Origin of the sequence: Desulfosporosinus shakirovi (assembly GCF_020595055.1) — a bacterium.
Taxonomy (GTDB): Bacteria; Bacillota; Desulfitobacteriia; order Desulfitobacteriales; family Desulfitobacteriaceae; genus Desulfosporosinus; species Desulfosporosinus shakirovi.
In genome coordinates this window covers 1-57,671 of the sequence record NZ_JAJDOO010000009.1, presented here as the reverse complement: position 1 = coordinate 57,671, position 57,671 = coordinate 1, and the positions used below count along the sequence as shown (strand labels likewise).

At 39.6% G+C, this 57,671-nt stretch carries 45 protein-coding genes and 1 pseudogene (1 of these 46 running past the window's edge); 40 read left to right on the top strand and 6 right to left on the bottom strand.

The annotated features are described in order from the left end of the window. Positions 1 to 859 carry the 3' portion of a BCCT family transporter gene (locus LJE72_RS09940; RefSeq protein WP_248286302.1) on the top strand. It extends 725 nt beyond the left edge of the window, so the window shows 859 of its 1,584 coding nt (coding positions 726-1,584); the start codon falls outside the window, past its left edge; it ends in the stop codon at positions 857 to 859. Between the two features lie 114 nt (positions 860 to 973). On the opposite strand, the gene LJE72_RS09935 is transcribed toward LJE72_RS09940, so the two are convergent. Both LJE72_RS09935 and LJE72_RS09930 read right to left on the bottom strand, forming a co-directional pair. After that, positions 974 to 1,885: a LysR family transcriptional regulator gene (locus LJE72_RS09935; RefSeq protein WP_229247426.1), complete on the bottom strand. Its 912-nt coding sequence runs from the start codon at positions 1,883 to 1,885 to the stop codon at positions 974 to 976. Positions 1,886 to 2,026: 141 nt separating this feature from the next. Continuing rightward, a complete protein-coding gene (locus LJE72_RS09930) occupies positions 2,027 to 3,448 on the bottom strand; it encodes a sigma-54 interaction domain-containing protein (RefSeq protein ID WP_229247425.1) in 1,422 nt (473 codons plus the stop codon). A 638-nt stretch (positions 3,449 to 4,086) separates the two neighbouring features. On the opposite strand from LJE72_RS09930, the gene LJE72_RS09925 reads away from it, so the two are divergent. The 25 genes and pseudogenes from LJE72_RS09925 to LJE72_RS09805 all read left to right on the top strand — a co-directional run bounded on the left by LJE72_RS09925 (position 4,087) and on the right by LJE72_RS09805 (position 35,899). After that, positions 4,087 to 5,511, top strand: a complete 1,425-nt coding sequence (locus LJE72_RS09925) for a trimethylamine methyltransferase family protein (RefSeq protein WP_229247424.1) — start codon at positions 4,087 to 4,089, stop codon at positions 5,509 to 5,511. 160 nt (positions 5,512 to 5,671) lie between these two features. Further along, a complete protein-coding gene (locus LJE72_RS09920; RefSeq protein WP_229247423.1) occupies positions 5,672 to 6,304 on the top strand; it encodes a cobalamin B12-binding domain-containing protein in 633 nt (210 codons plus the stop codon). Between the two features lie 39 nt (positions 6,305 to 6,343). Then, positions 6,344 to 7,831 (top strand): annotated as a pseudogene (gene mttB / locus LJE72_RS09915) ([trimethylamine--corrinoid protein] Co-methyltransferase). 143 nt (positions 7,832 to 7,974) lie between these two features. After that, positions 7,975 to 10,023 (top strand): alkaline phosphatase family protein, encoded by a 2,049-nt coding sequence (locus LJE72_RS09910; protein WP_229247422.1) that lies wholly within the window; start codon positions 7,975 to 7,977, stop codon positions 10,021 to 10,023. A 155-nt stretch (positions 10,024 to 10,178) separates the two neighbouring features. After that, positions 10,179 to 10,505 (top strand): thioredoxin family protein, encoded by a 327-nt coding sequence (locus tag LJE72_RS09905; RefSeq protein ID WP_229247421.1) that lies wholly within the window; start codon positions 10,179 to 10,181, stop codon positions 10,503 to 10,505. 38 nt (positions 10,506 to 10,543) lie between these two features. Beyond that, a complete protein-coding gene (locus LJE72_RS09900) occupies positions 10,544 to 11,761 on the top strand; it encodes an FAD-dependent oxidoreductase (protein WP_229247420.1) in 1,218 nt (405 codons plus the stop codon). 208 nt (positions 11,762 to 11,969) lie between these two features. After that, positions 11,970 to 13,130 (top strand): DEAD/DEAH box helicase, encoded by a 1,161-nt coding sequence (locus LJE72_RS09895; RefSeq protein ID WP_229247419.1) that lies wholly within the window; start codon positions 11,970 to 11,972, stop codon positions 13,128 to 13,130. An 87-nt stretch (positions 13,131 to 13,217) separates the two neighbouring features. Then, the gene (locus LJE72_RS09890; RefSeq protein ID WP_229247418.1) at positions 13,218 to 13,427 is read left to right on the top strand and encodes a hypothetical protein; all 210 of its coding nucleotides are present in this window, start codon (positions 13,218 to 13,220) and stop codon (positions 13,425 to 13,427) included. A 164-nt stretch (positions 13,428 to 13,591) separates the two neighbouring features. Next, entirely contained in the window at positions 13,592 to 14,470 is an 879-nt protein-coding gene (locus LJE72_RS09885) for an AAA family ATPase (RefSeq protein WP_229247417.1), read from the top strand. Positions 14,471 to 14,506: 36 nt separating this feature from the next. After that, positions 14,507 to 15,874, top strand: a complete 1,368-nt coding sequence (locus LJE72_RS09880) for a VWA domain-containing protein (RefSeq protein ID WP_229247416.1) — start codon at positions 14,507 to 14,509, stop codon at positions 15,872 to 15,874. A 375-nt stretch (positions 15,875 to 16,249) separates the two neighbouring features. Then, positions 16,250 to 17,302 carry a M14 family metallopeptidase gene (locus LJE72_RS09875; protein ID WP_229247415.1) on the top strand — a complete coding sequence of 351 codons (1,053 nt, stop codon included), beginning with the start codon at positions 16,250 to 16,252 and terminating at the stop codon, positions 17,300 to 17,302. A 221-nt stretch (positions 17,303 to 17,523) separates the two neighbouring features. After that, a complete protein-coding gene (locus LJE72_RS09870; protein ID WP_229247414.1) occupies positions 17,524 to 17,907 on the top strand; it encodes a desulfoferrodoxin in 384 nt (127 codons plus the stop codon). Between the two features lie 163 nt (positions 17,908 to 18,070). Continuing rightward, positions 18,071 to 18,958 (top strand): NAD(P)-dependent oxidoreductase, encoded by an 888-nt coding sequence (locus LJE72_RS09865; protein ID WP_229247413.1) that lies wholly within the window; start codon positions 18,071 to 18,073, stop codon positions 18,956 to 18,958. A 756-nt stretch (positions 18,959 to 19,714) separates the two neighbouring features. Next, positions 19,715 to 20,956, top strand: coding sequence for a CoB--CoM heterodisulfide reductase iron-sulfur subunit A family protein (locus tag LJE72_RS09860; RefSeq protein ID WP_229247412.1), 1,242 nt, complete (start codon positions 19,715 to 19,717; stop codon positions 20,954 to 20,956). Between the two features lie 4 nt (positions 20,957 to 20,960). Next, positions 20,961 to 23,183: a hydrogenase iron-sulfur subunit gene (locus tag LJE72_RS09855; RefSeq protein ID WP_229247411.1), complete on the top strand. Its 2,223-nt coding sequence runs from the start codon at positions 20,961 to 20,963 to the stop codon at positions 23,181 to 23,183. Positions 23,184 to 23,264: 81 nt separating this feature from the next. Continuing rightward, entirely contained in the window at positions 23,265 to 24,434 is a 1,170-nt protein-coding gene (locus tag LJE72_RS09850) for a (Fe-S)-binding protein (RefSeq protein ID WP_229247410.1), read from the top strand. A gap of 251 nt (positions 24,435 to 24,685) precedes the next feature. Further along, the gene (gene sat, locus LJE72_RS09845) at positions 24,686 to 25,855 is read left to right on the top strand and encodes a sulfate adenylyltransferase (protein WP_229247409.1); all 1,170 of its coding nucleotides are present in this window, start codon (positions 24,686 to 24,688) and stop codon (positions 25,853 to 25,855) included. A 79-nt stretch (positions 25,856 to 25,934) separates the two neighbouring features. After that, positions 25,935 to 26,372, top strand: a complete 438-nt coding sequence (gene aprB, locus LJE72_RS09840) for an adenylyl-sulfate reductase subunit beta (protein ID WP_073031598.1) — start codon at positions 25,935 to 25,937, stop codon at positions 26,370 to 26,372. Positions 26,373 to 26,412: 40 nt separating this feature from the next. Continuing rightward, complete coding sequence (gene aprA, locus LJE72_RS09835; protein WP_229247408.1) at positions 26,413 to 28,302, top strand: adenylyl-sulfate reductase subunit alpha; 1,890 nt, start codon at positions 26,413 to 26,415, stop codon at positions 28,300 to 28,302. Between the two features lie 231 nt (positions 28,303 to 28,533). Beyond that, positions 28,534 to 28,881, top strand: a complete 348-nt coding sequence (locus LJE72_RS09830) for a YlbF family regulator (RefSeq protein WP_073031602.1) — start codon at positions 28,534 to 28,536, stop codon at positions 28,879 to 28,881. A gap of 873 nt (positions 28,882 to 29,754) precedes the next feature. Further along, positions 29,755 to 31,566 (top strand): SulP family inorganic anion transporter, encoded by a 1,812-nt coding sequence (locus LJE72_RS09825; protein WP_229247407.1) that lies wholly within the window; start codon positions 29,755 to 29,757, stop codon positions 31,564 to 31,566. 37 nt (positions 31,567 to 31,603) lie between these two features. After that, positions 31,604 to 32,143 carry a universal stress protein gene (locus tag LJE72_RS09820; RefSeq protein WP_229247406.1) on the top strand — a complete coding sequence of 180 codons (540 nt, stop codon included), beginning with the start codon at positions 31,604 to 31,606 and terminating at the stop codon, positions 32,141 to 32,143. A 354-nt stretch (positions 32,144 to 32,497) separates the two neighbouring features. Further along, positions 32,498 to 33,115: a hypothetical protein gene (locus LJE72_RS09815; RefSeq protein WP_229247405.1), complete on the top strand. Its 618-nt coding sequence runs from the start codon at positions 32,498 to 32,500 to the stop codon at positions 33,113 to 33,115. A gap of 670 nt (positions 33,116 to 33,785) precedes the next feature. Then, positions 33,786 to 34,418, top strand: coding sequence for a hypothetical protein (locus tag LJE72_RS09810; RefSeq protein WP_229247404.1), 633 nt, complete (start codon positions 33,786 to 33,788; stop codon positions 34,416 to 34,418). Between the two features lie 125 nt (positions 34,419 to 34,543). Beyond that, positions 34,544 to 35,899, top strand: a complete 1,356-nt coding sequence (locus tag LJE72_RS09805; protein ID WP_229247403.1) for a sigma-54-dependent transcriptional regulator — start codon at positions 34,544 to 34,546, stop codon at positions 35,897 to 35,899. A gap of 510 nt (positions 35,900 to 36,409) precedes the next feature. Here LJE72_RS09805 and LJE72_RS09800 read toward each other — a convergent pair. From LJE72_RS09800 to LJE72_RS09790, 3 genes are all read right to left on the bottom strand, one after another. Then, on the bottom strand, positions 36,410 to 38,134 hold the full coding sequence (locus LJE72_RS09800) for a SulP family inorganic anion transporter (protein WP_229247402.1): 1,725 nt from the start codon (positions 38,132 to 38,134) through the stop codon (positions 36,410 to 36,412). Positions 38,135 to 38,682: 548 nt separating this feature from the next. Next, a complete protein-coding gene (locus tag LJE72_RS09795; protein WP_229247401.1) occupies positions 38,683 to 39,291 on the bottom strand; it encodes a hypothetical protein in 609 nt (202 codons plus the stop codon). A gap of 144 nt (positions 39,292 to 39,435) precedes the next feature. Beyond that, positions 39,436 to 39,609: a hypothetical protein gene (locus LJE72_RS09790; protein ID WP_229247400.1), complete on the bottom strand. Its 174-nt coding sequence runs from the start codon at positions 39,607 to 39,609 to the stop codon at positions 39,436 to 39,438. Between the two features lie 343 nt (positions 39,610 to 39,952). On the opposite strand from LJE72_RS09790, the gene LJE72_RS09785 reads away from it, so the two are divergent. From LJE72_RS09785 to LJE72_RS09775, 3 genes are all read left to right on the top strand, one after another. Then, on the top strand, positions 39,953 to 41,488 hold the full coding sequence (locus LJE72_RS09785; protein ID WP_229247399.1) for an ATP-binding protein: 1,536 nt from the start codon (positions 39,953 to 39,955) through the stop codon (positions 41,486 to 41,488). A gap of 670 nt (positions 41,489 to 42,158) precedes the next feature. Next, complete coding sequence (locus tag LJE72_RS09780; protein WP_229247398.1) at positions 42,159 to 43,616, top strand: SLC13 family permease; 1,458 nt, start codon at positions 42,159 to 42,161, stop codon at positions 43,614 to 43,616. Between the two features lie 111 nt (positions 43,617 to 43,727). Then, positions 43,728 to 44,369 (top strand): hypothetical protein, encoded by a 642-nt coding sequence (locus LJE72_RS09775; RefSeq protein WP_229247397.1) that lies wholly within the window; start codon positions 43,728 to 43,730, stop codon positions 44,367 to 44,369. Positions 44,370 to 44,387: 18 nt separating this feature from the next. On the opposite strand, the gene LJE72_RS09770 is transcribed toward LJE72_RS09775, so the two are convergent. Then, positions 44,388 to 44,630: a hypothetical protein gene (locus LJE72_RS09770; protein ID WP_229247396.1), complete on the bottom strand. Its 243-nt coding sequence runs from the start codon at positions 44,628 to 44,630 to the stop codon at positions 44,388 to 44,390. A gap of 341 nt (positions 44,631 to 44,971) precedes the next feature. Between LJE72_RS09770 and LJE72_RS09765 the strand changes: the two genes are divergently transcribed. The 11 genes from LJE72_RS09765 (at position 44,972) to LJE72_RS09715 (ending at position 57,481) form a co-directional block, all read left to right on the top strand. Beyond that, entirely contained in the window at positions 44,972 to 45,442 is a 471-nt protein-coding gene (locus tag LJE72_RS09765) for a hypothetical protein (RefSeq protein ID WP_229247395.1), read from the top strand. A gap of 2 nt (positions 45,443 to 45,444) precedes the next feature. Continuing rightward, on the top strand, positions 45,445 to 45,951 hold the full coding sequence (locus tag LJE72_RS09760; RefSeq protein ID WP_229247394.1) for a universal stress protein: 507 nt from the start codon (positions 45,445 to 45,447) through the stop codon (positions 45,949 to 45,951). 1,135 nt (positions 45,952 to 47,086) lie between these two features. After that, positions 47,087 to 48,388, top strand: coding sequence for a sulfite exporter TauE/SafE family protein (locus tag LJE72_RS09755; RefSeq protein WP_229247393.1), 1,302 nt, complete (start codon positions 47,087 to 47,089; stop codon positions 48,386 to 48,388). Further along, positions 48,385 to 49,098, top strand: a complete 714-nt coding sequence (locus LJE72_RS09750) for a hypothetical protein (RefSeq protein ID WP_229247392.1) — start codon at positions 48,385 to 48,387, stop codon at positions 49,096 to 49,098. Before LJE72_RS09755 ends, LJE72_RS09750 begins: the two co-directional genes overlap by 4 nt. A 217-nt stretch (positions 49,099 to 49,315) precedes the next feature. Further along, positions 49,316 to 49,915, top strand: coding sequence for a hypothetical protein (locus LJE72_RS09745; protein ID WP_229247391.1), 600 nt, complete (start codon positions 49,316 to 49,318; stop codon positions 49,913 to 49,915). Between the two features lie 52 nt (positions 49,916 to 49,967). Then, positions 49,968 to 50,540 (top strand): universal stress protein, encoded by a 573-nt coding sequence (locus tag LJE72_RS09740; RefSeq protein ID WP_229247390.1) that lies wholly within the window; start codon positions 49,968 to 49,970, stop codon positions 50,538 to 50,540. A gap of 186 nt (positions 50,541 to 50,726) precedes the next feature. Beyond that, positions 50,727 to 51,275, top strand: coding sequence for a universal stress protein (locus LJE72_RS09735; protein ID WP_229247389.1), 549 nt, complete (start codon positions 50,727 to 50,729; stop codon positions 51,273 to 51,275). A 382-nt stretch (positions 51,276 to 51,657) separates the two neighbouring features. After that, positions 51,658 to 53,088, top strand: coding sequence for a TerD family protein (locus LJE72_RS09730; RefSeq protein WP_229247388.1), 1,431 nt, complete (start codon positions 51,658 to 51,660; stop codon positions 53,086 to 53,088). A gap of 303 nt (positions 53,089 to 53,391) precedes the next feature. Continuing rightward, positions 53,392 to 53,733 (top strand): arsenate reductase family protein, encoded by a 342-nt coding sequence (locus tag LJE72_RS09725; RefSeq protein ID WP_229247387.1) that lies wholly within the window; start codon positions 53,392 to 53,394, stop codon positions 53,731 to 53,733. 62 nt (positions 53,734 to 53,795) lie between these two features. Beyond that, positions 53,796 to 56,225 (top strand): YceG family protein, encoded by a 2,430-nt coding sequence (locus tag LJE72_RS09720; RefSeq protein WP_229247529.1) that lies wholly within the window; start codon positions 53,796 to 53,798, stop codon positions 56,223 to 56,225. Between the two features lie 131 nt (positions 56,226 to 56,356). Next, a complete protein-coding gene (locus LJE72_RS09715; protein WP_229247386.1) occupies positions 56,357 to 57,481 on the top strand; it encodes a toxic anion resistance protein in 1,125 nt (374 codons plus the stop codon). Positions 57,482 to 57,671 lie beyond the last annotated feature (190 nt).

Here is a 57,671-nt window from a genome sequence, read left to right as displayed (position 1 = left end):
AGTTGGGGTCACACTGGTGGTTGCAGCGGTATTTGCTTATAGTGCTTACGCCGGTTTAAATAGCGGAATTAAAAGATTGTCGGAATTAAATAGTTGGTTATGTATGGGATTATTAGCGTTTGTTATGCTTGTAGGCCCCACCTTATTTATGTTATCTTTTTATGTTGACAGCTTAGGGGTTTGGGCTACTAACTTTTTACGGATGAGTTTATATACAGATCCGATTACCAAATCCGGTTTTCCTCAGGACTGGACAGTATTTTACTGGGCCTGGTGGGCAGCATGGGCCATGTATTTTGGATTATTTGTTGCCCGGATCTCCAAGGGGAGAACGATTAAAAACGTTGTTATAAATATGATGGTTATAACGACAATCGGCTGTTCACTGTTCTTCTTAGTGTTCGGCACCTATGCAGTAGATCTTCAGCTTAATCAAGGGATAGCACTTGATAAGACTATGGTGGAGGCCGGTGCCGGGGCAATGATTAGCCAAGTCTTAAATACCTTACCCTTAACCCAAATAGTGATTCCCTATTTCTTATTTGTAATGCTTATTTTCCAAGCTACTACCATTGATTCCAATGCGTTCATTATTTCCATGATTGCTTGCAAAGAGGTTAGGAGTGATCAGGAATCTCCCCGCTGGACAAGATTTTTCTGGTGTTCACTCCTTGCTGTGATCGGGGTGGCTATCATGATGGTTGGGGGGTTGCCGGTAGTTCAGCTTTCATCTGTTGCCACCAGCATACCCATTATATTTATTATCATCATCTTAGGGCTGTCCCTATGCAAGATGCTCAAGGAGGATTTCGGCGGAGAGAGTAAAGTGCAAGCTGTCGATTATCCGGAAGAAGACTAATGATACGGGGCTGTCGAAGTAAGACCAGCCCGGAAAATAGTAAAAGGCGGCTTCTGCCAGAAGCCGTCTTTTGCCGTCAAATAAATAATGAGGTTGCTTCTTGTGTTTTAGTTACTATTTTGAAATGGGTGCGGTAATTTTACACATGGAGTTAAGGGCTTCTATAAACTCTTTTTCTACTTGAGAAACAGCGTATCGGGTCGACCTTATTAATCCAACGGTTATCCCTAGACTAACATCACTAATGGGAATAGGTATTATTTCTCCTGATTGCAAGTATATATCGTTAGTCGACATGAACTTAGGAAAGAAGGAGATAGCAATTCCTTGAGAAACGACTCTTTTGATGAGTTCAAAATTACAGAACCTAAACACCACATTTGGTTCGCCGTACTGTTTCAAGATACTTGTAATGCCCCCATTATTCTTTGTGAATTCGTCATTATAGGCAACAAAGGGATATTCAAGCGCTTCTTTCAAAGTGACTGATTCTTTTGCTGAGAGAGGAGAATCTTTTCCGGCATATATCAAAAATTCATCTGAGAATAATTCCTCTCTGCAAATGTCTTTTCCTTGGATTTCTTCAGTTAAAAGAACAATCCCAAGATCATTCTTGCCAGATTGGATATTTTGCAGAATAGTTATTGACTCAGCTACTGTCAAGACAATATTAATATTAGGATGCTTATTTTTCAAGAGATATAAAACGTGTGGTATTATCTTGTCACCCATACTGGGTATTATCCCGACCGATAGGCTGCCAGTTAAATCCGAGGTGTTGGCGATCTGTTTAATTTCCTCAACCGTATCCAGAATATAACGTGCTTTTTCAATAATCATCTCACCGATTGCTGTCGGGTAAGCGCCTTGGGTAGTACGTTTGAATAGTGCTGTTCCTAGTTCGTCTTCAAGTTTGCTAATCGATGAACTGACTGCCGGTTGGGTAATAAAGGCGTGTTCTGCAGCCAGAGTTATAGAGTTGTATTTAGCTACTTCGATTAAAAGGGATAATTGTTCCAATCTCATAAAATACCTCCGCCTGCATACCAAGCTCATTTCTAGAAATAGTCGGAAGACTTGGCCATCCGTGGCGCACTCTCTAAAGATGCCACATGCGCTGGTGGCTTGGTCATGGCCAAGTTTTGTATATAACTCTTGTAATTGCTTTTAAGTTTCTTGGCCGGTAGTACAGCTTTGTTTATAGTTACGTACAATCCGAGTTACTTTACTCTGGCTGATATTCAAAGTGGTTGCAACTTTATAAGAGCTTCCCAGCATGTTATATAATCTAATTATGATTGCCGCTTCATCACTTGATTTCTTGAGATTCTTCCAGTTCGACAGCTCGTCTTGCAGCATGTTTGTATTTAATGGGACAGAAGGTATTTTAAAAATTTTGCTGGGTAAATGTTCAGGTAAAATATTCCCTTCCGGAATTGTAACTACCAACCGTTCTGCTAGGTGTTCCATTTCACGAATGTTGCCAGGCCATGAATAATTTTTTAAGATAGTAAGAGTTTGCTTATCGAACTTATGAGAGTATTTATACATTAAATCGTATTTATTTATGAAGAACTGTAATAATGGAAGAATATCCTCGGATCTGTCCCTTAAGGGGGGAGTATCGATTTCGATGACGCTCAACCTGTAATATAGATCCTCGCGGAACTTACCTTCTTCAATTAACTGAACTAAATTTCGATTTGTTGCTGCAATAATTCGTATGTCAATTTTCTTATGCTCTTTTCCGCCGACGGGAATAAATCTATGCTCCTGAATAAGCTCTAACAACTTTGCTTGAATACCCAAGGGAATTTCGCCGATTTCGTCAAGAAATAGAGTTCCGCCGTTTGCCAGTTCGACTAAACCAACCTTTCCGTACTTGTCTGCTCCAGTAAAAGCACCTCTGCAATAACCGAATAGCTCTGATTCTAAAAGGTGCTCGGGAATAGTAGCACCGTTAATACAAATAAAGGGCCCATCTTTTCGATCGCTGATTTTATGAATATCCATTGCTAAGACGTTTTTTCCAGTCCCAGATTCCCCTAGGATTAAGACCGTTGAATTTACCAGGGCTACCCTCTGTACAACTTCTAAGCACAACTTCATTTTCTCATCCCGAAAAGAGTATCCTTTAAAATAACTAACTTGCTGGCTTAATTCATCAACTTTGCTCTTATAATGTTTAACGAGTTTTTTAGTTTCATCTAGGTCCTGTTTCAACTGTTCAATTTGAGTGATATCGCGACTGTTCATAACAATGAATTCAACTTCACCACTCTCATTAATAACCGGAGTAGCAGTCACAACCAGTTTGATTCCGGATCTGGTTTGTTGTTCTACTGTAACGGTTTGTTTGTTTCTAAAAACAATGGGGGCAAGTGCAGGCGAATAGTATCCCTCATTCAATAAATAGTTGAAGTTTTTCCCTATGATCTCGGAAGGGGCTAAACCATAATGTTTCTTGCATACTTCGTTTACATAGGTTACGATTCCCTTGTTGTTGACAACAAAAATCTCATCAAATGAATTGTCTAATATCATTTTTAATTCTTCTCTCTCCAGATTGTTTTCGTTAATATCTACCAATTTCGACAACTCCCTTTTTGCTATGTCATAAAAGCGTAATCAGAAAAAATAATATGTATTACATCACTTACTAGTCATTACATAGAGAGTTAGTATAAAAATGCAAAATTATTTGATGATTAGATTTATTCGTTAAGATGACGTAAAATCCTGCAACGCTGGAATATATAAGTCACTATGACTTGCAATATTCTAGCGTTTCATGTCAAAGATTCAAGAAAGGGGATATATTGTACGCTATTATTTGGAATAATACACTAGATAGAGGCTTTAAGCTTTAATATTTAGCGGCATTATGCTTTATGAGAATATTTTTATGTTTGGCAATTCAAAATCTTATGACGGCATGAAAATTGCATTATAATTTATGTGAGTTCCCTAAGTGTTAAATTGAATAAATTGTTTAAGCCATACCATCGTATGTACCTGAATCAGTTATGGGAGAATCGGTGGGATATTTGGAACCGGGAATACGGAGAGGTGGTGTAATTGCATCTAAAACTTGGGAAATTCTTAAGCTATTTATAGCAAGTCAAGTTGACTCTGTCTTAAGTCAAGTTGACTTAGGGGCTTTAAGGGTCTAAGGCTAATTAATACCTTGAGGTTCGAGTTAAGTTATGATAAGAGAGGGTGTAATAATGGCTTTAAAATCAAAGCTGGAAGTATTAACGAAGGATGATTTATTGCGGGTTCATGAAGCAACTTTAAAAATTCTTCGTGAAACAGGGGTAGTATTTCATAGTGAGGAAGCTATCGAAATCTTCAAGAAAAATGGGGCTAGGGTTGAAAATAAAACGGTTTTTATTTCTCGTGAGATGGTAGATCAAGCCTTAGCAACCGCTCCACGCACTTTCCGCATGCGTGCTCGTAATGAAAAATATTCTATCACCGTTGGTGAAGGTTTTTTGATACAGCCTAATGTAGGTCCGGTTTATATTCAAGACTTGGATAGGGGACGTCGTGAGGCAACTCTCGAGGATTATGCGAATATCCAAAAACTGTGTCAGGCCAGCGATGTGGTTGACCTGGCAGGCACAATCCCAGTTGATCCCAGTGATGTTAACAGCAACGATAAATATTTACTTATGATGTACGAGGCTTTAAAAAACACAGAGAAACCAATCATCGGATTCTGCGCTAATACTCAGCAAGTTCGCGAACAACTGGATATGGTTGAGATTGCCCTGGGTCAACCGGGATTCTTATTAGAGAACCACTGTACAGCAGTTTTAGTAAATTCTCTAAGTCCTTTAGCCTATGCTCCTGATACGTTGGAAACTATGATCGAATATGCTAAGCGCAATCAAGTTATACTGCTTGCACCTTGCATTATGGCAGGAGTCAGCGGACCAATATCACTGTTGGGAACGGCGGTCTTGCAAAATACAGAAACTATCGCAGGATTGGTTTTGGTTCAATTGGTGAATCCTGGTACTCCTTTGGTTTATGCTACTGCTTCCACCTCAGGATATATGAAAGAGGCTACCTATGCAGCGGGATCGCCAGAAGCCATGTTAATTAATACTGCCAGCTTGCAAATGGGCTTGGATTTCTATCATTTGCCGGTGAGAACTATGTCAGGAATCACACATTCTAAGACAGTGGATTGCCAGGCAGGGTATGAAACTATGCAAAGTTTATTGATGGGAATGATGAGCGGGGCTCAGATGTCGGTACAAAGTTTAGGCGTATTAGATGCTATCATGACTACCTCCTATGAGAAGTTCGTAATCGATGAAGAACTAATCAGAAGAGTGAGGCGGATATCTCAGGGGATTGACACCTCGGATGAAGCATTGTCGGTTGATGTTATTCAAGAGGTGGGGCATACCGGGACCTATTTATCCCACATGAGTACCTTCGAAAAATTCCGTTCCCTGTGGACTCCCACAGTTTCGGACTGGGGCAATTACAGTGATTGGAAGAGCTCCGGCTCTGAAGATGTCGTGATTCGTGCTAATCGCAGATATAAACAAATACTGCAAAATGCGCCTGAATCCTTACTCGATACGGCAATCGATAAAGCTATATTAAAGTTTATCGAGAAGGCTAAGGCCCATTAATAGAACTCTCACTGAGGTTACTTCAACTTATGCCCGGCATAAATAGACGGAATTATACAATGAAATCTATTTATAATATTATTTATTTGGTAAGATTTATTAATTTGTAGTATGAGAAATTGCTGAGAATCTATTTAGTAATCTTAAGGAGGATTATAAGATGAGTGATTTTGATCAATTGGCCGATTATGTGTTCAAAGGAAATGCTGCTGCAGTAAAAGACCTAACCCAAAAAATGGTGGATGCTGGTGGCAACCCCATGGAAATTATCTCTAAAGGTTTACTGATTGGTATGGACATTGTTACCCCAAAATTTAAAGCGGGCGAAATGTATGTACCGGAGGTTATGATGTCTGCTAAAGCTTTATCTGAGGGTATGAATATTGTAAAACCGTTGCTGACAGGGGCAGACATTGCTGTAAGCAAAACGATTATCATTGGTACTGTTGCCGGAGATCTCCACGACATTGGCAAGAACTTAGTTGTGATGATTATGGAGAGCGGTGGCTTTAATGTAGTGGATCTGGGTGTTGATGTATCGCCCGAGAAGTTTGTGGCTGCTATTAAAGAGCATAATGCTAAAATCGTCGGTTTATCGGCGCTCTTAACCACAACCATGCTTAATATGAAGGTAACTATTGATCTGATTAAGAAGGAAGGTCTGCGTGACGAAGTTAAAATTCTTGTTGGTGGAGCACCGGTTTCTAAAAGTTTTGCTGATGAAGTCGGAGCTGATGGTTATTGTGCAGATGCCATGGCAGCTAAAGAAATGGCTGCCATGTACTTAAACTAATTAGGTACTAATATTGAGTCGAAAATTTATAGGAAAATCATGGAGGTGGAAGAATTGAGAAGTGAAGTTCAAGCAGGAATTTCGAAATTTGAGGGCTTCGGACTCAATATATTTTCGGAGAATGAACTTTATGATATCCACAGTGGAACCCTTGAAGTTTTGGAGAAAACAGGAATTAAAGTTGAGTCTAAAGAAGCTTTAGAAATTTTCGCTGCCGGAGGGGCAAATGTAAATTTCGAAACGCGAGTCGTGAAAATTCCTCCTCACATCGTAGAGGATGCTATTCGCTCAGCCCCCAATACAATTCTTTTGGCAGGTAGAAATCCTAAACATGATATTATACTGGGCGGTAAAAGAGTTCACTTTATTAATTTTGGCGAAGGGGTCTCAATCATCGACCCGTATACCAAAGAGTATCGGAAGACTACTAAGCAGGATGTAGCCAATATTTCGCGCTTCTGTGATGCAATGAGTGAGATGGATGCAGTTTTACGTCCGGTGGCTCCTCAGGATGTGCCGGCAGAGGCAGCGGTCGTTCATAATGCCGAGGTTATCTTCAATAATACTTCTAAGCATGTATTTATCGGTACTGAAGGTGGGAAAAACTTTAAAAAGGTTCTGAAGATGGCTGCTGCCATAGTCGGTGGAGAAGAAAAGCTGCGGGAAAGACCAATCTTCTCTTGCAATGTCTGTCCGACAAGCCCGTTACAATTAGTAGGCCACTGTACAGAAGTGATTATTGAGGGGGCACGGGCTGGTATAGCAGTAAATGTACTATCAATGGCTATGGCTGGAGCTACCTCTCCAATTACCTTAGCAGGCAGTCTTGTAACCCACAATGCTGAAGTTTTAAGTGGCATCGTCTTAAGTCAGCTAACCCGCAAGGGAGCACCGGTTATCTATGGTAGTTCAACGACAATCATGGATCTGCGTTTTGCTACGGCACCGGTTGGATCTCCGGAACTGGGAATGATCAATGCAGGTGTGGCGAAACTTGCCCAATTTTACTTACTGCCAAGCTGGGTAGCCGGTGGCTAGGTAGACAGCAAACTCCCGGATGCCCAAGCATCTCATGAGTTCACAATTACCGCTATGCTGACAGCGTTGGCAGGGTCCAACCTGATCTATGGCGCAGGTATGTTGGAACTCGGTATCACCTATGACTATGCACAAATGGTGATGGATAATGAGATGGCTAGGATGATTAAAAAAGCTGTCTGTGGGATAAGTGTGTCTGATGAAACTCTGGCAATAGATGTTATTAAAGAGGTAGGTACCGCTGGTAACTTTATTGGTCAAGAGCATACCTTCAAACACATGCGTTCTCAGTCAAAAAGTAGTGTTATTGACCGCCGAATGAGAGATGTCTGGCTGGCTGATGGTGGTAAAGATTTTTCAGAAAGAGCCTACGAAGTGGCTAGATCCATACTCGAAGACTATAAGCCGGAGCACCTGCCGGAAAGTGTTCAAGCAGAATTACGAGCTATAGTAGAAGAAACTGAAAAAGAGTATGGTGTCAATCCTTAAGTAATGGCCGAATAACTAACTATTAATAATAGTAATGAGGAGAACGAGCTAATTACTTTAGTTCTTCTCATTACTAAAATAAAGCAATTCCGTAAGAAAATTTCCACTCGGTTCAAACCATTTGAGGAGTTGTGATTCAAATAATGAAAAGAGAAGCTTTAACCCAGAAATTATTGGTATTAGGGGTCGACGGGATGGATCCCAGAGTAACCCGGAAGTTCTTGGCCGAAGGAATAATGCCAAACTTACAAAAATTTATAGAAAAAGGCTCGGCAAGAGAAGACTTATCCCACTTAGGTGCCCTGCCAACGATTACACCTGCATGCTGGACGACCTTAGCGACAGGTGCTTATCCTGGAACACACGGGATTACCTGCTTTTGGCGACAGTCCCCAAAGAGCTTGGACGCTGTTGTCTATAATATGGATTCCAGAAACTGTGAAGCTGAGCAGTTATGGAATGTAACTTCTGAGGCCGGTATGAAAACATTAGTATGGCATTGGCCCGGTTCCGCTTGGCCTCCCACCAGTGACAACCCAAATTTAAACGTAGTTGATGGAACACAGCCGGGTTCTGTTAACATGGGTGTGGCACAACTTGATTGGGAAAAGATTATCGCTGCTAATGAGGAAATTACAGAATTAATATATGCTCCAAAAGTTGAACGTCCCGCCGGTACCGGCTGCATGATTTCCGATCTGAGTGCTATTACTGAGGAAGAAGAAGAACCAGCTACCGATATGATGGAATTATGGTATGGTGAAGCTGCTATGTCAGGCAGTGAAATCCGTGAATATATCATGGGACCAGAAAACATGGAAATGGTTATTGAAAGTATTCCTCATTATGACGTAGTCAACTCCCCGTTGAAAAATGCACAAGGATGGGCAGCTGCACCGGCAGATGCCAAAGAATTTACTATTTTAACGTCTGATGGTATTGTAAGACGACCCACCCTGATTTTAAAGAATTCTGATGGCATCTATGACCGCATAGCAATTTATAAAAATAAGAAGGCTGAGAAGCCAATCGTAGTATTAGAACTCGGGAAAATGGTTTCCGGTATTGTAGATGACATTAATAAAGAGGGTGTATTAAAACCCGCCTGCCGTTCTATGAAACTCCTGGAGCTTTCGACCGATGGTACATCGGTGAAACTGTGGATCAGTAATGCATTGGATATTGCCCAGGATAAATTATGGCATCCAAAAGAATTGTTAAAAGATATCGTAGAAAATGTTGGACCGGTTCAGCCTGTTAGCTTGGTTGGGGGAGAAGATGCTTACCTGGTTGAGAATGTTTATGAACCAGCCTGGGATTCCTATAGTCAATGGCAAGCAAAGGCTTTAAATCATTTAATTAAAAACCGGGATTACCAGGTAGTATTCAGTCATTTGCATAACATTGACTGTGCAGGTCATATGTTTTGGCATTTAGCGAAAAATCTGGAGCGCTGGAGCTATACTGACCCTGAAGTAAATCAGAACTTTATCCGGAAGTTTTACATTCAGACAGACAAATATTTGGGCGAATTCTTACATCTGTTAGATGAAGGATGGACAATCATGATTCTTGCTGACCATGGTTTACTGGTCGGGGAAGAATTTCCACCACAAATCGGTGAATATGGCGGTATGAATGTACAGGTAATGGAGGAACTCGGTTATACCGTAATGAAAAAGGATGCAAACGGTAAAACTTTGAAAGAAGTAGATTGGGAAAAGACAACCGCTGTTCAGACTCGAAGTAACTATATATATATCAACTTAAAAGGCCGTGATGCCCATGGCATTGTTGACCGGGCGGACAAATATGAATTGGAAAGAAAGATTATGTCTGACCTGTACTCTTATAGATATAAAGGAGAGCGTGTTATCGGGCTGGCAATGCGGAATAAAGACGCTGTCGTATTAGGAACAAACGGTCCGCAGTGTGGTGATATCTTCTTCACTGTAGATGAGGGATATAGTCGTTTACACGGTGATGGGTTATCCACAGTAGAGGGTGCTTTCGATACTTCTGTTTCCCCAATTTTTTTAGCTGCAGGGACAGGAATTAAAGAAAACTTTACAACCGTTAGAACCATTAGACAAGTTGATATTGCACCGACTATTGCAACATTAGTAGGCGTAAGAATGCCTGCCCACTGTGAAGGTGGACCAATCTATCAGATTTTAACCGAAGAAATGTAATATAGAAGGCAGGCTAATTCACTTAAACTTGACTTCGTGGAATAGCCTGCTTTTATTCTTGTTATTTATAAAACGGAAATTCATCTAAGACTTCTTTGAGAGAGTAATGGTTTATAATTTGTGTCAATATGAACTATTTTAAAGGAGTGGAAAATATGTCCTTAGAACAACTAAATGCAAATAGTTTCGAAAAAATCATCTATGATAATGAGGATTCCTGTCTCGTTATTTTCTCGAGAAAATCCTGTCACGTTTGTAAAGAGGTCGTTCCTGTTTTGGAGGAACTTCAACCGCAATACCGAGACAGGGTTGGATTCTATTACGTGGATGTAGAAGAAGATAAAAACTTGTCCCAAAGATTTTCCTTAAAAGGAGTTCCTCAGATTCTTTTCTTTAAGGCAGGCGAATATCAAGCAAAGCTGGCAGGGGCTGTTGACGAAGACGAAGTCATCGATAAAATTGCGGAGGTTCTGGAATCGTAATCCCTAAAACATTTTACCTGAGAGGGAGTATTTGAAAAATGGGAGATGTGACCTACGATTTAATCATTATCGGCGGGGGCCCCGCAGGACTCACGGCAGCTATTTATGGGGGAAGAGCGAAGCTGAGAACTTTGGTTATCAACAAAGGGACGGTTGGCGGTTTGGTCAATACGACACGAGAAATTGTCAATTATCCGGGCTATGGACAAATCAGTGGATCTGATCTTATGAAGGACTTTAAAAAGCATGCCGATTCCTTTGGCGTTAAATTTTCACGAGATGAAGTTGTAAGTGTTAATTTTGCCCAAGAAGATAAAATCATCTGTACGAAAAAAGGTCAAGAATACACTGCCAAGGCGGTTATCGTTGCTTGTGGCAGTGAGCCGAGACTATTAAATATTCCTGGTGAAAAGCGGCTCCAGGGCAGTGGGGTTGCGTATTGTGCAACCTGTGATGCTGAGTTTTTTGAAGGAGAAGACGTTGTTGTCGTTGGCAGCGGGGATCAAGCCATTGAAGAAGGCATGTACATTACCAAGTTTGCTCGCAAAGTCACAGTGATTGTTCTCCATGATGAAGGCGTTCTCGATTGTAATAAAATGAGTGGGGAAAGGGCCTTCCAAAATAGAAAGATGGAGTTTGTATGGAATTCCACCATTGAAGAAGTCCTGGGTGAGGCTAATGTCGAGGGGGTTAAAATCAAAAACTTAAAAACAGGCCATTCAACTGAACTTCCTTGCCAGGGCGTATTTTTCTTTGTTGGGATGATTCCTTCGACTCATTTTATTAAGGAAAGTGGCATTGGGATGGACAGAAGAGGATACATTCCTGTTAATGACTTGATGGAAACGGATCTCGAAGGGGTATATGCGGTGGGAGACAATCGGGTTAAATATTTAAGGCAAGTGGTTTCAGCTGCAGGTGATGGGGCAACGGCTGCAGTCGTTGCCGAGCGTTATATTGAGGAACTGAATGCCTTTAGTACGAGTGTACTGAAAAGTGACAAAAAAGTGCTCTTGCTTTTCTTCAATGCCTTAAATAATGAAAGCTTGGAGTTTAGCACATTATTAGAAGAGACAAATCAAGAACTATCCGAACCCTACAAAGTGGTGAAAGTCGATACGGCTACTAAGAAAAATCTGGCCCAAAAGTATGATGTCAAAATCGTGCCCTCCGTTGTTGTATTGGACAGAGGGCGAGAGATCAAGCGATTGGACTATTCGATGGAGAAAGAAAAACTTAAGGCTCAATTAAGATAAGATAAATCATTATTAGTAAATAGTAAAACATTAGAAGAGCATATTGCTGTTAATGCTTGATATAGAAAATCAAAGGAACCTATCTTGTGGGATGGGTTCCTTTCGAAATATGTCAGCAGAAATGAATTTATTAGGACCTTTTATTTCTGATATGCCAAGAAAAAGGATATAATGGATTTATACTTTAATTTAGATAGGATGGATTATCATGAATACCTTTCATCAGCTTGGCCTCGACGAATCTTTAGTAAATGCCCTTAAACTGCAAGGAATTGTTGAACCAACTGCGATCCAAGAACAAGCGATACCTTTTATTTTAACTGGAAAAGATGTATTGGGTCAGTCAGAAACAGGCACGGGTAAAACTTTGGCTTATCTGCTTCCGATTTTTCGGAAAATCGATATTTTAAAGCGAGAAACTCAAGTGATGATTCTCACGCCGACACATGAGCTGGCTATTCAGATTCAACGTGAAATGGAAACGTTGTCAAAAAACTCTGGTCTGGATATTAGGTCAACCGCTATCATCGGGAATGTGAATATAGCCCGGCAGATAGGAAAATTAAAAGAAAAACCACACATTATTGTGGGTTCCAGTGGTAGAATTCTAGAGTTAATCCAGAAGAAAAAAATTGTTGCTCAAACTATTAAAACAATAGTGCTTGATGAGGCTGATCGTTTACTTGATGAAAATAATGCCCATCATGTTAAGTCTGTGATCAAAACAACCTTAAGCAGAACTCAACTCTTGTTATTTTCAGCGACATTACCCCCAGCGACTTATCAACGGGCTTCCGAATTATTAAAGACTCCTGAGGTGATTAGGGTAACAGATAAAATAATGATCGCTCCTACTGTTGAGCATATGTTCTTCTTAGCAGAACAGCGAGATAAAATCGAAGTTCTTAGGAAACTAATTCGGATTATTATTCCGACTCGAGCTTTAATTTTCATTAATAAAAGTGAAGAGATCGAAAAAATGGTGGAAAAACTTAAATTTCATGGTTTAGATGCAGAAGGAATATACGGAGGAGCAAATAAGATCGAGCGAAAAAAGGCGATGGATGATTTCAGAAGTGGAAAAAGCACTTTGTTGGTGGCTTCAGACCTAGCTTCGAGAGGATTGGACATCAAAGGGATTACTCATGTCTTTAACCTTGACCTGCCGGAAGATCCCCAGCTTTATCTGCATCGGGTCGGTAGAACGGGAAGAGCAGGTAATAGGGGAGTTGCTATTTCCATTGCCACCGCAAAAGAAGTTTCATACTTGCGAAGACTGGAAACTTCCTTCGAGATTACGTTTAGTCCTAAAGAAATGCTCCAAGGGAAAATTGTCGATGCAAGGAAGAAATTACAGAAGAAAGGGTAAGGGGGGAATCTCATATTGCTCTTTTTTTCACTGATAGTATAATTAAGTAAAACCTGGAGGAAATCCAAGGAAATGGGGTTTTCTTGTATGGCAGTCCATATACTGACCCATCACATAGGACAGGATAAACAAGAAGTGAGAATATTTAACAGTATAGTACACATGTTTGGCATCACGCACAATGTTTATGCTTACATAGTTGGCGGTATGCTCATTGATAGTGCCATAAGAATCTTTGGATATTTGCCGTCAGAAAGGGGATATACCTTTCTATCGTTTGGCTTTTTGGGGGCATAGAATGGGCTTCCAAGCCACAAACCCCTGCTATTGCCTATTTCAGTCTCGGAGAATTTCCTTCTTACAACTTGGTCCGGTCGCTTATTTGAAGATAAAGGTACCAGGAGGTAAGAGACCGACTTTGTAAAGTGCCTTGGGGAGACATGGAGGGAGATTTGAGATTAATGAAGACATCGCCCTTGGACTTAGCGCATGAACTTAAAAAAGAAGGCTATCTTATCGGTGAAGAAGCAGCGACTACCTTATTTCTCGCTTTGGCCTTGGAAAAACCTTGTCTTATTGAAGGTCCGGCGGGGGTTGGCAAGACACAGCTGGCTTTAGCACTTGCCCGGGCGGAAAAACGAAGACTGATAAGGCTGCAGTGTTATGAAGGACTGGACATAAGTAAGGCCTTATATGATTGGAATTACGCCAAACAGCTATTGCGCTTGCAACTTGCCAAGACAGAAGATTGGGATGAGATAAAATTCGATCTTTACTCGGAAGAGTTTTTGCTTACCAGGCCTCTCTTGGAAGCAATTCTCTCGCCCGAACCAGTTCTGATGCTGATTGATGAATTAGACAAGAGTGACGAGGAGTTTGAAAGTTTTCTCTTAGAGTTACTCGCTGAACAACAGGTTTCAATTCCTGAACTGGGGACTCTTACTTCAAAAACCAAACCTATTGTCATCTTAACCAGCAACAATTCCCGAGACTTTAGTGATGCTCTCAGACGGCGTTGTATCCATATCTATCTGACTTACCCTTCCTTAGAGCGAGAAATATCTATTCTAAGTTCGCATGCTCCCGAGCTATCTAGGGGATTAACTAAGGACGTTTGTGAGTTTGTTGCCAAGATAAGAAAGTTACCTTTGCAAAAGCTTCCGAGTGTTTCTGAAACCATCGATTTTGCGCATGCACTGGATGCTCTCCAAAAAGTAGAATTGAACTATGGAGACCTGATGGGAACACTCAGCGTGTTGCTGAAATATCCAAAGGATGTTGCTAAGCTGGAAGAGCGTCTTAAAAAATGGGAAACCGAAGCACTGCGATCCCGAGAGTAATCAGGTTTTAGCTCTGGCATAATGGAGTAGTAAGGGATGGAGACTATGGATGGATGGGTTTTTATCAGGTTGGTTCACGCTCTCAGGCAGGTTTCTTTACCGATTTCCTCGCAGGATATTCTTGACGCTCAAACTTGTCTGGTTCGATATCCAGACATACCAGGTAAACTGATATTGAAATCGATTTTAATTCATCGCCCCCAAGATGCTGGCATATTTGAGACGGTTTGGAGAATCGTAGTTGAAAACAATGAATCCCCTGAAGTGAAGGATTCGCTGGATCTAATTCCAAAAAAGAATGTAGAAGAAAACAGAGACAGTCAAGGAATTGGAGGCCAAGGAGCGGGTCGTGGATCAGGAGGAATCAGCCTGACTGCCATAGGAGATATTCTTGATCATTCTCATATTTCTAATTTGATTCCATTTTCAAGGCTTGAAGAGTTAGCAACCAGTAGGGCAGAGTATGAAGAGGTTGTTAAAACAGTTTTAGCAGATATTGACTATTATACTTGGATTAATTCCTTCGATTTAGCTTATCAGCGAGGTACCCTTTCTGAGGACGAATGGTATACCCATCAGAACAATCGGGCATTTATCCTGCGTGAAATTCAGCAACAGGTATTGATGATCCAAGTCACACTTGAAAACAGCTGGGAACCCCTTGTTCGGCAACACTGGTTATTCAAACCGTTAAGTTCCCTGTCTGAAGAAGAAAAAGAGCTTGTGAGGACTAGTATTCGAAAATGGGCCCGAAAATTAGCCTTGCGACCAGGTTCTCGTTGGAAATCTTATAACAAAGGCACAATAGATATAGGGAAAATTGTGCAGCAAAGCGTTCAGTGGGAGGGGTTACTTTTCCATTTGTGCTACCGGCGTAAAATTCCCCGTGCTCCAGAACTGATAGTGCTTTGCGATGTCTCGAATTCCATGGCCTCATTTGTAGAATTTTTAATTTATCTGGTGACGTGTCTTAGAGCTCGTTTTCGAAAAATAAGGGTATTCTTTTTTATTGATTCAGTCTGGGATGTCAGTGAGTTTGTTTGGGATGATGATCTTAACGGAGTAAAACAAGAGATTAAAAGCTGGGGTCATAAAGCAAGTTCGGGATTTTCAGATTATGGTGCGGTATTTAAAGAACTCAATGAGAACATACTTAGAGAAGTGTCATCACGAGCTATTCTCATCATACTGGGAGATGGTAAAAACAACTATCGTCCAGCTCAGCCGGAATATTTCGCCCGAATTTCTGAAAAGGTGCGTAAGGTGTTTTGGTTAAATCCTTTAGAGGAGATGGAATGGTCTGAGCCTGATAATGTTATGAAGGTTTATCAAAATAATTGCTCAAAGGTCTATCGGTGCCGAACGGCCAGCGATTTACAGAGAATTGTTAAGGATGTTTTCTAAGAGAGTTGGCCAAGATCTATTGGATATCAATTGTACAATTGTTAGATTTTTAGATCTTTGATTTAAATTAGAGTTACAAAATTTAAATGTTACAAAGTAGAAACGTTAAAAAGGTTTAAGCCAGTTGCTTTGATGTGAAGCGACTGGCTTATTAACTTTACATACGTCCCTGCATCTGAGCGACTGCATGTAGGGAAGTATCTATGGAGAGAGCCTCATCACCGAGAGGTGGATATAAATGAGCAAAATTTAATGCTGCAAGTCAGTGTGCTGACACGAAGTTGCGGGGGAGGGTATATACTGCTTATAAGTCAAAAATAAATATTTTACGATTGTTACATACAGGGTGATTATTCAGGAGGTGTCAATGAGCCAGTGATAAAACATACAGTAAAACAAGGGGAAACACTTTTTATTATTGCTCAGAAGTATGGAATAAGCCTTAGCTCGCTACTCGCTGCCAACCCAAATATTAAAAACCCTTCCTTGATTAGACCCGGGCAAGTGGTAAATGTCCCAACGGCAGCGCCCGAGAGAACCATCGTTATTCCCAGAGATAGCTACGGTTATAATGAAATGGTTAATGACCTTGAAACACTTAGAGAAAGTTATCCTTTTATTAAGGTGGATTCCATTGGAACTACGGTTATGGATCGTTCAATTCCAGTTGTAAGGATAGGGCAAGGGAAAAAAGAAGTCCATTATAATGGATCTTTTCATGCCAATGAGTGGATCACATCTTTGTTATTGATGAAGTTTATTGAAGTCTACGCCAAAGCTTACGTTTCAGGAAAAAAAATTGGAACCTTTAATATTAAAAGTCTATTTGACAGTGTTTCCTTGTGGGTTGTGCCTATGGTCAATCCTGATGGAGTGCAACTTGTACAGGGGAAAATCGACACGAATACTTCAACCTTTGCAAATGCACTGCGGATCAATCGTGGATCACGAGATTTCAGTGATTGGAAGGCCAACATTCGAGGGGTAGATTTAAATGATCAGTTTCCGGCCCACTGGGAGACTGAAGTTTCCAGACGAGCATCTTCTGGCCCGTCTCCCCGCGACTATACAGGGACGGCACCTCTCTCCGAACCGGAAGCTAGAGCAATGGCAGATTTTACAAGGGCCCATAACTTTCGTTTAGTAAGTGCCTTTCATACTCAGGGAGAGGAGATCTATTGGGGGTACAGGGGGTTAGAGCCCAATGAATCACAACATATTGTGAATCGGTTAATAGAAGTTAGCGGATACGAAGCAGTACGGTATGTGGAAAGTGATGCAGGGTATAAGGATTGGTTTATTCAAGAATGGAGACGCCCCGGCTTTACCGTCGAGTGTGGTTATGGAATTAATCCTCTGCCCATATCTCAGTTTTGGGAGATATGGGGCAAGGTAATTGGGATATTCTTAATGGGTATGTATGTATAAATTAGGGTGTTTATCCAGGCAAAGAAATTAATTAAGCTCTTTAGATTAGGCAGAAAATTTGTGAGAAGAAATTTTTCATTTATGATTCGGATTCAATGCGTAAATTACTAATAGATTGGGTCTTTAATGATTATTATAAAAAAGTAATGTTTACAAGGAGGAAAAAGTCTTTTTTTGGAGAATACTAATAACATTGGTAAAAAAGAAGTGGAGGTTTGTACATGACAAATCTAAGAGAACTATATGTATGTAGTATTTGTGGAAATGTTATTGAGGTTGTTAATTTGGGAGCGTCTTCATTGGTCTGTTGTAACAAACCAATGGAAAAATTAGAGGCAGGCACTAAAGATGCCAGTCTTGAAAAACATGTACCTGTTATTGAAGAGATAAACGGGGGGATCAAAGTTAAAGTGGGTAGTGTCGCACACCCCATGGAGGAAAAGCATTCGATCAGATTTATTGAAGTTCTCACTAAGGATCAGGTTCTTAGAGCAGAGCTTGAACCAGGCCAAGCACCTGAAGCATATTTCCTAGTCGCGGTGGACGATGTTGTGGAAGTTAGAGAATATTGCAATATTCACGGTCTTTGGAAGGCCGGTAAGTAATTTATTGGAAAAGATAGAGATAGGCAGGATTTTATCCTGCCTATCTCTATCTTGAAAAAGTCTTTCAGAGGATTCCTGTCATATGTAAAGGAGTTGCTTGACACTCTTTCCTCGATATTCTATAGTATTTTCTGATGGGTTAATTGAAGGGGGAAATGGATCAATGACACATACTAAAGAAGATTTTATCATTGGCTTTGTTGGCACGGGTGTTATGGGTAAGAGTATGGTTGGACATTTATTGAAGGCAGGTTATCCGGTGCTTGTTTACAACCGAACGAAGGCAAGTGCTGAAGACTTAATTGAAATGGGGGCAGTCTGGCAAGATACAATTGCTGAATTAGCCGAACGAAGCAATGTTGTCATCACCATGGTGGGTTATCCTAAGGATGTTGAAGAAGTTTACTTAGGAGCAGATGGAATAATAAAGCATGCTAAGGCGGGGAGTTATTTAATAGATATGACGACCTCAGCCCCAGACTTGGCGAAGAAAATCTATAAAGAAGCTCTGGACATGGGAATGTATGCCCTTGATGCTCCTGTATCCGGTGGGGATATAGGTGCAAAAGAAGCACGTTTGGCTATAATGGTTGGCGGAGAAGAAGAACATTATAAAGCAATGCTTCCTATTTTCAATTGCCTGGGAAAGAATATTGTTTTACAAGGAAGTGCCGGTGCCGGGCAATATACGAAAATGTGTAACCAAATTGCTATTGCTTCCAACATGGTTGGGGTTTGTGAAGCAATGGCCTATGCTCAAAAAGCCGGATTAAATCCGGAAAATGTTTTAAAAAGCATCGAGACTGGGGCGGCTGCCAGTTTTTCCTTGAGTAACTTGGCTCCACGTATGCTAGCCAATAATTTTGCCCCAGGCTTCTATGTTAAACATTTTATTAAGGATATGACAATTGCTTTGGATTCAGCGCAACAAATGGGTCTGCTTACCCCGGGGTTGGCGTTAGCTAAAACACTATATGAGAAGTTAGCAGATCAAGGAGAAGAAAACAGTGGAACTCAGGCATTATATAAACTTTATCAAGGCAAGAGCTAATTATAAACTGAATAACAGGGGGAGAGTGAAGCAACTGCATCACTCTCCCCCTGTTATTAGACTAAATACATATGAAGTTTTTCTATTGCCAGCTTTTTCTCCAGAAACAAATTATTTACCAATAGAAGGAATTCTAAGGGTGAATGTGGAAGAGATGAAAGATATAAAGAAAGAATAATCTGAATTGGGATAAATATGAATATTTAAGGTGATTCAGGTTTGCAAAAGAATGATAAACTAAAAAGAACTTTCCGACAGCAAGTAGTAATAGGGGATTAAACACCTAAATAGCTCGTAACTAGAGTCGAAGGGGCAGGGTTATTCTACATTTATTGTGCGCCTGGAGTCAATAAATGTAGGATAATTACAAATTTACCATACGATTTCTTAATTATCGCCATATTGACTAATTACGACCACAGTGCTAGTCTTAGTTTGCAAATACAAATTTTCTTAAAATAGATTGTGCATTTTGTTACGTTTAACTCGGATTCATTGCCATGAGGCAAATTACTTATATTATATGTGAAAGAAATCATATTCCCTATTGTTACTTAGAGAGCTTAGTTGAAGGTTAAAAACTCGATTTATACTATGACTAGCCAGAGTCTCTATATTTATCCCAAAAGTACTATAGAAAGCAAATATCTCCTATTAAAATAGGAGGAATGCTATAAGGTTGGTTTCAAGGATATCTTTGTTCCAACCGCCTCGGCGGAAGCTGAGAGTTTATTGACATATAAGGGAGGTAGAAGGATGGCGCATAAGAGTATTTTAGTAGTCGGAGGGGGAGTAAGCGGACTTACAGCCGCTATTGAAGCTTCCGAAGCAGGAAGCGAGGTCTATCTGGTTGAACAAAAATCCTATTTAGGTGGCAGAGTTGCCCAGATGAACCAGTATTTCCCTAAGCTATGTCCCCCGAACTGCGGGCTGGAGATTAATTTTAAAAGGATTAAGCAAAATCCTCGGATCAAATTCTTCACTTTGGCCGAAGTTGAAAAAATCCACGGTGTAGAAGGAGATTATACAGTAACGGTTAAGTCAAATCCCCGTTATATAAATCAGAACTGCACAGCGTGTGGTAAGTGCTCTGAAGTATGTCCTGCGCAGAGGTCAAATGAATTTAATTATGGTATGGATAAAACTCAGGCTATCTATAAAGCTCATGAGTTTGCTTTCCCTATGAAGTATGTGATCGACGATGAAGCTTGTCTTGGGGCTGAATGCGGAAAGTGCGTTGCAGCCTGTCAGTATGGCGCTATCGAATTGGATATGTCGGCAAAAAGTTTCAATTTGAATGTTGGATCTATTGTTTGGGCTACAGGTTGGCAGCCTTATGATGCCAAGAAAGTTGATTATTATGGTTATGGAAAGCATGAAAATGTTATTACAAACGTCATAATGGAAAGATTAGCGGCCTCAAATGGCCCTACAGCCGGAAAACTTCTACGTCCTTCAGACGGCAAAGAAGTTAAATCGGTTGCTTTTGTCCAGTGCGCTGGTTCTCGAGACGAAAATCATCTGCCCTATTGTTCTGGAGTTTGCTGTATGGCTTCATTAAAACAAGCCACATACGTTAAAGCGATGAATTCAGATTCTAAGGTTTTTATGTTTTATATAGATGTCAGGGCGATGGGTAAACATGAAGATTTTTATACCAAAGTTCAAGATGATATCACCATGATCAAGGGAAAAGTCGGAGAGATTTCAGAAGATCCCGTGACCAAAGATTTGATCGTTCAAGTAGAGAATCAGTTGACCGGGGAGATCATGAAGGAAACTGTTGACATGGTTGTACTGGCGACAGGTATGGTACCGGCAACTTCGAATGTACCGGATGCAATTGCCTATGATGAGGATGGTTTCGTTGTTTCCAATCCACAACAATTAGGGATTTATGGCGCAGGATGTGTTAAGAAGCCTTTGGATGTTTCCTCATCGGTTAAAGATTCTACTTCTGCTGCTCTTAAGGCCATTCAATCTACGGTGAGGAGGTAGCCCAATGGATAAAAAAACAGGTGTTTATATCTGCACTGGATGTAGTATCGGAGAATCTCTGGAAATAGAGAGCCTGTCCAAGGTTGCCACCAAGGAGGGCAAGGTTCCTGTTTGTAAAACACACCCCTTTCTCTGTGGACCTGAAGGGGTGGCCCTAATCAAGAATGACATTGAGACTGAGGGCGTTAATACACTTCTAATCGCTGCTTGCTCACCACGTGTCAATTATGATGTTTTTGAATTTGACTCTTCATGTATCATGGAGAGAGTAAACATTAGAGAACAGGTCATCTGGAGTCAACCAGCCAATGATGAGGATACCCAGATGATGGCTGAGGATTATCTGAGAATGGGTCTTGCCAAAGTGAAGCATATCGATCTGCCGGAGCCTTATCAAGGTGAAAATATGGTTAAAACCTTACTGGTAGTGGGCGGTGGCTTGACAGGAATGACAGCGGCGTTAGAAGCTGCCAAAGCCGGATACAAGGCTGTTTTAGTAGAAAAAAGCCCAGTACTGGGCGGATGGATGAATGGCTTATTTAAACAAGCTCCCCGCAAGGCACCTTTTACAACACCTGAAGCAGTTGATATTGCAGAGCTTGTTAGTCAAGTTGAAGCCAACCCTGATGTTACAGTATACACAGGTTCTGAAATTTTAGAGATTGCCGGTGCACCTGGCATGTTCGATGTTTCAATTAACCAAAATGGTACGACTGTTAAGGAAAGAGTCGGTTCGGTTGTTCTTGCTACTGGAGCTGTGCCCTATGATCCTGCTAAGTTAGACTATCTTGGTTATGGTAAATATGAAAACGTAATTACCAGTCAAAAGATGGAAGAATTAGCTTCTAAGGGCAAAATTCTACGCCCGGATGGAAAGGAAGTACAGAGTATTGCCTTTATTCAATGCGCTGGATCTCGCGATCAGGAACACTTGCCTTATTGCTCTGCAACATGCTGTGTAGAATCCTTGAAACAAGCGACTTATCTAAAAGAACAAAATCCGGAAGCAAACGTCTTTGTTTTCTACAAAGACATGAGAGCATCCGGCCAGTATGAACGTCTTTATCAACAAGTGCAAAAAGATGGAGGTATTTTCGTCAGAGGAGAAATCAATGGTATTACTGAAGATGGCGAAAAGAATCTGCTTATTGAAGCAACAGATGTTCTATCAGGGGCAACGATTACTACTGAAGGCGTAGATATGGTGGTTTTGGCAAATGGTATGGTGCCCACCACAGCCTTAGGAGAGGACATCGCAGCCAAGGCTGATACTGAAGAAGACTGTAAAGAAGATGCTGGTCCTAAGCCGGAAATTATTCGCAAGTCGAATCTTTTAAACTTGGCCTATCGCCAAGGCCCAGAGATGCCGACCTTAAAATACGGTTATGCAGATTCCCATTTTATCTGCTTCCCTTACGAAACTCGCCGAACTGGTATTTATGCCGCTGGTAGTGTTAGAGCTCCGATGGATGAGTTATCTTCGGTTGAAGATGCTGCAGGAGCAGCGTTAAAGGCTATCCAATGTATGGAATCAAGCGCGCAAGGTGTTGCAGTACATCCTCGTGTCGGGGATATGTCTTTCCCAGACTTTGCAATGTCGAGATGTACACAATGTAAACGTTGTACAGTGGAATGTCCCTTCGGTGCTATTAACGAAGATGATAAATTCAATCCGTTGCCAAATCCTACACGTTGTCGCAGATGTGGAATTTGCATGGGCGCTTGTCCTGAACGGATTATTACATTTAAAAACTACTCAGTCCCGATGATTGGCAACCTTATTAAATCTATCGAAGTTCCTGATGAAGATGAAGAAAAACCAAGAATCCTCGTCTTCGCTTGTGAAAATGACGCTTACCCTGCTTTGGATATGGCGGGTATTAATCGACTCAAATATAATGCTTGGGTTCGTGTTATCCCTCTAAGATGTCTGGGTTCATTGAGCTTAGTTTGGATTGCCGATTCAATGTCAGCCGGAATCGATGGAATCTTCCTCCTGGGATGTAAGCATGGCGATGATTATCAGTGCCACTTCATCAAAGGAAGTGAGCTGGCCGAAATCAGGCTATCAAAAGTGTCGGAAACCTTAGACAGGCTGGATCTGGACTCTGATCGAGTGCGGATGGATCAAGTCTCCATTACGGATTATGACAAGATACCGGCTCTATTGGATGACTTTGCCAAGAGACTGGATGAACTGGGCCCTAACCCCTACAAAGGGTTCTAAGTGATCTAAGGTCACCTCCTAGTGATGAGTTAGGCTCCGGGCAGGAGGTATGTCCCCATTAGATAGCAAAGGAGCATTATGATGGATGAAATAAAAGAAGTATCTCTGGAGATGAGAGAATATATTATTTCTTCAGGCGCCGATACGCTCAACTGGTGTATGCAGTGCGGTCTCTGCACCAATCTATGTCCTTACAGACAGGTACCAGGCGAGCTGAGCGAAGTATTTAACATTCGAAAAATGCAACGTCAAGGCCAACTCGGCTTAGAAGGATTCGATGATGAAGAAGTTCTTTTTGCCTGTGTTACCTGTGGTATGTGTCAATCAAACTGTCCAAGAAGTGTAGAAATCATAAAAAATGTACGTTCCATGCGTAATACGATAGTTGGAGCCGGCATCTTGCCTGGACATTTACGGCCTGTTGCAGGAAGTCTTCATGCTAATGGCAACCCATGGACTGGACCTCAAGAGAAGAGAGCCGATTGGTTAGAAGGCTTAAATGTTCCGGCTTATACCGAAGATATGGAATATCTGCTCTATGTCTGCTGTACTTCGTGTTATGACACTCGCAGTCAAAAGATTGCCAAAAGCGTTGTAAAACTCTTACAACAAGCTGGAGTTAGTTTTGGAGTCTTAACGGCTGAAGAGAACTGCTGTGGTGAGACGATTCGTAAAATCGGGGATGAGGATCTCTTCACAAAACTGGCAGAATCAAATATTAAGCTGTTCAACGGAAAAGGCGTCAAGAAAATTATTACAACCTCACCTCATTGCCTGTATGCCTTCAAAACAGACTACCCAGAACTGGGCGGAGAGTATGAAGTAATGCATTATTCGGAACTTCTTGGTAATCTTTTGAAAGATGGCAAGCTTTCTTTACCGGGAGAACAAGCTAAAAAAGTCACCTTCCATGATCCTTGCTATTTAGGAAGACACAATTTAGTTTATGATGCACCAAGAGAACTTCTCCAAGCTGTTCCGGGGGCGGAATTTGTTGAATTGGATCGTGCTAAGAATAAGAGCCTTTGTTGCTCAGGCGGAGGCGGACGGATTTGGGCTGAAGTACCTTTTGGGGAGCGCTTTGGTGAATTGCGAATCAATGATGCCGTTAAGCAAAATGCAGATGTTATAGTCACTGCTTGTCCTTACTGCATAACAATGCTTGATGACGCCTGTGCAGGGTTAGAAAAGGGCGATGTATTAAAAGTCATGGAAATGTCTGAATTCCTTTGTGAATCGCTTGAGAAATAGACCTTGACACAGTTATCTGTTATTTAGATGTTCAGCTAACCTCATAATCAATAGTTTGCTGCGGAGTTATGAGGTTAGCTAACTGATATGGTGAAAAAGGTTACAAACTATAAGTGAAAGGGGGGATGCCAGAAACTCTGTTTTAACGGTGCCTCTTCAGACGGAATTACTTATGACTGTAGGCATCTTAAACACTTGTTTCTGCAGTAGACTCACATTCATTATAAAATTAATTGAAGGAGGATAAGACGATGTCGAAACTAGTACCACCACATGGTGGAAAGTTAACACCGGTATTACTCCCTGAATCACAAAGAGCAGATGCTTTAGCAAAAGCTAAAACATTGCCAGTGATTCGCATGACTTCCAGAGAAACCTCGGACCTATTAATGATTGGAATGGGTGCATTCAGCCCATTAACAGGGTTCATGGACAAAGCTAATTATGAGAGTGTTGTTGAAACAAAACACTTAACTAATGGCTTGGCATGGCCTCTTCCGATCACTTTGTCCGTTACTCCTGAACAGGCTGAAACTCTCAAAGTGGGTATGGAAGTCGCTTTAGTAGATGATGAAACCGATACCTATTGCGGTATTCTTACGGTTAGCGATAAATATGAGTATGACAAAGTCAAAGAGTGCAAGGCAGTTTTCTTCACAGATGACGCTGCACACGACGGTGTTGTAAAAGTTATGGCTCAAGGAAGCATCAATATCGGCGGTGAGTTAGTAACATTCAGCCAACTCGGCTACGCTTCCAAATATGGTGATTACTATGCTACACCAGCGCAAACCAGAGCATTATTCGATGAAAAGGGCTGGGCAACCGTTGCAGCTTTCCAAACACGGAATCCGTTACATCGCTCCCATGAATTCCTCTGCAAGATGGGAAATGAAATTTGTGATGGACTGTTTATTCACCCAATCGTCGGAAAACTCAAAGAGGGGGATATTCCGGCTGAGACACGTCTGGAATGCTATGAAGTTCTCTTAAAGAATTATTTCAATGAAAAGAATGCCGTGATGAAAGTTTATCCTATGGAAATGCGTTATGCTGGACCTAGCGAAGCTATTCTTCACTCCATCTTCCGCCAAAACTTTGGTTGCAGCCACATTTTAGTGGGTCGTGACCACGCAGGTGTAGGCGACTATTATTCCGCTTATCAGGCCCAAGAAATCTTTGACTTATTCAAACCAGGTGAACTTCTTTGTCAGCCTATCAAAGTTACTGCAGCTATGTATTGCACAAAATGCGATGGTATGACTACAGAAAAAACTTGCCCTCACGGTAAAGAAGATCATCTCAAAATCAGTGGAACAAAGTTAAGAGCAATGCTGGCAGCTGGAGAGCTTCCACCAGGCAATTTCAGTCGTCCGGAAGTCTTAAAAATTCTACTCAAATACTACGCTTCAAAGAAGTAACCCTTGGTTGAAAACTAAACAAGAGAAAAAATTCTCTTGTTTAGTTTCAAAAAATATATGAATGATGGAGGTTAAACGAATGCCAAGTTTTGTAATTGCAGAAAAATGTGACGGATGTAAAGGGCAAGACAAAACAGCTTGCATGTATGCATGCCCAAATGACCTGATGATGTTAAACAAAGATGTAATGAAGGCTACAAACCTGGATCCTAGCCAATGCTGGGAGTGTCTCTGCTGTGTTAAGGCTTGCCCTCAACAAGCAATGGACGTCCGCGGCTATGCTGACTTTGTTCCACTAGGTGCTTCAGTTACACCTCTTCGTAGCTCTGACAGCATCATGTGGACTGTTAAATTCCGTAATGGCATGACCAAGCGCTTCAAATTCCCTATTCGTACAACCGAAGAAGGATCAGCTGTTCCGGATGCGGGTTATGAAATTACCACTGACATCAACAGCCACGAACTGTATACCGAACCAGCTTCAATGCATATGCCAGTATGGACTTATAAAAAGTAAGCTCTTATTAATAAGGGAATAAATAGGGAGGTTTAAATCAATGCCAATGAACTTTGAAACAGTAGAAGTAACAACCGACCTTCTCATCATTGGAGGCGGAATGGGGTCCTGTGGTGCAGCTGTTGAAGCAGCCTATTGGGGCAAAAAACATGGACTTAAAGTAACCTTAGTTGACAAAGCATCAATGCCACGTTCCGGTGCCGTTGGAATGGGATTGTCCGCTATTAACTTATATGTTGGACTTGCTGAAGGCAATAACACTGTTCAAGACTATGTCAGATACGTAAAAAATGACATGATGGGGGTAGCCCGTGATGACTTAGTCGCTAACATTGCCCGTCACGTTGACAGCTCCGTTCATATGTTTGAAAAATGGGGTCTTCCTTTATGGAAAGATGAAAATGGCGGATATGTACACGAGGGTAAATGGCAACTTATGATCAGCGGTGAATCTTATAAAGTCATCGTTGCTGAAGCAGCAAAGAATGCTTTAGGTGAAGAGAATATCTATGAGAGAGTTTTCATTACTGAGCCACTGTTGAAAGATGGCAAATGCGTAGGAGCTGTAGGATTTAGTGTTCGTGAGAACAAAATCTATGTCTTCAAAGCTAAAGCTACTTTATGTGCTATGGGTGGTACTGTTGGAGTATTCAAACCTAAATCCACTGGTGAAGGCGCTGGCCGTTCTTGGTACCCTCCGTTCTCCACAGGCTCTTCCGCATACTTCACCATGAAGGCCGGAGCAGAAATGACCTGTCAAGAAGTTCGTTTCGTGCCAATCCGTTTTAAAGATGCTTATGGTCCGGTTGGAGCTTGGTTCTTACTCTTTAAATCTCGCGCAACCAATGCATTGGGCGAAAACTATATGGAAACCCGTTTAGATGAGTTGAAAAACTGGGGCAAATACGGATCAGCTAAGCCAATCCCAGCCAATTTGCGTAACCACCTGGGCTTGTTAGACATCAAAGAAGGTAAAGGACCTCTCTACATGCGTACAGAGGAAGCTATCGCTAACCTTGCCAAAAAATATGAAGATGATGCTAAAGCCTTCAAGAAAAAAATGAAAGAGCTCGAGAATGAAGCATGGGAAGATTTCCTCGATATGACAATAGCTCAAGCTTTACTATGGGCTGCTACCAATGTCGAGCCAGAAGTTAGATCTTCTGAAATCGCTGCTACAGAGCCATACTTTATCAGTTCTCACTCTGGATCATCAGGAGCTTGGGTATCTGGCCCAGAAGACCTTTCCGCTGGAACAGACTATTTCTGGGGTTATGCTCAAATGACCACAGTACCTGCACTCTTCGCTGCTGGAGACGCTACCGGAGCTTGCCCGCACAAGTTCTCATCAGGAACTCATGCTGAAGGTCGTATCGCAGCTAAATCAGCTATCAAATATATCTTAGAGAATAACACTCTGACAGAAGCAGATCCTGCAGTTATTGAAGCTGTTAAAGCAGAGATCGTTAAGCCTCTCGAAATCTTCGAAGCACACAGCGGCTTCAGCACAGACCCAGAAGTTAACCCTAACTACATTATGCCTAAGCAGTTCATGTATCGCTTACAAAAGCTCATGGACGAGTATGTTGGCGGAGCTAACGTATTCTTCAACATGAACGAAGCTTCCCTGACTCGCGCAGCTGAATTATTCGAGTTCATTAAAGAGGACTCCGAAAAACTAGCCGCCAGAGATCTTTATGAACTGTTGAGAGCTTGGGAAAATAAACACAGATTATGGCAAGCTGAATCTCATCTTCGCGCCGTAACCTTCCGTGAAGAAACTCGTTGGCCCGGATACTACTTCAGAACAGACAAGCCAACTCTTGACGAAGAGAACTGGCACTGCTTTGTTAACATGAAGTGGGATCCTAATACAAACGAATGGTCAGTCTTCAAGAAGCCGGTTATTGATATGTTTGGCGTTGAGTAAGACTAAATTAGGTCAGTTGGTATAATAGATCAGATCTCAAATTATGATCTATTCCAAAACTGATTACAAGAGGGGATGGGTGCAAATTTTCGTAATATCTCGGAATTTGTATTCATCCTCCATTTATTTAGTACAAATCTTAATTCTTCCTTTAAGATTTTGTGGTAATCAGTTATAATTTATAAGCTAAGAACTTATTTTGTTGAACTAATTTAAAGGAGGAAATATGATATGGATCAAGTAGAAGAACTTATGCAAAAGAGCATTGAACTAGGTAAAGCTATTGCTCAAACAGATGTGTACAAGGAATTTAAGAAGGCTGAGTATGATCTTTTTCAAAATGGAGAAGCACGAAAGTTAGTAGAAGATCTGCAAAAAATGAAGCAAGAACATCGTGGTAAGATGATGGCCGGTATTGTGTTGACTGAAGCAGAACAGGAAGAACTAAAAGAATTAGAACAAACATGTATACGCAATCGTCAAGTGTTGTCTTCGAACGAGGCTAACACAAGGTTCCAGGAGTTTATGGAGCAGATATCCAGCAATATAAAAAATGGGATTAAAAGCGTCGATAAATAAATGACGATAAAGATAATAATTCATTTCCAGCGTACCAACCCCCATTTTGGTTAGATAGAGCGATGACCACAGGGGAATTAAAAGTCCGTGAATATTACACCTGATGAACCAATGTTGGAGAGGGCACACTAGAAACCTTAATTGATCAAGGAGATATTTGGTTTTTTGGTGTACTTTGAATCCATCCATGGGTAAAACCTGGTGAAAAATAAATATCATTTGTAAACAAAAATGGCAGCACATAAACGCGTGACATAAGTCTCTAGCGTTACATGTTTGCCATTTTTTGCCGTTATAAAGTTAATAAATTAATATCTGGATTGCAATAGGATATACTGATTGCGGTAATATTGACTTGATATACTATCAATGCTAATCTACTCTTGATAGATATTTTGAGTTAATAGCAGAATAGCTTGTGCAAAATATTACGTTTATTCTATATTCAACCATACAGGTATTAAAATAAGTATGTAATATATGAAGTTGTTGCACTGGAGGTGGAATGAAAGGACTTACTCCCACAAGGACTTCCCAGGAACACAGCGGTCTAGATAAATCAAGGTGGGATGAGTTGTTTTTACGAGGTAGTAGAATTATTTAATAATTAGTGAAAAAAATCTTTTACAATTAGCTAATAAATCATGAACCATTTCTGAAAAGTGTTTGGTGCTCTTATGATATCTTCATTAAAAGCGTGGTTGATTAAATTAGATACACCCTTTCAAGAGAGGATGGAGGGTATTTTTTATCCCCAAAAAAATCTTTGGTATTAGTAATTATAATGATGATTAAAAGATATATGAATGATGAAAGCATCCAAAAGTTATGTAGATCAGGTGGAAAATATTCGTACTGAAAGGTGGAATTCACTTGTACTTAACACGATTTAAATATATTCCTTTAATTGGAACGATTGGAAACTACAAAAAGGAATATTTTAGTAAGGATTTAGTTGCTGCTTTGACGGTAGCTGTAGTAGTTATTCCACAGTCTATGGCCTATGCATTGATTGCGGGTGTTAATCCGGTTTACGGTCTGTATACGGCTATTGTATCGACTATTATTGCTTCAGCTTTTGGAAGCTCTAATCACATCATTGCTGGACCGACAAATGCAATTGCGCTGCTCGTGGCAGGAACTCTTGGCAGCTATATGGGACAAGAAAATGTCTATCAAATGCTTTTTTTGATGACTTTTATGGTGGGAATCTTACAGATACTTTTTGGTGTCATTAAACTAGGTAAAGTAATCAATTTTGTCTCTCATTCTGTAGTTATCGGTTTTACTGCCGGTGCGGGTGTATTAATCGGACTCGGCCAGCTGAGCACACTGTTAAGTATATCTATTAAAGATTCAGCTCATATGTCGACCATTCAAAAATTTTATTATGTTATAACTCACCTAAGTGAAACTAATTTATATGCCCTTGGACTTGGTGTTATGACCATGGCGATTATTATAATTTGTAAAAAGATTAATAAGAAACTCCCTGGTGCTTTAATCGGAATTGTAATCCCAATCATTTTTATCGTTATTTTTGCTTTAGATCAGAAGGGTGTAAAACTAACTGGCGTTATTCCATCTTCTTTGCCACCATTCAAAATGATCCAATTCGACATTACTGCTATGCAGAATCTTTTCGGAGGGGCAATAGCGATAGCCATTATCGGATTAGTTGAAGCCATAGCAATTGCTAAATCCATTGCGACTACCTCCCGACAAAAAATTGATGCCAACCAAGAATTTATAGCACAAGGTTTAGCAAATGCCGGTGCTTCATTCTTTCAGTGTTTTGCTGGTTCAGGTTCATTCACACGTTCTGCAATCAATTACCAAAGTGGTGCAGTTACCAGAATCGCCGGCATGCTGTCAGGTGTGATAGTAGCCATAGTCCTTGTGTTTTTTGCTCGATTTGCCCAGTTTATTCCCAATCCATGTCTCGCAGGAGTGATTTTAGTTATCGCCTATAACATGGTGGATAAAAAGGAAATAAAGCATATAGTCAAAGCAGGCAGATTCAAATCTGATTCACTTGCAATGTGGGCAACCTGTATCGCAACAATTCTGATGCCTCATCTTGATGTTGCAATCTATACGGGCATAGCACTTTCCATCGCTTTGTACCTGAAAGATACGAACAAAGCCCCCTTGAAAATCCTCGTTCCATCGCAAGAGAAAAATGGGTATATCATTGAAAAAGAAGTAAGAGCTCTTAAAGAAAAAATTGATATTGTAATTATTCAGCCGGAAGGAAATCTCTTCTTTGGCTCGGCGGAAGACCTTCAGACCAAACTGGATGACTTAGTTGATAAATCTAAGGTGTTTATCTTAAGGATGAAGTATGTTGCAACAATTGACCTGACAGCCTTAGGCGCTTTGAAGGTATTTATTAGGACTGTCAAAGAATCAGGTGGAATTGTTATCTTTAGTGGTGTGAAAACGGAGTTCAATTCATTACTGACGAATTCGAATGTTACTTCGGATATAGGAGAAGACAACATTTTTATGTCAGAAAATGAAATTTTTGCCTCTTCAACTAATGCCTTAGAGAGGGCCAGAACTGTTTTAAGTTGTGAAGTTAGTGATGATAAAGAAAAATCAGCAGCATGCACTCTGCTGGAATCTGAAACTGCTGCTAATTCGGGTCCAAGTGTTATAAATAAGAACACAGCTTCCTTATGAACAAGAAAGCTGTGGAAATGTGAAGGAGGTTTTTGGCATGAGTGATTCAAAGTTTAATGTACTTCTTTATTCTGATGGGTCTCAACAGGCTTTTTCAGCGGCTGTTTATTCTGCCAACCTACTAAAAAAAATGCCGAATATGCAATTGACGATCGTACAGGTTCAAGAAAGTGATGAAGGTTCCATGGGAGTTGAGTATAGTTGGATTGATACTTGGCCAGTTAGTCCTACCTCGGAATGGATGAAACGCGTTATCGAATCTGATACGAATGTTAGAAATCTGTATAATGATATACTCACTACAACTGATGGAATATTTACAGAAAGAGTCAAGGACGTCAATCATCATGTAATATACTGTAATCCGAGTATTACAGATACTGTTGATGCTCTTCTCGAGTATGCAGAAAAGAAACATTTTAAATTAATCATCATGGGTACACGAGGACTTACTACGTTAAAAGGATTGATTTTTGGTTGTATTGCGCACAACGTCCTTAACAGATCTCCCATACCTGTGTTATTGATTAAGAAGTTACCTCAAGACTTTATTGACAGCTATTGCTCAGACACCTGATTTTGCAGTCTGAAGAGTATTTATCAATTATAAGAGTTAGCTTTGTGTGTGCAAATTCGTCTTGTGATTAGTCTGTCCGCAAAACAATTGGCCCCGCAGAGAAGTTGTCTCTCTGCGGGGCTTTAAATGTCTTATCAACACATCTGCTTATTCCATCTTAAATTATATAATTCACATATTTAATTTTAACCATTGATTTAGAAACAAAGTTTAGGTGAATAATATATTTAAATTGTAAAATTTCTCATGTAAACATTTGTAACCTGTTTATAGGTTAGGTGCTTAGTTGCTATCACATTCATCGAGCCATTTCGTATGTTGTAGTAATCCTTTAAACAGAAAGGTGGGATCGGGTTGTCCGGTATAACACTTAATGAAGATATGCCTTTGGTTGATAAGGTGAAGAGGGAGTCAGGTGAAAGAACCTATCCAATTTGGCTATTATTTAATCCGAAACATCCGGCTGTTCGCCACTATATTTGGACACCCGTATTAGCAGAAATACAGGACAAAGTATATAGAGAGCTGCGTACAAGGATAGATGCCTCAAGAATATACATTAGGAGCGCTGTTAACGATAGTAGCATAGTTCCCAATACTCTAAATTGGTGGGATACCAAAGTAGCTACAGAGATACAACAGTTTAGAGATATAGCTCTTAAGTATGAACCAAAGGTCCTTATTTCCTTTGGGGCCTTTCCATTTGAATTTGTAAGACGTGTTTACGAGATAAAACCTGAAAAAGGACCTAAGTCTTGGGGAACAACTAACTTAGGGGATGAATTTGGAAAATCAATGGAAAACTTTGATATAAATAGAACTAATATAATTCCATTGCTACGCAGAGTAGTTTTAAGTGATAAGTTTATAGAAGATCCCAGTTATTCCGAGAATTACTTTCATTATGTTGGAACAAAGATAGCGGATAAGATTATTGAGAACAAAGAAAGTCTTAAAATATGGATGGACTAAATCTAAGAGGTGATTTAAAATTTAACGAAATTTTAGCTCCGTATAATTAGTATTTTGTCGGGGCTTTTTTATTTTCTCATAAATACCTTATAATCAAAATAAAATAAATGGATTATGAAGAAATGGTTTTGAGGTGGATAAAACTAACATAATGAATATATGTAATTACCGGACAAGGAGATTTATAACTATACATGTAAATGTGTAGAATCTAAGTATGGTCTGGGTGAGTTAAGGAGATATTTTTCGAGAAATAGGTTAGATTTGAAAAATTCGCTTATGCTTAGGGGCATATATACTTGATACTTGTTGTCCAAATTTTTATAGAACAAAGCTATAAGATCAATAATTTTGAGTTTGATATTAAGTATATTAATTATGAGCATATTGTTTTCCACTAGACACAAATGTGTCATAATGATAATCTCTAATTGTGAGAAAAAACACAATATGAGAAAGGAGTTGGGATAATTTAGTACTGAATAGATCATCAAGGGTACCTCTTACGATATAATTATAAAGCCGCCTTGAAAGGCCGCTAAGAAATTTGATCGTAGTATTGAAATCTAAACAGTGAAAATTTACGATCGTTCTCAGTAAACCTGACTAAACAGGGAGCGAATTCTTTCGCTGGCTGTGGCAGTACAGAAAATGAAAGGTGGGGGTTGATTTGTCCTGCTTAACTTTAAATGACTCTCAGTCTGATGGTGAGAATACGAAAAGAGAATTAGGGGAAAGGGCTTATCCCATATGGCTGTTAATCAATCCGAAATACCCTGCAGTTCGCCATGATATCTGGAGGCCTGTATTAGATGAGATACAGGACAGAGTATTTAGGGAATTGCATACAAGAATAGATACCTCGAATATTTATATCAGGAGTGCTGTAAGCGACGGAGGAATAGTTCCTAATACCCTAAATTGGTGGGGCAAAGAAGTAGCGAAAGAAATCGAGTTTTACAGAGAGATTGCTCATATTCACAAGCCAAAAATGCTCATCTCTTTTGGTGCATTTCCATTTGAATTTGCAAGGCGCGTCTACGAAGTCAAACCGGAAAAAGGCCCTAAGGCTTGGAGCTCATCTATATTAAAAGATGAATTTGAAAATTCAATGGATAACTTTGATATAAATCAAACTAACAGGATTCCTTTACTGCGCAGAGTCATTGCTACGGATAAATTCATAGAAACAAGCAATTGTTTATCTCAGACAGACAGGGAGACTTACTTTCAACACGTTGGTTCAAAAATTGCTGAAAAGATAATTGCGAACAAGGATTATCTTGATATTTGGATTAAGTAAACTTCAACAGCAAAATGCTGAACAAAGGAATTTTATTACAATCGACGGGAATCAAATGTCTGGAGGTTAAAGTGACAGTCCGGATTTGTAACTCATTTTTAAGTTAATTGAAGGAGGTGTTTTTATTGAATAAGATCCTTATCATTGATGATGAAGAGCATCTATGTTGGGCTCTCGAGAAAGGCCTCCGTCAAGAAGGATATCAGGTAATAACTTCCACGCGAGGGAAAGAAGGCCTGGAACTAATTCAGAATGAAACACCTTCCTTGGTCATTCTTGATCTCAAAATGCCTGAAATGGATGGGTTAGAGGTATTGGTTAAGGCCAAAGACCTCATCCCAAAGCTTCCGGTAATTATGATAACTGCTCACGGCTCAATAGACACTGCTATCGAAGCTATGAAGTTGGGGGCAATTGACTATATTGCCAAACCATTTGACCTAGACGAACTCAAGATAGTCGTGAAGAAGGCCCTAATGGTAAGCCATTTACGGGAGGAAGTTGTTTTTTTACGCTCTGAACTGAACAAAAATCACCCTCGGATTTTAGGCAACAGTCCAGCGATTCAAGAAGTTAACACTCTTGTAGAAAGAGTCGCTGACAGTAATGCTACAGTATTTATTACAGGAGAAAGCGGGACTGGCAAAGAGGTAACTGCGCTTTCGATTCACAACCTAAGCTATCGCCGGGAAAAATCATATGTGCCTATTAACTGTGCTGCACTGCCAGAGTCTTTACTGGAAAGTGAATTGTTTGGCCATGAAAAGGGTGCCTTTACAGGTGCAGTGGTCAGAAAATTAGGCCGTTTTGAACTGGCTGATAAAGGAACGCTGTTCTTAGATGAGGTTACTGAAATGCCTCTGTCTATGCAAGTGAAACTGCTAAGAGTTCTTCAGGAAAGACAGTTTGAAAGGGTTGGAGGAACAGAAAGCATAAAAATAGATGTAAGAGTTATTGCAGCAACTAATCGTGACCCTTTAGACTGTGTTAAACGAGGCACTTTTCGGGAGGATCTGTACTACCGATTAAATGTATTGCCGATTCACATTCCTCCCTTAAGACAAAGATCAGAAGATATATCCCTATTGACTATGCACTTTCTTCAAAGATTTAACCCTGCTCAAGAACAAATGATCTCTTCAGATGCGATGGGATTATTAATGAACTATGAGTGGCCTGGGAACATCCGAGAGTTACAAAACGTCATCGAAAGGTCGGTTATTCTCTCTCAGGGTAGTGAGATTAAGGTGCAGCATTTACCAAAGGAAATTCAAAAAGCTGATTTAAGAAAAAACGAGTTAGATAAAGGTTTGATTCTAAATTTCCCGGACAAGGGGATATCCTTTGATGAGGTTGAAAGAGAACTGATTCTGAAGGCTCTTGAGAAAAGCAGGGGAAATCAAACTAAAGCGGCTCAACTTCTAGGCCTTACTCGGTCGGCCCTTCTATATAGAGCTCAAAAGTACCAAGTTAGGTTATAACGCATCACGGTATTCTAGAAGTAATACAAAGTTGCTTTGCAGAAAATTAAACGTTGACGAATTATATCTTACAAGGGAGGGATATAATATCATGAACGACACCTCTAAGTGTACCCAATGTATTAATATGGAGTTATGCCATATTCGCTCTAATCTTAACAGGATAATTCAGGAAGTCATTAAAAAATCAGAAGCAGATATACAACAATTGTCACCCAAAGAGATAGACTATATGATCTTTACAGACATTTCGATAATCCCAACCCGGTGCGAATATTATAAATGCCGTCATGAGTCAGCTGAAAAACGTGGGCGTTTATTCACATTTAGGAGAATGATGGCAACTGCTGCTGTATGATGGGTTCTTTGTTTCGCTTCCATGTCATTCAATTATGTACGAAGCGAGGAGAGTATTATTAATAATTCGTTATTTCAAACATTCCCCCTTAGAGATAAACTATCTTTGAGGGGGAATGTTTGATTACCACACATAGTTAATAAAACGACGTCTTAATATGCTTGAACAGATCTCTTTTCAGTCTTATAACTCACGTTTCGGACAAACGAACTTGCTTCGTCCAGAGCCTTCCCGGATGTGGCAAATACCTCATCGTCTTCCATAAAGATATTCTCCTTCCCGACATGATTGACAATATGCATTTTATCTAACATACGTAATATTTTAGGAGTGACTCCGGCTAGAATAACTCTCTTTTCTTCCTCTAAAGCACGGTTAATAAATCCCTCGATAACTTCCAATGCAGTAATATCGATTATTAATACACTTTTGAAACGAATCAAGAAAACTTTAGAGTTGGAGTAAGCGTCACTCAACTTCTTGTCCAGATCGGCCGCGGAACCAAAATATAAAGTTCCTTCAAGTTGAAGAATTGAGATAAATGCGTCTTGCCCATTGCCGATTTGCTCTACAAATTGCCCATTATTCCCTCTGACCGGTTCAAGGGTTCTGACAGTTGCCACACCGGAATCTTTAAGATAGAGCAATAATGAAATTGCAACTCCTGCATAAATAGCTTGTTCTAAATGAGGTGCGAAGACGGTAGTCAACATGGTTACGAGCAATACTGCTGCATCATTGCGGTTAGTGGTTAATACTTTTGCTAAAGCTTTTTTATCAATCATGGAGTAGGCAACCAGCATGATAACCCCGGCTAAACTCGCATTTGGGATATACCTGGCAAAGGGTGCGAAAAAAACTAAAACTATAAGTATTATCAGGCCTACAAGTACCCCGGTGACTCTGGTTTTCCCCCCATTTTGATAGGTAATAGCCGAACGAGTAAAGGAACCGGAACCTGCTATGCTGCTAAAAAAGGAGCCTCCTAAATTTGCCATTCCCTGACCTATAAATTCTTGATTTGGATCTATTTTTTGATGTGTTTTAGATCCTATGGCTTTGGAGATCGATACTGCTTCAACCAGACCGATAATAGCTATAACAACTGCGCCTGTTCCTAAATCAGCGATAGCGGAGAGAGTGAAATTAGGCATACTTAGAGGCGGGATGGCTTGAGGTATTTGCCCCACAACTTTTACTCCGTATTTTTCCAATTCTAAAATCATTACTAAAAGTACTGAGAAGATAACCCCTAATAAAGCTCCGGGCAAATTTTTATTGATTCTTTTAAGTACTATTATTACTGCTATAGTAAAGACTCCGATACCGAAGGCGTGATAATTAATTTTATCAATACTTTGAAAACATGCTATAACCTTGCCAATACTCGAAAGGTGTCCACTTGTCAACGTAATACCCATTAAGTTATTAAGTTGACCCATAGCGATGATAATACCCGCCCCGGCGGTAAAGCCAACGATTACTGCGTGGGAAACGTAGTTGACTAAAGAACCTAGTCTGAGAACACCCATTGTAAGCTGAATGGCTCCCACTAAAAATGTTAGAAGAAATAAGTTGCCAAAAAAGTTTTCACCCCCGACAAAGGGTATCATGTAGGACGCTATTAAGAGACAGATGGCGTTAGTAGGCCCCGTGGCTAACTGATTGGAACTGCCAAAGGAAGATGCGATGATTGTTAGCACAATACCGGAGTAGAGGCCGTAAGCCGGGTGAACACCTGCGATTATTGCATAAGCCATAGTTTGTGGTAAAGCAACGACGGCAACTGTTAGCGCAGCAATCAAATCAAATCTCAAATTTCTTTTATCATAATTGATTAAGGTATCTAGAATCGGTATAAATTTAACAATGTTCATAATTATTGCCCCCCCAACAAAAGTCTTGTGAAACATAGTGCGTTTTGAGGCGATTCTCTGACGTCCAAGAACTACCTTCCTTTTTCTAATTATCTAAGTGCACTCAGTTGGTTATTGATGCAATTATCATGCCAGTAATATTACTTTAATTCATCCGGATGTTTGTGTTTTTTTAGACATATAAATCTGTTGGCAAGTCAATATCTAGGGTTCAAAAGAACTGAGGAACCTGTAATTTCCCGAATTATTGCTCTTTACAACAGGAATTCTTCATCTGTTTGTTTTTAAACAGTTACAATTGGATTGCCTGAATTCAGGCTGGGGCCAAGTATTTTATCAAAGAAGACGACTCAAATTTAAGAAAAAAATTTGAATCGCCTTCTTTGACATAACATCATAGTCAATTCAGCATTTGTCTAATGTTTGATCATCATGCCAGAGCCAATCACCGAAGAAAGCCAAAAAACCCCAAATAAATTTCAAAGCATCCATATTTATCATCCTTTCTTTTCTTCATGACCATTTGGTCCTCTGATAAGTGTCGCTTATCAAATCCATATTTTTAGACTGTCTTTGTTTTCAATGAACAGATCGGCAATCTTTGTTGCAATGTCATGATAGTGACCTTTGCCTTCTTCCCAATCCTTAATGTTAGTAGCGGCTCTCATTGTTCGACGATTTAAAGGAAGCCAATTTGTTTGGGTTGTGTCAAAGTTTGCAATAGATCGTTCAAATTCATCTCCTAAGTTACTGGTACTCCAATAATTAGGTCCTTTTTCAGGTCTTATATCGAAGACACGCCTCACAAACTCAGTTGTAATGGTTCCGAAAGTAATTATAAGTTTAGGTTGATATTCTGAGACACTTTTCTTTAACAGTGCAATGTTATTATCTGCTTCCGTCGCATTTGAGGTGTTAGAAACTCTTCCAATATTGCTTACAGCATTCTTAATATAGATATTTCGACTGTTAATTCTTGCATGAAGTTTGCGGTATACTTTGTCCTGAATCTCATACATTATAGGATTCCAAATATTAAGAACGTCAGTGGGGTATTTGGGATTAACTAAGAGCCAAATCGGAAAAGATCTATCTCCGGATTCTTTTATCATTCTATCAACAGAAATTGAATAATTATGGAGTAATAAGCTGGGCAAACGAATCCCGCCTTTCGGTGAATTATATTGAAACTTGATGCTTTACATAGAGTATATTGATTATGAATTTTTTGGTTTGCTATAGACTCAATAATTCCATATGTTATGCTTTGATTATGTGGGGAAGAGGTTGTCTTTAATAAGCTAATTTCTAACGCATAGTTGATCTGTTGTTGCCTGCTCTTGAATCTTATCTTGATTTAGAGAGCGGAATTTCCGCATCACTTCCACAATAAGCTTGCTCGTTTCAATCTCATTATGAATATTGCAAGTATCGAACAAGTCTTGAACCCACACTGTGAATTGATTTGTAGTCATGAGAATTACCTCCTAAAAAGAAATGTATTAAAAAGCACCGCTAATTGGTCGGTATATCAGCACAAATACAATACATATTTACCTTTCATTTCATTTTTCTGAGTGCGACGACTTAGTAATTACTCATGCAATTATGGTGCCAGCCATTTTACTCGTTTTCCGGATGAGTTTTGTATGTTTTCAGACATGTGAATTTACAGTATTGCAAACACTTAGAGTTTCAATGCACTTAAAGAACTTTTAATGCTTCTTATCCTGTTCTTTATCACCTAGCATTCTCATTTTGTTTGTTTTTAAACAGTCGCAAGTGAATTGTCTGAATTCAGGCTAAGGGGGCGTTTGCTTGTTAAGACTAAAAAATAAATCCTTCGCTTCTCAAATAATGTTCACTGTTTCGGCCATTTTGCTGATCCCCATACTGGTGATGACGTATGATATCTTTTTTTCTGGGGCCAAAGATGAAATGCTATTAAAAACCAAGGAAGAGCGATTAGGGACTATGGTTAATGCCACCGTTCAGAGTTTAACTGAAGTTTTGGACCGTTCGAATCTTGAGTACGATTCCCCTCTCTCTAAAAAGAATATAAATATAATCGCCAATGCCTTTGAAATAATTGCCAAACCATTGTCAGACGGGAATCCGGGAGTACGCTTGGGTTTGTACATTCCAGAAACTAATGATCTGTTCGTCTATGGTTTTCTCCATCAATATCGGCCTCAAACCCCTGAGGAAATAAAGGCACGAGAGTATCGAATTTTAGATGAAGCTTCCTCAGGGCTAGTAGCTGTTAATGCGACGAAAGAACCGCTTTCCCGTATCGCAGGTTCTCAAGGGAATCAAGCCTTTGAATATTTAATGCCAGTGATGCAACAAGGAAAACTGATTGCTATAGCCTGGGCAGACGAGCAGGTTCATCCGGTTTTTGCCCAGAGCAGACAATTCAGTCTGATCACCCGATACATGACGCTTTTGGGACTGATATTTGGCCTGGGAACGGCTCTTTATGTTATTCACAACTTGGCCGCTGAGGTGCAAGTGATTAAAAATGGAATCTTGAGTATGCAGGAAGACAGTGAAAAAAGACTGCCTGCGATGCCTGGGGAAATCGGGGAAGTTGTCCAAGCCATTAATAACATGGCTGATAACTTAAAGGAAAAGAAACGACTAGAAGAAGAATTGAGGCGGTCGGAAAGACTGGTAGCATTGGGCCGACTTGTTACAGGAGTAGCACATGAGTTGAGAAATCCCTTGGCGATTGTTAAAGCCACTGTCCAAGTTATGGAGGGAGAGTTCAAAAAGCAACAAGGGTTGAGGGAATATACGAAGGTGATTTGTGATCAAGTTGATCGAGGAAATCTCGTTATTAAAGAATTGCTGGACTTTGGTCGTCCTTGTAAACCTATCGTTAGTCCAACCGAGTTGAACCGTTTACTGGAATCAGTTCTTATCTTTACCTACCCCATGCTAAGACAAAATAAAATTGAGTTAGAGAAAAATTTTGAACCAAACCTTCCTTTAGTAAACATCGATATGGATAGGATGAAACAGGTTTTTGTCAATTTAATTATTAATGCTATTCAAGCAATGGAGGGCGGAGGTAAACTGATCATCGAATCGATCGTCAAGGAAGAGACCATTGAGGTGAATTTTGCCGATTCGGGTACTGGGATTGAGCCTAATGATCTTTCACGTGTTTTTGATCCGTTTTACACGACTAGGGATGATGGGACTGGGTTAGGACTGTCCATCAGTTATCAAATTATTCACATGCACAGGGGGAGAATTTGGGTTTCTGAAACTTCCCCTAAAGGAACTACTATGGCTGTGAGTATACCGAAATCGAACCGGTTTACTATAAAAGATGATTTGAGCAATTAGACATGGGATTGAAGATTGCAACCTATTGTTTATAAAAAAACTCCTGGGAGAAAAAATTTCTCCTAGGAGTTTTTTTGATAATAGACCTGATTAATTATGAACGATTTGGACGGGGATATTCACAGCACATATTAATTGAGATAGAAAAGATTTGGAAGGAGACACTTAACTTGTAGCCCCTTATTAGTTTGAAAAAGAGGCTATGGAACTTAGATATTAATAAGTTCAGATAATTCCACTGGAATATCTGACGAAGTGCCGATTTGGCAATAGGGTAAAACGATTAAGGGCATTTTGATTTGCTATAGACGCAATACTATCACAATGATACTCTTTACTTGTGAGTATAGTCACATAAAAGAAGGGAGGATGGATCATAATCATAAGGCTGCTAAAGAAATTTCTAACCTTTTGAGGATGTATAGGCCTTTAGTGATTGGGAGGGATGAATGAACAAAACAAGGTATGAAAGTCTAATAGCTAATAGCTAAAAGTGTTTTAGAAAATAAAAAAAGCAGCCTCAAAGGCCGCTAAGAAATTTAATCGTAGGATCATTATAACACAAAATCCGGATAATGTGAGAATCGTTTATAAATTTTTGTAGGTGGTTGTTAATGAACGCAGGTATGAATAAATAAGCACCTTAAAAAATGAAAGAGGGTGTAGGTTAATGAACAGTAATAATGCAAAACGAATCTTCTTTATTTTGCTAGGAATAGGAGTTTTTTTAGCCTTTTTTTATGCTCCTCAGTTTGGACCGGCGGTAGATCCTTCAGGAAAATCCTTTGAACTAAGTCAACAAGGGAAAGCGGCAATTGGTCTATTTTTCTTAGCCAGTATTTGGTGGGTGTTCGAGGTAACTCCTATTGGTGTTACCAGTCTCATGATAGGAGTCGCTCAAGCCTTATTCCTAATCCGTCCGGCGAAGGAAGCTTTCCGGGATTTTATGGATCCCACGGTAATGTTTATTCTGGGATCACTGCTCATAGGGCTAGCGTTTACTAAGTCAGGGATTACTAAAAGAATAGCCTATAAGATGCTTGATGTGGTGGGCGAAGATACAAGAAAGATATTATTAGGGGTATTTATTGTAACTGCATTATTAACCCATATTATGGCTCATACAGCCGTAGCAGCCACAATGTTTCCGATTTTAGTAACTATTTTAGCCCTATATAATGGTGACAACTCTGATGGTAAACCCACGAAGTTTGGTAAGGCTTTGTTCATTGGAATGGCCTACACTGCTGGTGCAGGAAGCATTTGTACTCTTTTGGGCGGTGCCCGTAATCCCGCTGCTGTGGGATTCTATACAGAGTTTACAGGTAAAGAAGTTTCTTTTGTTGACTTTTCCATCCATTTGGCTCCCTTTGGTTGGGCTAGTGTATTTCTCATTTGGGCATTATTAATGATCATTTACAAACCGGAAAAAACCAAGATTCCCGGCCTGCGCGATAAGGCCAGATCAGAGTATGAAAAACTTGGCCCAATTAACAGCAAGGAAATATTTGTTAGTGTTGTTGTCGCTTCAGCTCTTGTCATGCTCGTTTTGCAAGCAGTTATCCCGGCTTTAAAGACCATGGACCGTTCTGTTCCATTGCTGCTCGCCGGAATACTGTTCTTCCTCTCTAATGTCTTGACAGTAGACGATTTAGAGAAGAAAATTCCTTGGAATATTGTGTTGCTGTTTTCGGGGGCCATGAGCATTGGTTTCTGCTTATGGCAAACAGGTGCTGCTCAGTGGATCGCTATTAAGTGGTTAGCTATGATAGCAGGTGCACACTGGTTAGTGTTCTTATTAGCAGTTTGCTTCCTGGTGTTAATTATGACGAACTTCATTATGAATGTTGCAGCCATAGCCATTACACTTCCGGTTGCCCTCGTAATGGCACAGTATTTGGGGGTAAACCCAGAGCTTGTTATGTACGGTGCAGTTGCAATGGCCGGAATGCCCTTTTTGCTATTAATTGGTGCGGCCCCTAACGCTATGGCTTATGAATCTAAGCAGTTTACTACGGGGGAATTTTTCGTAAGCGGTATCCCTGCCAGTGCAGTTATCATGGGCCTATTAGTGATAATGACCTTTACCTACTGGCCTATAGTTGGAATGCCAGCAATTTTAAAGTAGTAAATCTAAAAATGGATATGCCGGGATCATTGATCTTGGCATATCCACTAACATGAGCAATTACTGTTATGTTCTTAAAAACGCTTTTGAGCGGCTCAAATGTAAACAAAAATGAGAAAGGAGAGATTCGTTGTCGGCTTAGCAAGAGATAAATATATACCTTTAGTCGAAAGGGATTCAGGAGATATAAACTATCCAATCTGGCTTGTAATTAATCCAAAATACCCTGCTGTTGTGAATGACATTTGGAGGCATGTCTTAGATGAAATCCAGGACAAAGTTTTCAGGGAAATACACTCTAGAATTGACACTAGTAATATTTATATTAGGAGTGCAGTCAGTGATTGCGGAATAGTTCCTAATTCTTTAAATTGGTGGGGTAATGAGGTCGCATCGGAAATAAAGTTGTTAAGGAAGATTATTCTTGAATACAATCCAAAAATATTGATTTCCTTTGGTGGGTTTCCATTTGAATTTTTGAGACGAGTCTTTGAGGTTAAACCTCAAAAAGGACCTAAGTATTGGGGCTCTTCAATTTTACGGGGTGAATTTGATAAATCAATTAAAAATTTCGATTTGAACCATACCAATATTATTCCCTTGCTTCGTCGAGTGGTTCCTAATGAAAAGTCCGTAGATGCACCTGTTTATTTCAATCGTTATGACTCTGAGCAATACTTTCATTATGCAGGAGCTAAGATATCAGAAAAAATTATTCAGAACAAGAATAGTTTAAAGATATGGATAAAATAAGGATATCCCGTAATTTCATTAAAAGTACTGCCCCAGAAAAGTGCCTGCTTGTTTCAACTGGTAAGGATCTCCGCCGTCGTTCAAAAATTGCTCATAGTGATAAACCCAATTGTCGATTTCTGGAATAACAGCTTTCCATGAATTATCGCCTAAAATTCTATAATACCAATACATCATCTGAGAATTCGCTAACTTTGATGAGTTGCAGTACTTTTTTTCAAATTCTAAAAGGAATTCTAAAGATTCGCTTGCGTTTTTCATGCATCTTTTCCCCCTATCCAAGATGTCTAGTTGGGCCCAGTTTCCCCGATTTTGAAGAGATTATTACGGATTCGAATTATTGATATCACATTAATTAATTATGGGCATTTTATTTTGCTATATACGTGATTTGAATCTAATGGTAATCTTTGATTGTAAGTATTTATGACAAGATTTTGAAGGAGGAAAGAATTCAAACTTGTACAGTCTCATAGCAAAGTTAAACCTATTAATATTATATTTTAAAAATACTATAAAAAGCTGCCTACAAAGGTTGCTAAGAAATTTAATCGGTTTCATGACAGTTAACAGTTCACTCCATGTTGAAGGAGGGGTTAATTATGGGAGAGGAATCTCTTGATTATGGGGTAAGGTTTACTAGAGGAAAGTTTTTAAATGTTGTCCCAGTGTATCAATCTAAGGATGATAGAAATTTTAAGTTTGAACTCTATAATAATCGAGTCAGGGCTAAACGACCTGTAGCAACTCTTGTTACAAGTGTAGGTACAATAATACGAGAAGGTATGTTTAAACGATCATTTCATGCTACTTTGGAGATCAGACCGGATGTACCATTTAGCCAAGAGGAATTAAGTGATTTACCATCTGACATTGCCATGCTGATGTTTCGGGAGTTAGGAGGTAACCCTTCAGAAGAAGAGTTTATCATTAAGGTAACTTGCCCTATTCGAAATGATTCAGACGAAGAGAAAGATAAAGTGATTTCAGAATTGTGGATGAGTGGAGTAATTGATTGTAATCAGTATAATATTTTTTCTAACAATGCTTTAGCGATGTCTTCAGGGTATTAGAGATGAATGAATCTAAGTTTAAGGTGCTTCTTTATTTGGATGAGTCTCAGTTTGCTTTTTTTGGAGTCATATATTCAGCCATTCTAATGGTGAATATGCCGAATATGCATTTAACCATTGTGAAGCTGAAAGAAAGCAATAACGGCTCAATGGAAAGTGAAAATAACTGGCTAAATTCTGGGCCGGTCTATCCAAACTTGGACTGGATGCAGGATGTTATGGATATATTTAAAATCAGAGCAGTGGATGTTCATCACCAGGTAATCTATTGTAATCCGAATATTCCTGATACGGTAGAAGCACTTATCGAGTATGCAAGAAAGAAGTCAATTGAGCTAATAGTCATGGGTACAGGAGAACTTAGAACTATAAGAAGTTTGATTTTTGGAAGTTTAGCGAGTTCATTACAAGACAGGTCTCCAATACCAGTATTGATGGTGAAGAGTCTTCCTCAAGATCTTCTTGATATTTACAGATCAACACCAATTCTGAAGATTGCGCAGAAATGAAATAATACAGAAATTTGAGCTTTACAGAAGTGTGGCAGTGCTGCACTTCTGTTTTTGCGTAAGAAGAATTATGTAACGAATTAATAAAGGACATAATTCTCACTATAAGAAATCATATCACAAGTAAGTGACCTCATTCAGCTAAAACTGAACATCGAGACTTCGGCGATGTAAGTCTTCAGTACGATAGTCTCTGGTGGAGATTATCGTCGATAGCGCACTGCCCGTAACGAATACATCGCGCCCTAGGATGGAGACTATCGTCAGCGAAGTAATAAGGAACACCACAAGAAGTGGGTGTTTCAGAATTGATAAAGAGAAGGTAATGAACGAAACTACTTGATTTGGTTAATTATCTTTGAAATTTGTATAAGGTTTATATTGGGGATTTTTATTATAATGGATTGTTTTCTGTATTTAATAAACCAGTGTATGAAATATTCTGCTTTATCAATAGTCGGACTTCTAATTCTATTATGTAAAAAGTCATTGGGATATTAACTATGTGCCTGACGTGGCGTATTTTGTTATGCTTTAGACATTAAGGTCTAACTCACTGGAAGAACTTTGATAGGGGGAAGGCATAAAAACTCATAAGGAAATAGTATTAATTTTTCTATTATCAAAATCTCAATTAAATAGTAATTGAGATCGTCAAATAGTAACTGAGCTTGTCTGAATTATAGAAAGAGCTCGATTCCCAACATCTTTAGAAGTATCAAGCAGTCTGGATATAAGAATGACTGATTATAGGGATATGGATACGCTATAGACACCTTTCGGACGCAGTGCTACTCTTTACTTGTGAAAGCAATCTAAAAGAAAGGAGAGGTTAGTAAACAGCTTTTAGATTTGGGATTATCAATATAATTGAAGAGGATCGGATAACATTGTCTTCATTTCGCAGCGGGTAATACTAGGTATTGTTCCGAAAATAGAAAATGGCAAGTGACTATCGGTCAGTCCTGCTACGAAGTAAAGCGGTACCTTTTCAAGAAAAAAAGCAGCCAATAAAAGGCCGCAAAAGAAAATTTCTCATTAATCATTATATCACAAATTTCGAAAAAGTGAGGGTGAATAATCACGGTATTCTAGCTCCGATCGAAAGTGAAGATCTATGGAGGAGGAAACGACTATGAAAAATTTATACAACTCATTTATGTACGCAGCCAGGGCTCATGCCCAGTGGGAAATTGAGACTTCATTTAACATTGTAAAAAACCGGAAGAAGCTACTGATATTGTTCGTAATGGCTCTGCCCTTACTCATTCCGGCGATGGCTCATGCGGCAGCAACACTGCCTGCCTTTATCGGAGGGAAAGCAGCTTTCGGTCCCTCCTACTTTTCACCTGCTACGTTTTATGGCTCCATAGCCGTGGGCGTTATAGCAGGACTTATTACCGGGTGCATAGGAGCAGGTGGCGGCTTTGTTATTACTCCGGCACTGATGAGTTTGGGTGTAAAGGGGATATTGGCCGTAGGGACTGATATGTTTCACATCTTTGCGAAGGCTATCATGGGAACAACCCTGCATAAGAAGATGGGTAATGTTCACGCTGGTCTAGCAATCGCCTTTCTGATTGGTTCTGGTTTAGGGGTCACAGGCGGAGGTAAGATAAATCGTGCATTATATAATTTCAACCCTATAATGAGCGACTTTGTAATAAGTTCTATCTACGTGGTTCTATTAGGATTCCTAGGGATCTTTGCGATGAGCGAGTATCTGAGTATGAGAAAAAATGCACCTAAAGACGGCGGAGATGCACATGGCGGCCCAGAAAAGATGACGGCCCTTGGAGCAAAGCTCCAAGCCATTAACCTAGCTCCCATGATTAAGTTTGATGATCACGTAGTCCCAGGCGGGCGAAGGATTTCTGGCTTCTTTGTAGCAGCATGCGGAGCTGTGACTGGCCTTTTAGCTTCGATACTGGGTGTTGGCGGCGGTTTTGTAACCTTTCCAATGTTTGTATACGGACTGGGTATCTCCACCGCAACCACTGTAGGGACAGATATATTTCAAATAATTTTCACAGCTGGTTATGGCTCTATTGCACAGTACGCTATCTATGGATATGTATTCTATACCTTAGCAATGGGAATGCTGCTGGGTTCCTTATTCGGCATCCAGATCGGGGCTATTACTACTAAAGTAGTCCCTGGGACACAGATCAAGGCCTTCTATGCATTAGCTATATTGGCGGGCTTTGTCAACAGACTTTTCGCACTGCCGGAAAAATTAACCCAGATGGGGTATATCACTCTGTCTGCCGCCTCGGGTGCTTTAATTACCAAGATTGGAGTATGGTTATTCTTCGGCCTAGTTTCGATCTTTGCTTTCTGGATTATTAGCACATTTATCAGAAATATTCCCAAACTTCGGGCTGAGGCTGCTGAAGAGTATGATACTAACGTCACCCAAGGAGGTGTTTCTCAATGAGTATAGTTCGAAACAAAAAGACTTTTGTGATCGGTGTTTCAATGCTTCTAACTTTTGTACTATGTTATGTAGGAATGATGTCTCCAAACTTTGGTAACGGCAGGAATGGACTGCAATACGCGGATGATATGTTTAACTCCTTGTCTAAGGGTTCAGCCTATTTTATCGATGAGTCTCAAAAAGTTGCTGATGGTCATATCGGAAAAAACATCAACCTGACAATTAAAGCTTCATCGCCTGAAGATGCTGTAAAATGGGGTAAGTTGTACACTGCTGCAGGTGCCGATGTGACAATTAAGGATTCTTCGCTGACCATCAATGGGGATTATGGTAAAATTCTGGGGGCCGTGGTGGCTGACAGCGATTTCATGTATCACAATGATAGTCAACCATTGGGAAAAAAATATGGATACGACGGTCGCGAAGCAACCTATAACTGGAACAACTCTCTGAAGAAAATTGACGCAGCCCTAAAAGCCAAATCACAATTTCAAGAAGAATTTGACTTGGTTAAAGTGCAGCAAAAGGCCCTTGAACCTGCCTACAACTATTACGGAGTCGAAATTAAGAAGGTTAGTGAGAATAAATTCAGTCTCGCCTTTTTGCTCAGTTTCTACCTTATATATACCGTGTGGTATGGCTTTGGCCTCTATTATCTCTTTGATGGTCTTGGAATTGTCGTAGCTAAAGCGAAGAAGAAAACTGCATAGAATCAAGCGCATTACCAGGATGAATTGTCGTTCTACGGCGATTATTAGACCCGATATTTTAAACTCAATAATACAATGAGACTTAACCTTTTGCTGCAATTAGTGGCACAATTAGAGACTTGTTAGTTGCAGCAAAAGGTTTTACTTTTCTAGTATAAAGGCATTTCATATCCCGTTGTTTTTGATAGCCTTACTCTGTTGATGAGGGGATTGAGAAATGATGAAGAGAGATTCGGGGGAAAGAAGTTATCCCATTTGGGTATTAATTAATCCCAAACACCCTATAAGCCACGACAATTGGACACCTGTATTAGATGAAATTCAGGACAAAGTTTATAGAGAAATGAATACAAGAATTGAAACTGCGAATATTTATTTCAGAAATGCTGTTTGCGACAGCAGAATAGTTCCGAATACCCTAAATTGGTGGGGACCTGAAGTAGATAAAGAAATTGAGTTATTCAGGGATATTGCCTTTGAATATAAACCAAAAATCCTAATTTCTTTAGGTGCTTTTGCCTATGAATTCTTGAGGCGTGTCTATGAGATCAAGCCTGAAAAGGGGCCTAAGGCTTGGAGTACCGCTAACCTAGGAGAAGAATTTGAAAGATCCATTGAGAACTTTGACATTAAGAAAACTAATATAATTCCCTTACTTCACCGAGTTGGAGCAAGTGCTAACTTTATTGACACTTACAATTATTTCTGCAGGAAAGACGGCGAAAATTACTATCATTATGTTGGTATAAAATTGGCTGAAAAGATTATTGAGAACAAGGATCGACTAAATATTTGGATTAATAATGTCAGTTTCTAGTAATGCCACCTGCATGATGCCATGTGCCATCTTTAGTGAGGAGGTGACTGATTTGAATCATCCAAAGTTTAATGTGCTCCTCTATTTTGATGACTCACAGCAATCTTTTTACGCGGTCGTTCATACGGCAACACTTTTGAGAAATATGCCCAATATGCATTTGACCGTTGTCCAGGCACGAGAAGGGTGTGAAGATTCAAAGATTACGGAATATAGTTGGATCGATACAAAGGATCTAGTAACATGGGCCCTGGCAAGAGGTAATGTTAAAGGGACTGAATATCAATGGCCAATAAGCTCAACCTCTGATTGGATAAATCGTATTTTTGGAAGATCCGGTTCTTCGATTCAAAACAAATATAATGAGATTCTTTCCAAAACTAACGAAGTGTTTACGGAAAGAGCCGAGGATGTCAGTTATGTTGTGATATATTGCAATCCGGGTATTTCAGATACCTTAGAGGCACTTTATGATTATGCAGCAAAAAACTCTTATAATTTGATTATTATGGGTACACGGGGACTTAACACTTTGAAGGTTTTGCTTTTCGGGTGTTTAGTTAATAGTTCCCCTATACCTATGATGTTAGTTAATAAGCTTCCCCAGAGCTATATGAAGTACTAGCAGTTGTCTGCAATCACTAAGTATAAAGCAGAATTAAAAAACACATGTCCAATGGAAATCCAAAGGCGTGTGTTTTTTAGGTCTGTCCTTTGATTTGTAAACAAGCATTTATCATTAATTTGCTATTATATCATATATTAAATTATGATATAATAGAGCTTAAATCGTTTTAAAGGTGGAATTGTCATGATTGACTCGAAATCTCTTAAGGTACTTCTTTACGCGGATGGTTCACCGCATTCTTTTTCGGCAACTGTATACGCTGCCAGTTTATTTTCTAGTTTATCCAATATGCAATTAACAATATTGCATATACATGAAAGTGTTCAAGGGTCTATTGAAGGAGATTACAATTTGTTGGAAACTTGGTCTTCTAACCCTAACACAGATTGGGTAGAACACTTAATAGATGAAAATTCAGATCAGGCAAGGGAGTACTCTGAAATTCTTGCAACAACCAATAATATTTTTTCTAAACAAGGTCAAAATGTCAATCGTCAGGTTATTTATTCAAATTACAATATACCAGATATCAGTGAGGCAATTCTCAGTTACGCAACAAAAAAGAACTTCGAGTTAATAATAATGGGAACGCGAGGACTTAATAGTTTAAAGGGTCTGATTTACGGAAGTCTGGCTCACAGTGTGCTTAACAAGTCAGATATACCGGTCTTATTAATTAAGAAACTCCCTCAAGAATTTATTGATAATTATCGCTCTATCGATGATAAGTAACGAATGTTGCTAATCTTAAAAAATATATAGTTTAATAGTAGTATCAGATAACTTATATATGATTTGTCAATAATCCCAGTAGAGATAGCTTATCTCTACTGGGATTATTTGATTACGCCATGACATTTCCGAGAAGTTCAAGAGACCACTCTTAATACATGTCCGTTAATATTTCATGATAAAATACACATCCGAAAAATATAAGAGAATAATATGACGGTTTATTCAGGCACAGAGGGGCTTTGCGTCGAAGTTTGCTTGTGCTTGGCTTAATATGGTAAAATGCATTTATTCGAAGGGTTTATTTAATGGCGACTCTACAGACAGAGATTTATTATGCAAGTTCAGGCACTACTGGTATGAATAGAAAGGTGGAAAAGCAATGGCAGTGAGACTCAGCAAGGGGCAAAAAGTAGACCTTACAAAAAGCAATCCGAACTTAAAGGAAATAATTGTCGGGCTAGGTTGGGCTTCAAATCCGTCAGCTAGCAGTTATAGTTTTGATTTAGATGCATCGGCTTTTTTGATTGGATCTAATGGTAAGGTAAAGGATGAAAGTGACTTTGTCTTCTATAATAATCCCTTTGGCGGCCAAGGTTCCGTAAATCACAGCGGGGATAATAAGAAGGGTTCAGGGGAGGGGGATGACGAGCAGATACGCATCAATCTGTCAGGAGTGCCTGCGTATATCGAGAGAATTTCTTTTACTATTACTATTAATGACGCGCAAATGAAACGGCAAAGTTTTGGAGATATCAAGAATGCTTATGTAAGGATTCTAAATGCCAGTACGAACGAATTATTGCTCAAATATGAACTTGGCGAGGAATTCTCCGTGGAAACGGCTATTGTTGCCGCTGAAATTTACCGCCATGCCGGGGAGTGGAAATTCAATGCTATTGGAAGTGGATTTCAAGGGGGGTTAGCTGCTCTTTGCAATAATTTTGGGTTGGAGGTTGAAGAAGAACAAAAATCCTCTATAGGTGCTAATCCTTCAGTTAACTCTGGTTATGGAAATACTGGAAATGCTAACTTTGGAAATCAGGGAACAGGAAGCTCTGCTGTTCCTTACGGCAGTCCCCAAAACAACCAATATAATTCTCAGGGACAAAACAGTCCTCAATCATATGGCCAGAATAATTCACAATCCTACGTACAAGCTCAGAATGCCGGCCATCAAGGTGGAATGGTCTGTCCCCGTTGCCATTCGAATCAGGTAACTGCGGGAAAGAAAGGGTTTGGTCTTGGCAAGGCTGCAATTGGCGGTGTTTTGTTGGGGCCAGTAGGGTTGTTGGCTGGGTTTATTGGAAGCAAAAATGTGGAATTTGTCTGTTTAAGCTGCAAGGAACGCTGGAATTCGGGCAGTAATACAAATACCGCAGAGTGGTTGCAAAAGCAAACTGAAAATGCTAAAAGCATTGTGAACAAATATATGGGGAAAGATCTCACAGAAGCTTTGGTTGCCGGCAGCGCATTGGTTGCTATAGCGGACGGGGTGCTCGAACCTTCTGAAAGGGAAAAGCTTATTGATTATTTCCGTACTAGTCAGGAAATGCGTGGAATTAATATTAATGAAGTAGATTCTCGTTTTAATTACTATGTACAACGAATTCAGAGTGATCGTATGTTAGGTAAGGCTGAAGCCTTGAGAGCGATCGGGAAATTAGCGAGTAAACCTGAAGCGGCACGTTTGGTGGTCCGGTTGTGCTGTGCTATTGGTTTTGCTGATGGGGAATTTGCTCCAGTGGAAAAGAAAACGGTGGAAGAGATTTGCTACGAGGTTCACTTAGACCCTAGGGAGTTTATATTTTAATCAATTCCGAGACTCCCGCTTCGTCAAGTGGGTGTTACTTATTCTACTTCGGTGACGATAGTCTCCGGTGGAGAGTATCGCCGACGCCCTGGTCCCAATAGGGATAATAGCAAAAAAATGCCCCCGCTCTCCATAAGGGCCAGGGGCATTTTAATGCTATTTTATCCAGTAAAGCCTTATTTTCTCATATATAAAGGAATTAGATATATTACTGTAGAATAATCAGAGAGATGAAGTATACTTATAATGAATATTGCCATAATCTAATTAGAGAATTGAATTGAGGAGTTAGACGAACTGAGAATGAATATTCAAATATTTGGAGTCAAGAAATGTTTTGACACTAAGAAAGCTGAACGTTATTTTAAAGAGAGAAAGATAAACTATCAATTTGTTGATTTGACAATGAAAGGCTTGAGTAAAGGAGAATTACAAAGTGTCAAAACCGCTGTTGGATTAAAGAATTTGATTAATTTTAACGCTAAGGATTACAAAAGGTTAAATATGGATCACATTATTTCGGAGGCTGGCAGAGAGGAAATGATCTTGAATAATCCCAGTCTTTATAATACTCCTATCGTACGCAATGGAAAACAAGCGACAGTAGGTTATGTACCGAGTATTTGGGAGTCGTGGCAAGAATAAAGGAGTGAGAAGAAACGGAGACAAGTAAGGAAACTAGAACTGTCTTAAAACAATCCAATGATATTTTTAAAGATATACTGTCTCCTTTAACAGAAAGGGGTTCACAACCCTATGTTTATTTCTATCGTATTGTTGGATGTAATGACGAGAAAGAGTACCTCTCTGAGATAATTAGTTTAGATGAAGAACTAAAGTTAACGGGCAACTACATTTTGTTTGAAAAATCAATTCCTGTCAGTACTGATTCTAAGATAATCGACCGTGCGAGAAAGATATTTGAGCCAGTCCCGCTTAAGGATTTTAGCAATGGAGCACTTTTAAATCTGTTAGATTCAAAGGGCTATTTTTCATTAAGCTCAGATAGCCAAGTTAATCGAAAGATAAAAAATGCATTTGGCATAATTCTTAATCTTTATATAACAAATGAGAAAGTGATTAATTTAAGTATTGCTGTAAACTTTGGTACTAAAATCTTGCTCTGGTTTGGAGATTATGGTAAACAAATTCGCCAGAAATCACCCTTTAATCCTAAGGTAGTTTACTGGGGAAGTCCCAAAAAACATGAAATCTATTTCCTTATCCTAATGTCCCTTATAGGGTGTGATGTTCTTGTACTAAATACCTCTTTAAGAGATAAGTTCGATAATATAGATAAATACAATGAATTTTCCATGATTATTAAATATCCCAATGAACTTCCGATCGGAGCCTTTCCCGCACAAAACACTGTAGAACACGGGAAGATTGAGACTGCCCAGCCTAAATCGGAGAAGAAGAAAACTGAACAATCAACCCAACAAAACAAACTGGATAATAGCTTCTTGAGTGATCCGGCAGCAGTGGTAAAACTTAAGAGAACTGAGACGATTTTTGAGGAGATACTTGTTCCTTTAAGCAAACGAAGCGGCTATATTGGTAAACCATACCCCATACTTCCGGTATATTTTGTTCGTTATATTGGGGTGCCTGGCTCTTCAGATGATTGGGAGGCTGAATATTACAATAGTCTCTATAATTTGGATAGATCATTGCAGATGTCGGGCTGTTATCTTAAATTCATGGAAGGCATTGCTGCTCCGAGTGCAGAGGAAAGTGATATGATCCCCAATAGGCTTATAGGTTATCAGTTCCAAAATCGATTTGAGATTGTTGAAGAAATCCTTATGGCTAAGATGCTTCCTCAAACCGACGATGAGCTTTTGGATAATACAATCAGAAGTACCTTTGTTGAGATAGTAAATCTTTTTGCAGAGAAGAACAAAAATGTTAACATCTCTATAGTTTTAAATTTCTCGTTGAAAATAATGAGCTGGTTTAATCGATATCTTCCCCAACTATTTCCAAAGAGGAATCTAAACAAAAACTCTGGGATCGAGGCCTTTAATTATGAACATAACCCAAAAATCTTGTTCTATGGACATATCAAAGCTCATGAAATTTTTCTGCTAACCGCTTTTCACAGGTTAGGATGCGATGTGCTTTTTATGCATTCTGATGAAGATGGAGACAGGCCGTTTCAAATCTTTGATGAGGAGAATACGTTGACCCATCTTATTAGGAATAAGCATAATTTGCCATTGGACTCCTTTCCAAAAGGGGAGAGATTGATTCGCAAAAGCACAATTGCCTATAGTGCTTCTAAAGAGATTGAGGAAGTGATTTATAGTGAAGAGGTGGGGCTATTTAAACCGTGGCAGTTTGAAAATTACGTGACACAGCCTATTACCCTTAAAACCACCTATGACGAACTCAAAATACTTTGGAGAGAACCATCTAAACTTCGTCCGGAGTTTAAAATTCAGAATAAAAAAGTGTATGTACCTAATTTATTTGCAAAAATCAATGGAGTTAGCGAGGAGCTAAATGCTTATTGGCAAGACCTAAAAGAACTTTCCACAGCTCCTAATACCAGGCTCATGGAAAATGTTCCGTTTACGAAGATCAATTACACCAAACAAGAACTATATCACTCAAATTATTTATTGGACGAACAGGGTCTTTTGGATGAGCTCAAGGCAGTAAAGAGCAGTCATTACAAGTTTGGATATCTTAAAGCACCGCTACAGCATTTTCTAATTATGAAAATCAATGAATTATTTTGTTCAGAATTGTTTTTAACATCGGTAGATGAAAAATTTAAACTAAAAATAATCATGACAATTTTAACGTTGGATGATGAAATGCTCAAACTCATTGAAGTATTTGATTATCCTCAAGAAATACCTAAAATCATTATCTATGATAATAAAAAAGAATCTTTCACTGAAAACGATTCCATTCTGCTTGCCTATTTTAATCTTATCGGCCTTGATATTCTCATCTTTACCCCAACGAATTACAGGACTATTGAGCATTTCATTAAGCCGAGTCTTTTCGATCTGTATCAGCTTCCACAAGTAAAATATGACTTAGTACTTCCGGACTTAAACAACCTTCCGACGGCTCTCAGCCAGAAACCCGGGCTTTTATCTAGATTTTTTAAACTTCGGTGATCAATACTTTTGCTATATTATTAATAGGCAGGATTTTGGACAGACCATTGCTTAATTCAACAGCTTTGTACGAATCTTTCAGCCATTAGACTTAGCAAGATGACAGCAATTTAATTAAAGGGGGAGAGTAAATGGAGATTCAAGGTTTTACAACGAAACTAACTGAGGATAAAAGCTTAGTTCCGGCACTCATTCCAGAATTTGATCTTGAAAAGAAGAAAAACGAAGTTATGGCTAAAGTTATGGAAAGCCCGGAGGTTCGCAGTATTGTACGTCAAATTAAGATAGAAGATGTAAATTCTATCATGACGTTTGGTAAAAACACTGCAGAAGAGGTGTCCAGATTTTCAGATGCAATTCTTCATTCTATGCAGTCGACTAAAGTCGAAGACTCGGGGGAACTGTTAATTCAACTCAATAAGATCATGGAAAAGTTTGATATTAAGGATTTTGAGGACAAACCTCCCGGATTTTTAGAAAAAATATTTTCTAAAGCTAAGAATTCAGTGGATGCGCTCTTTAAGAAATACAACTCAATGGGTGACGAAGTTGATAAAGTTTTTGTCACTCTGAAAAAATACGAAGCGGAAATTGGCGTTGCTAACAAACAGTTAGAAGATATGTTCAACAAAAATAGTGATTATTACGAGCAATTAGGGCAATACATATACGCCGGTCAAGTCGTTCTAGCTGAGCTTAAGAATAATATTATCCCTACTGCCCAAGCCAAGGCTGATCAGACTGGGGAGAGGCTGGACCAAATTGCGGTTAATAACCTCGTGCAGGTGCAAGAGATTATGGAACAACGAATTTACGATCTGCAACTTGCGGAAAATGTGGCCGTCCAAAGTATGCCCACCATTAAGGCCATTGAATATGGTAATTATAACTTGGTACGCAAGATTAATTCTGCTTTTGTGATCACAATGCCAATCTTTAAGCAATGCTTGGTACAAGCTATCATGTTAAAACGCCAATCTGTTCAAGCAAAAGCGATGAGTGCCTTAGATGAGAAGACCAATGAACTTTTACTAAGAAATGCTGAAAATACCGCGTTGCAATCAAAGATGGTTGCTAAGCTGGCTACTGGAAGTTCTGTAAGCATTGAAACCCTTGAAAAATCTTGGCAGACCATCGTCAACGGTATCGAGGAAACAAAAGCGATCCAAGAAGAAATGAGACAAAAACGTCTGGATGGAACAAAAAGATTAGAGGTGTTAAAACAAGACTTTGTTAATCGCGGGATTGTAAGATAGCGAAGTCGCCTGAGGGCCTGATTAGGAATAAAAACGTGGTAATCACAATATTTATAAAATGGACCATGTGTCAAGGACAATTTAAAAAAGGCTAAAATAAGAATACCCTCATGTCAAATAATGATGTGAGGGTATGATAGTGTCAATAAATGTTCGCAAAAACCATCCGAATTCCTAAAGGCAGATCAGC

Coding starts and splice junctions, on each gene's coding strand:
- LJE72_RS09820 (WP_229247406.1), top strand. CDS start 31,604: ATGAGTGATTCAAAGTTTAATGTACTTCTTTATTCTGATGGGTCTCAA.
- LJE72_RS09770 (WP_229247396.1), bottom strand. CDS start 44,630: ATGAAAAACGCAAGCGAATCTTTAGAATTCCTTTTAGAATTTGAAAAA.
- LJE72_RS09850 (WP_229247410.1), top strand. CDS start 23,265: ATGGATGAAATAAAAGAAGTATCTCTGGAGATGAGAGAATATATTATT.
- LJE72_RS09885 (WP_229247417.1), top strand. CDS start 13,592: ATGAAGACATCGCCCTTGGACTTAGCGCATGAACTTAAAAAAGAAGGC.
- LJE72_RS09910 (WP_229247422.1), top strand. CDS start 7,975: ATGAAAAGAGAAGCTTTAACCCAGAAATTATTGGTATTAGGGGTCGAC.
- LJE72_RS09790 (WP_229247400.1), bottom strand. CDS start 39,609: ATGACTACAAATCAATTCACAGTGTGGGTTCAAGACTTGTTCGATACT.
- LJE72_RS09750 (WP_229247392.1), top strand. CDS start 48,385: ATGAGTATAGTTCGAAACAAAAAGACTTTTGTGATCGGTGTTTCAATG.
- sat (WP_229247409.1), top strand. CDS start 24,686: ATGTCGAAACTAGTACCACCACATGGTGGAAAGTTAACACCGGTATTA.
- LJE72_RS09925 (WP_229247424.1), top strand. CDS start 4,087: ATGGCTTTAAAATCAAAGCTGGAAGTATTAACGAAGGATGATTTATTG.
- LJE72_RS09935 (WP_229247426.1), bottom strand. CDS start 1,885: ATGAGATTGGAACAATTATCCCTTTTAATCGAAGTAGCTAAATACAAC.
- LJE72_RS09890 (WP_229247418.1), top strand. CDS start 13,218: ATGGCAGTCCATATACTGACCCATCACATAGGACAGGATAAACAAGAA.
- LJE72_RS09880 (WP_229247416.1), top strand. CDS start 14,507: ATGGAGACTATGGATGGATGGGTTTTTATCAGGTTGGTTCACGCTCTC.
- LJE72_RS09715 (WP_229247386.1), top strand. CDS start 56,357: ATGGAGATTCAAGGTTTTACAACGAAACTAACTGAGGATAAAAGCTTA.
- LJE72_RS09830 (WP_073031602.1), top strand. CDS start 28,534: ATGGATCAAGTAGAAGAACTTATGCAAAAGAGCATTGAACTAGGTAAA.
- LJE72_RS09905 (WP_229247421.1), top strand. CDS start 10,179: ATGTCCTTAGAACAACTAAATGCAAATAGTTTCGAAAAAATCATCTAT.
- LJE72_RS09780 (WP_229247398.1), top strand. CDS start 42,159: ATGAACAGTAATAATGCAAAACGAATCTTCTTTATTTTGCTAGGAATA.
- LJE72_RS09860 (WP_229247412.1), top strand. CDS start 19,715: ATGGCGCATAAGAGTATTTTAGTAGTCGGAGGGGGAGTAAGCGGACTT.
- LJE72_RS09765 (WP_229247395.1), top strand. CDS start 44,972: ATGGGAGAGGAATCTCTTGATTATGGGGTAAGGTTTACTAGAGGAAAG.
- LJE72_RS09895 (WP_229247419.1), top strand. CDS start 11,970: ATGAATACCTTTCATCAGCTTGGCCTCGACGAATCTTTAGTAAATGCC.
- aprA (WP_229247408.1), top strand. CDS start 26,413: ATGCCAATGAACTTTGAAACAGTAGAAGTAACAACCGACCTTCTCATC.
- LJE72_RS09745 (WP_229247391.1), top strand. CDS start 49,316: ATGATGAAGAGAGATTCGGGGGAAAGAAGTTATCCCATTTGGGTATTA.
- LJE72_RS09735 (WP_229247389.1), top strand. CDS start 50,727: ATGATTGACTCGAAATCTCTTAAGGTACTTCTTTACGCGGATGGTTCA.
- LJE72_RS09730 (WP_229247388.1), top strand. CDS start 51,658: ATGGCAGTGAGACTCAGCAAGGGGCAAAAAGTAGACCTTACAAAAAGC.
- aprB (WP_073031598.1), top strand. CDS start 25,935: ATGCCAAGTTTTGTAATTGCAGAAAAATGTGACGGATGTAAAGGGCAA.
- LJE72_RS09725 (WP_229247387.1), top strand. CDS start 53,392: ATGAATATTCAAATATTTGGAGTCAAGAAATGTTTTGACACTAAGAAA.
- LJE72_RS09775 (WP_229247397.1), top strand. CDS start 43,728: ATGAGAAAGGAGAGATTCGTTGTCGGCTTAGCAAGAGATAAATATATA.
- LJE72_RS09865 (WP_229247413.1), top strand. CDS start 18,071: ATGACACATACTAAAGAAGATTTTATCATTGGCTTTGTTGGCACGGGT.
- LJE72_RS09870 (WP_229247414.1), top strand. CDS start 17,524: ATGACAAATCTAAGAGAACTATATGTATGTAGTATTTGTGGAAATGTT.
- LJE72_RS09900 (WP_229247420.1), top strand. CDS start 10,544: ATGGGAGATGTGACCTACGATTTAATCATTATCGGCGGGGGCCCCGCA.
- LJE72_RS09920 (WP_229247423.1), top strand. CDS start 5,672: ATGAGTGATTTTGATCAATTGGCCGATTATGTGTTCAAAGGAAATGCT.
- LJE72_RS09800 (WP_229247402.1), bottom strand. CDS start 38,134: ATGAACATTGTTAAATTTATACCGATTCTAGATACCTTAATCAATTAT.
- LJE72_RS09855 (WP_229247411.1), top strand. CDS start 20,961: ATGGATAAAAAAACAGGTGTTTATATCTGCACTGGATGTAGTATCGGA.
- LJE72_RS09760 (WP_229247394.1), top strand. CDS start 45,445: ATGAATGAATCTAAGTTTAAGGTGCTTCTTTATTTGGATGAGTCTCAG.
- LJE72_RS09755 (WP_229247393.1), top strand. CDS start 47,087: ATGAAAAATTTATACAACTCATTTATGTACGCAGCCAGGGCTCATGCC.